We start from the raw sequence: 57,671 nt of genomic DNA on the forward strand, positions 1-57,671 counted from the left end.
CTTGTTCTTTTGTTATAAGAAAGACTATAATTAACATTTTTTCCATCAATTAATTCTTGTTGATTCGGTATTGCACTTTCAATAGTAGACGGAATTTCTTGAACTCCGTTATTATTTATTATATTGTTCTCAACTTCCAATTCCTTCAATTTTGAAAGCAGGTTTGATCTTTCCTTTTGTGAACTCAAATGTCGATAATAGGACGCAAATCCTATCAGTATAAATTCAATCATAAAACCAATATGGAAACCACTGTATAATATAGTATTAAAAGGAATAACTCGATTGTACATTAAATATTGGAGTATTAGAAATATGTAAACGACCACCCATCCGGAACCGAAAATTACGACCCAATATCTTTTGTATCGAATATTCATAGCAATTCCGAATATCATGTAACTGTACATCGTTAGTAGAACGATTATATAAATATTTGTAATATAAAGATTGGATATTTCTGTAAAAGAAATTGGGATACATAAGATAAGAACGATTGTTATCAAATTGCCAACAGCAGCGTATTTTTCTTCTAGCACATAAAATTTTAGAAAATCCTTTATATACAGTGAGAAAAAAATTCCGAATAAATTGACACTTAAATACACCAACTCTCTTCGGAAAGCTGGCGTTTCCGGTAGAAGTATTCTGAATCCTTCGTTAATAAGTGCAAATGGATAAAAGAATCCAAAAAATAAAGATAGAACTAAAAAGACTCGTAATTTCCAACTAAGATAAATATTGAATATTAATTGATACAAAATGTAAACAATTGTTATGCATAAAAAAAATAAATTTGCAGACTCTCTGCTTGAAACAAATTTCCCAAATTCTAACTCACCCATTATTTGTATTGGCAGTCCGATATGAGTATCAGTATTAATTTGAATAAATAGATCAACTTTTTCACTATGAACTAGATCTAGTTCGAGATAGGGAAATGAAACCAATCTATCTTCAGGAAAAATTCTCTCTGATCCCATAGATATTTTTTCGGTTTTATTATTTTTAATTATATAGAAGTCCACGTAATTCAATCGATTGAAAGGTAATAGGAAATAGAATTTATTGACAGGGCTTAAGTTTTGGATATTTGTTCTTATCCAGATTGGATGAGATTGAAATCCTAAATCGAAAACTGGACGGTTGGACGAGATCCAAGGAATAGATTCATTTTGTATGTTTGAGATAGAATACTCTTCATTCTGATCAATAAAATATTGCAAGCATTCAGTAATAATAATATTATTACCAGATTTTAAAATTATGGAATATTTAAATATTGATTTATTATAATTGCATTCATGAGACTCATTGGGATTTGCATGAATTGTAGCCAATCCCAATATTGAGTAAAGAATAAAGCTTATAAGGAGGAACCTCATCTTTTTGATGACAAAATATCAAAAGCTGAGGTCAGGTCACTTACAATTTTTTAAACATTTCTTATAGATAGAAAGTATTTTTTATTTCTGTACAGCGGTGGTTATAAATCCAGCAGTCTGTTCAGTTGTTTTTGGTTCATCTTGGAAGGCTTTATCAGATCCACCAGCAAAAATCACAGAGCCCGAATCACTATATGTTACATTTGTAAAGGAAGTCACCGTGTTTGCAGTACCAATAAATTCTTTGTTCGCTAATGTTCCTTCCTTATTCACTTCCAAAATGAAGGCGTCTCTGGTTCCAATAAGAGCCGTATCTCCGAAAGGTAATGCGGTGTTACCAACAAAGCGAAAGTTTTGAGAGCGCGGATTTAAACTTACTTCAGGAACAGAATTAAAATTTACACCAGAAAAACCAATGGTTTTTGTAAAAGCAATACTTCCATTATTTATAGCTAACTTAGAGATCCCGATATCTGTATTACCGATTTTGGCATAGCTTCCAGTAGTCGTACCGTTGGGGAATGCCATAAAAAGATCCGATCCATCTAGAATTAATTTGTTAGTAGAATCTTTATCAGATTGAATTTCCACAGCCCATTGTCTAGATGCTAACGTAGGATCTAATTTCATTACGAAATAGGATGTTTTATTGGTTGTAGAAATTCCAGATCCTGTTTCTACAACGTCAAAAATGCTTGGGTCTGCAACTGTACTAAACCTTCCTGAAACAAAGACATTGTTCGCTGAATCAACGGCTATAGAATATGCCTGGATACCAGCGGAGGTTGTATCTGTATAAATCATTCTTGTGTTCTTTGGATCTCCTGTTGCTTTGTCTAAACGCATGATGTATCCAGCTGACCTTCCAGCAACATAAGTCGCTCCATTCAATGCATGCTGGGCATTCCCAGCTACCAAAATGTCGTCATTGTTATCAACATGAACTGAAAATGCTTGGGTGGATTGCGAGTTTGTTGTTGACCCATATCGTTTGGTCCATAATTTATTGCCATTGGGATCGAATTTAACAATCACAATATTGTCAGAGTCGTTCGTAGCTGTTGTTCCATCGAAAGCCAAATTGTTTGATAACTGTATTACAGCTATTAAATTTGCTTGCGAATCTACGACCTGACTGCGGAAAAGTACTCCATTTGAAGCACCAGATAGAATTTCTTTTCGCCATTCAAGATTTCCTGACAAGTCATACTTCCCAAAAATCAGAGAGATATTATTTGATGATTCACTGGAATTTTCAAAACTTCCTCTTCCAGATCCGACAAAATAAATCGCATTGTTTCGAAAAGTAGCATAAGGGAAGCCGGCATAATTTGTTGATTCTTGGAACCGAGTCCAAGCGGGTAAACTTCCAGATCCTCGAAGAGCGAGCGCTAGTGCTGCGCACTCAAGTGGAGCTGCACCTGTTTTGTTTTTCTTCTGAAGAATTTTTTCTTCCCACCAATTCCTATCTTGCTCATTCAAAGCACCTAAGCAGGGAACACCAGCAAGTGAGTTTTCCGAATTGCAGTTACCAACTGCTGCCATCATCATTAATAATAAAAGAACCCATCGAATCATGAATCTCTCCAAATTGAATTTGAACTTATCATAATCTAGAAACTTTGCTTTGTCGTCCCAGTTCATGAACTGGGAACTCAATTTTCCCTATATCTAACTAATCCCGAACTTTAAGAATAAACAACTTTTCGAATTTTCGAGTATTCTTATGAAGTCTTTAATCTTATTATTCTAGTTGTATATTTTCAATTGTTCCATAAATATTGGTTTGGATGAAATTTATGAATCGTTCTGTTTATATATTGCTTTTGTTCATAGCAATTGGTGTACACTGCAATCTATCTGCTCAAGAAATCATGATCCAATCATCGAAACCAAATGACCAAGAATGGAAAGTGATCTATCATGAACCTGAAGGATATCTGAGCAGTGGAGAGTTGACAAAGATCATTGATGCATATTTGGATCAAGCACCTAATACACAGCCTACGGCCATTTTTGTATACAAATCATACAGCTCTGTTGTGGAGACAAATCGCAAGAAAACAATTACTTATGGTTCGATAGATTTTTCCGAGGAAATTGAGGAGGAAGATATTCATGCTTATCCAGAATTTCTTAGAATCCATTGCAGAATTCCTGTAAGCACAGAATTCATACTTGAGAAAGAGGGAAGATTGCCAGGAACTTATCAATCTAGAATTGAGAAAGTAATCGATTGCGAGAAGAAATTGATTGCTGAGACATGGAAGGGGAACGGTTCTATTTTTTGGCTACATAAACACTATCACCAAATTCCAGACGTTACTAAATTCGAGAAAATTCCAGATTTTCTTTTGTATATTGGAACTGTGCTAGGTTTCAGTTTTATGATTTTACTATTATTGTTTGTTTTCTTATATTTTCTGTACAAAAATTCTAAATTAGTAATTTATAATAAGTCATTATCGATTCTTGGTTGTGTTGGTTCGGGAATATTTATTTTTCTTCTCTCGACTTTTGTATTTGGACAGAATGAACCGGAACCTCCTGGAGTTCAAAACTATTTTCTGACCCTTAGTTTATTATCTGGAGCCTATAATATCCTCTGCTTTATTCCATTTTGGGGACTGACCAATTATTTATTGGTAGGTGATAGATCCTTTAAACTCTGGTTAATACTATTGGGATTTATATTGGCACCATTGTTACTGTTAGCTGCTGGTGGTTTGAAAGGTAGTAGTCGGAGCTCGTCAACTACTACGAGAAATGAATCATCTTCAGGAGGATCATCTTCTACTCCAGTCACTGGTAGAGGAGGGACATTTGGCGGCGGTGGATCTAGCGGACAGTGGTAGAAAATTCAGAATATAAATTCTAGAATTAGAATTTTCAAATTTTAATTGAATTTTATTTATTTGACCGGGTTTCTAAATTCCCTTGGTGTCATTCCAGTGACTCTTTTGAAATGCAGGTTGAAGGAGGACAAAGAATTGAATCCTGCGTCATAAGCAATCTCGATTAGCTTTTTATTATTACCTGAATCTTTGCGAATCAATTCCATCGCTTCCTTTGCTCGCCATTCATTTACGTAATGGAAAAAGCTGAGATTTTCCAATTCGTTGATAACTTGACTCAGATGATTCTGTGAAACGTTCAATCGTATGCATAGTTTTTTAAGATTGAGTTCTTCATCTAAGTAAGGCTTATCCTTTTCCATTACTTTTTTTAATTGTTCGTGAATGTTTGATTTGGATTCATCTGTGAGACCAGATTTTCTATATTTGGCAGATTCAATATTTTCGGTAATCTCGCCTTGAATTTCATCATTTGAAGATTTGATATTCTCTGATTCATCAACAGAATGTAGAATTCTAGTTTGACGAATAAAGAAAAAACTCAGAATATAGATCAATGCGGAATAGATAGACCAGAACATAATATTAAAAATATCTAATGTAATGGTCAGATTTAGGAATCCCATATTTGTGAGTCTGGTTGTAATTCCAATACCGACTGTTAATATTAAGGTTCCATAGAAACTAGCAATAATCCAATAAAGCCATGTTAGAGTTTGTGTTTCACTTATCTGCGAGAGATAGTCTGTGATATTAGATTTGTGGAATCGAACCAATTGAATGATTTTAATTGAATAGAAGAATAATATAATAAAGTTAAAAAGTCCAATCAATTTACCCTCATTCGTTGGTTTTATGGTTGGATTCATTATGAATGTATAATATCCTGAATCGTTTGCATTGGGTTGAAACAAAACAAAAAATAAGCTAAATGCAAAAAAGGGAAGGGTATGGAACCAATCCTTATTATTCCATTGAAAACTTGAGATCACTAAGGATTTACAATACAGATACAATAAAGGTGAAACGATTAGTTGGTATCCATAAATTCGAGTGAATAGATTCAAATTATCGTGATTGTCATAGTGGAAAACAATTTGTCGAATCGGAATCATCATCATTGCCAAAACAATGATAGCCGCAATTCTATCATGGATTCCAAACTTTTCCTTTTGAATTAAGTATATAATAATAAATATACAATGAGGAATAATCGCGAGTCCGACCAACCAAGTTGTTATTTCATTTGCAAAAATCACTAACAGCATAGATTTTTCTTATATCTTTACTTTTCAATGCAATTTTTTACAAAATAAGGACAGATATCCTGCTCAAATTCATAAAGATTCTATAGATAGGATACACGTCGAACATCGCATGATGCATCAAGATTTTCAGACCCGCTGGAAGACGCAGTCCAAATTCTAAGACCAACTAACGCATAATGGCCAGAAATGATAGGCATGCAATAGAATAGAACCAGTCTTTTATAATCGCAGAATAGTTTGATTGATTTATTATATATAGTATATAAGAAAATAAATATATGCATGACAAGGTTACGAAGGCTCATGATCATTTCAATCAACGGCAACACAGCGTGTCCTCGCGATTCCAGCAGTTGTTTTGGACATTGTATTGACCCGAGAGTCACTAAATTGGACAATCCAAGCTTCTCCACTATTGTTAGCTCTGGTTGTGGAAGACCAATAGGCTTGCATTGTATTAGGAAAGAATTCTGTATATGTTCTGGGAGAAGATGAGTTCTCAGGCCTGAAAACTGTGATTAACTCTCGGATCGTGGGAAGTCTCCAACTTCTGCCCGCAAAATTTTCCTGAGTCAGTTGGTTGCAATGGGCGAGACCATCGTTCCATACGAATCCTCCAGATCCTCCGGCGCAATTATTATTTATATCTTGGGAAGCGGCGCATTTTGTCCAAGTCAAACCGGATACTCTATCATATATTGTGCTATCTCCATTGTCTATAAAGCTAGGAGTATTTGTAACACGAGAACTTCCTGCAACACAACGAACTAATTGTCCGTAACTAAATTGAGTACTTGTAAACATTACGGTTCCACCATTATTTCCACGAAATTCCAATACCATTGCGTAATCATTTCCGAAACGATTTGACAATGTGTTGGTCCAATATTGCAATACAAAACTAGAGCCTTGGTTTGCATTGGGGAAGCCGACAGGTGAAAAAGTTGGATTACCTCCCATATTGTATCTATATAAGGATTCCAATTCTCGAAATTCAGGAAGCCTCCAATCAGTTCGCCCTGCATATCCATTCCCATCATTTTCATGATTTAGCGCCTCACAACTACTTATTGCTTGGTGCCAGTCAAGTGTAAAGTTTGTTGCTCCTGAATTGCAAGTTGATCCATTTCTTCCTTCCCGACAAGTCTTCCACACCAGTCCCGTATAATTGTCTGTAGTTGTATAATCGTTATCATATATTGAATGCTGTGTTGGAACGGTAAAATTAAAATCCCCACCAGGTTGTAAATCGCCATCATCCCCTGGTTGATAGGAAGTAGTTTGTCCTGTACGAAGTGTTCGCATAGAGAATATTCCAGAGATTTCGTCTCCTTCTTCATAACCAGACTTGAAGCTTTTTGCACGAAGAGTCAGACCTGCAATATTTTGAATAGGTAGAGGATTCTCATAAATATATGTATCAGGTGAACCTGGTTCGGGTTCGGTGTCATTTAGTGTATAATAAATATTTGCATCAATCGTTTCTGTACTTAAGCTGATACTAGTTGGTTCTGAGAATACACCCGGCGCAACGTTGAATTCTGGCATGGCTGTTCTCAATACTGATCCACTTTCACTATCTGCTGGATTAGAATTATCCCCTAAGCCGTTTTCTATCCCTTCATTGGATACTTGATCTGAACTCTGAGGGTTGGAAAAATTGCCAAGTAATCCAAGCAGAAGTGATTCGCCCATACGAGAATTTTCTCTTCCAAATACCTGCTCCGATAAGTATACTCCAGTCAGGCAATTGGTAAGCAGCAAGCATATCGCTGATACAATAAAGTTTTTACTAGACTTGGTAAATATTTTCATCTTATTAATTAGAATATACGAAATCTAAAGATTTACTCCCATGCGTGAAGGCTAGGAAGAAATAAAATGGAAATATTTGTAGAATGAAACTTCGGAAAAATTTCCACACAGAGGTATTTGTGAATGGTAGGTAAGCTTATCTTGGTTGTAGGCGTAGGATTTTGTTTGTTTTTTAGTTGTAGCCAAATGCAACGAATCGAAATCCCGCAAGGAAATAATATAGAATATGCAGATAAGCTCGATTACCTATTAATCGCTTCAGCAACTGAAAAATGTGAAAACTCGAAAAAATTCAAGAGATGGAAAATTCTATTTGCCACTTATTCGATTTCTACTCCTAAACCGGAAGATATGTTTCCAGATTCCTCGAGATCATATCGAATCCGCGAAACTACTGATTGGCAAGATGTAACCCTATCAATAATACTCGGACTTACAACAACTATCAGTCGGGATACAATCATCATAGACGAATGTAAATCATCCGAAATGTTTTTAACTGGACTTGCCTCTAAAATTCCAGAGAACAATGCGCTATTTCAAGAGAAGCTCGCAGAAGCCATTTTGGATGAGAAAATTCAAATAAAATTATCCGAAATGATTGTTAGTAAAAATAATGATGAAGGATCACAATCTCCATCTCAATTAAAAGAAAAAATGGAACCGGGGATGATAAAAGTATTTCTTAAAGATGGAACATTGATTCGAGGAATAATCAAAAGCCAAGACGCAGAAAGAGTTTTTCTTTTGGAATCTGATAATATTGATAAAGAAATTTTAAAATCAGAGATTCAAAAGATTCAATTTAGATGAACGAAAATTTCTCTTTAAATTTTACTTTAGGTTTAGATTGGAAAATGAGTTTCATATTTAACTCTGAGAGTTTATTCTTTCGATTCTCTTGTATCTTCAATCTTAACTCTAACAAAATTTAAAATATGCAAAGCTTTTTCTAATCCAACTTTTGCTTGCTGTCTAGTAAAAGATTCAAACGGAGCTCCTTCAGGCAAAGGGATTTTAAAGCTTTCTCGGCAACTTGTTGTGCAATGAAGCAAGCCTGTGCAAAATGTCCTGATTCAAGAGTGTGATTACCCCAGTTCCAGTCGTTTTCCGCTTGCGTTCAATAATTCCTTTCCACCTCTATCATATTAATTGCTTCCAAGATTTTTGTATTTCTTGGGGGAAATAATCCAAAAAAAAATTCAATATTTTCATTTCTTATCAAATTCTATGATCAATACATTGAATTTGCGCGTCTCCTTCTCCATTGTGCTAAGTTCGATAACTTCACCATTCGTTGCATGTTTACCGACGCTACTTAGTCTTGATGAGAGTGCAGTTCGAAATTTATTTCCATAGTCACTTCCGCTCGTATCATTGATGAGTTTGTTTAGTTTTTGATAGTCTAGACTTTGATAGGCGAAAACCACTGCAATAGAATCTCTTTTGCCTATATCATCCGCCTCAAGACTTTGCTTTCTTGGGAAAACTCGAACTCCATCCGGCCCGCAGTAAGCAGAATGTTGATCATTATAAGGAAATAAAACATAAGAACTTCCATCTTCTTCCTTACCGAAAATATAGATGTATACTGGAGAATCATTCTTCACGGAAACTTTAAATCGAGTTCCTTTCTCTATTGGATCTTTTGTTCGATAAGTAAAATCATTAATCTTTTTAAGTGGTATATAGTCTTTCGAAGAATTTTCAATGAGTCCAAATTCCAAATTTCTTTTATCTCGAGCAACTGCCGAGAGAGAAGGATAGATGGAAAAAGCCTCTAAGATAAATTTATCAAAGTCAGAATAGCGAAGCCAAAAGGTTCCTTTGTTCCCCCAATCTGTTCCCCAAGAATTCATCACTTGAACAGAACCACCATTACGATTGTCGTCATAGCCAACGACAGCCATGGCATGAGGACCCCAATCATCATCTTCTTCATCTGACTCTTGGTATTGCTTTACTTTCTTATAATCTTTCTTAGTTGGATGCCAATCACTTGATTCTAACTCATTGAATGTTCCACCCACATCCATAGTTATGATCACCGGTGATCCAGATGCAATGTATTGTCTAACGGAATCTATATCAGTATTGTAGTCATCACCATCAACTGTTAGGCGTTGATAGCCATCTACACGGAAAGCCTTTGCTCGATCCTTTTGACTTGAATTTGGTTTGGTTCTGCAACTATTCTCATTATAAGGAAATTCTGATAGAGGAAGAGCGCCTTCTTCTTTCAAATCTTCTAAAACGTCGGCTGGATAAGAACCGTCACATTTGGGACTTGTGTTCTGATTGAATGGGTGAGCTGGACTAAAGGCAATCGAATTGGGATTCTGTCCTGTTGCTTTTGCTTCTAAAATTGTTCGAGCAGCATATGACACAGCCCAACCGACGCAAGATCCTTGTGAACCTTGGTTCTGAGGACGTGGCGCATATTGAATGAGTGAAGCTGAACTTGGAATTTTATTTCCAAAACCTTTAGCAAGTGGTTCGTATGCCTTTGTCGCTGCATATTTTTCTGGATCAAATATTGCGCCTTTTGGATGAATTACCGTACTTTCGTTTTGGGAAGTCTCGTCATCTTCTTCGTACTCATAGTCATCACCAGGCTCGCATAATAGTGATATTGCGAGTAAGCTGACAACGATCAATGTCGGTATCATCACTTTAGGATATTTGAATAATAACGTGCCTATCACTCCAAATATTGCGAGTAACCAGAATCCTCCAGAACCAGAGTCATCAGATTTTCCTTCTTCTTTATTTTCATCTTCATCGTCATCAGTCATACGAATTGGCATAGCTTACCTTCTTTTTTAAAATATTTAATTTAGATTGATATTAATTTAGTATATGTGTAATAATTTATTCAAAAATTGCCACGATAATTGATTTTTCAATGGTTAAAAAATTATTTCCATTCGCAGGAAAGAACATCGACAGCGTTAAATGACCAAGGATTGTAAGCATGCTTTGCTGTTGCACTTTCGATTAGGTCAAAACTTTCAAGTCCCTCCTTCATTCTCGGGAAAACCAAGGAGAAAGGCGTCTTAACCATATCACGTCGCTTTGGACATAGATCTACACCTACAGTGCTAATCAAATCGTAACGATTGCCAGCATTGTCTTGGAAGATCATATCTTCTTTGAGAACGCATACTTTTTTCTTCTCGGTTAGGTGAAGTGTAAGTTTAGTTTCGGTCGGTGTGAAACAAATTTTATCTAGTACAACTATGCCTTTGAATATTTGATTTACATTACAGCATCCATTAGAAGGGAGCATATTGCGTTCCTTTTTCAGTTCTTCAGGTTCAGTTTTCTCAGTTGCGTTTTTCTCATCTAAGTTCTCTACAACAACGCTACTTGCACAACCATTACTTAAAAGAATCAGAATAATCAAAAGAACAAAATTACGAATGGTTTTCATCGATGACTAAAATCTCCTCGGAATCTAGAACATTACTAATTCATTCAAAATTGACAAGCGTAATTATCAACTTGAATCAAAAACTTTTGAATTCTACTTAGTCAATAAATTTGTAAACTCAATATAAGGATTTAGTAGACTCGATTCACTCCATTTAGGGCAGCAACCCTGTATGCTTCCGCCATAGTGGGGTAATTAAATGTTGCTTCTAAGAAATATTTTATTGTGTTCGCTTTTCCTTCTTGAGACATGATCGCTTGCCCAATATGAATAATTTCTGCTGCTTGATATCCAAAACAATGTATTCCTAGCAGAGCAAAAGTTTCTCTATGGAACAGTAATTTTAACATTCCAGTATTATTACCTGTAATCTGTGCTCTTGCTAGGCTTTTAAAAAACGCATGTCCAACTTCATAGGGTACTTTTTGTTCGGTTAGCTCTCGCTCAGTCAGACCAAGTGAGCTGATTTCTGGACTCGTATAAATCCCTGTTGGAATATTCTTTGCAAGTTTCGAGTTACAGTATCCATCGCAGATAAAAGCTGCTGCAAATCTTCCTTGGTCATAGGATGCACTCGCAAGACCTGGTGCGCCAATCACGTCACCAACGGCAAAAATAGATGGAACGGATGTCTGGTAATTTTCATTGACTGGAATATTTCCACGATTGTTTACTTCAATACCAAGCTCTTCCAAACCTAGTCCATTGGAGTTACTTGTTCTGCCGTTCGCCCATAACAAGTATTGAGTCTTGAGCTTTTTGCCACTCTTGAGATGAAGAATAACGTAATCGTCTTGTGGTTCGAGTGATTCCATCTCTTCGTTATGTCGAATGATTACACCTTGTTCCCTAAGGTGATAGGCAAGGGCATCTATAATCTCATCATCAAGAAAAGACAATAATTTATCTCTATTATTGATGAGATTTATTTTGCAACCTAACCCGCGAAAGATGGAAGCATATTCGCATCCTATAACTCCAGCGCCATAGATCGTTAATGACTGCGGAGTTACAGGAAGACTGAGAACAGAATCACTATCCAAAATTCTTGGATGTTTGAAATCTACATCGGGAGGATTGTATGGTCTTGATCCAGTTGCTATGATAATATGATCTGCTTCAAATATTCGTTTAGATCCAGTTGAATCAATTTCAACGGAGACCTGGTGTGAATCCAAAATTTTAGCTCGGCCTTGAATAACACGGATTCCATTTCTATGATAATTTTGATCTCGCATCTGCACTTGACTGGAAATTACAGATTCAGCATTTTTTAGTAAATGGGGAAGATGTAAATTGATGCCTTGCATTTCTTGTCTTAGCAAAGAGTTGGCTTTGAGCTCGATCATTGTTTGAATCGGTTGCCGCATTGCTTTACTTGGTATTGTGCCCATATGCGTGCAGTTGCCTCCGACCAATTTATTCATTTCTATGATCGCAACCGATTTACCTGATTTTGAACATTTCATAGCGGCACCTTCACCGGCCGGGCCACTTCCAATTACGATCACATCAAATTTTTCTTGATTCATCCATTCCAGATTAAGATTCATTTCTGAATTGGAAAAGGAAAAAATTTCTTTTTTATCTTGATCATATGCAAAGTTTTGTTAAGAATTAGTTGAGTTCTATTTAAGGATCGATTTATGATTTTGCCAAAACCTCAACAAATTTTATTGAGCTTTCTTATTTGTATAATTCCTATATACTCAATAGAAGTTAGCCGAAACCCAAGATGGTCAATTCCTCAATCAGAGATAACCAAAGTATTCCACACTGCTATATCTCCTAATCAAGAAATTGTTGCAATTGGTGGAAAGAACGGATTCCAAGAATCCTCTCCCGTCTTGATTCAGATCCGCAATTTATATACGGGAAAACTTATGCAGTCAATTGATGGCTTGGGAACATCTCTTGTAGCCCTCAGCAATTTAAAATTTTCCAAAGATGGGAAATTTTTTTACGCTGTTTGTGGAAACAAAATCTTATTCTGGTCAACGGATAATTGGAAGTTGGTTTCAGAAATAAATGTCGAGAGGGAAGTATTAAGTGTAGATTTGAGTTCCAACAACCAACTAGTTGCTGTTGCAAATTCTGTTGGTGATGAGAAAAAATCTGTTACGAATCTGCTTATTTACAATCGAGAAACTGGAAAAGTTATCAAGACGATTCTAAAACTTTCTTCAAAGAAAATAGTAATATCCCAAATCCTTTTTTCTCATGACGATTCCGTAATCTATGGAATGGTCGAGAACTCAAGACATGGTGTGGTTGCATGGAATGTTGAGACGGGTGCTGAGAAGTATTTTGCAAGTCAGAAAGATTATGGAAGATTTGCAATTCATGAAAAATCGAATCTGCTTGTTTCTGCTGAAGCCGAGAAGAATAAAATAAATCTTTTCAATCTAGAAACTGGAAAACTTATCAAAAGCCTTCCAATGGAATTGTTGGGTTTCAGTGAGATAGTATTTCATCCTAACGGTGAATATGTGATTGTCGGTCGCCGAGATTCCACAGAATTTATACAAATTCTCAACGTAAAAACAAATTCTATAACCAAGTTTGTTGGTCATATGCAAATCTTTAGATTCGATCTGAGCAGTGATGGTTCTTCCCTTGCCGTTGCTTCATTTTTCTTTTTCGATCTTCCAGACAACATCAGTTTTGCGGTATATGACATTGGATCGAAGAAAGAGATATCACAGCTTTCGTCTTCCTATGGAGCTGAGGATTTTAAACTTGGTCATGAAGTTGAAGTCAATCTAGCCGGTGAATGGACGCGAGGTTTTGTTGGACAGATTGCACCCAAGATCGATCAAGTCTTAATTGAATTTCCGGATAGTAAACCGAAGGACAAATTATGGGCAGAAGCGTCTTCCGTCCGATTTATAAATATCGAAGATAGAAAAATAGATCCCTTAAAAATCTGGAATGTAGGAGATCGGGTTTTCGCAAATGTAAAAGGAAAGGAATACACAGGTGCTATCGAGCAGATAAATAAAGACTTAGGTTGGATATTAGTTCGATTTGAATCTTCGAAACCTAAATCAGCTGATTGGGTTAGGCCTTGGAATTTAAAAAAACAATAGTTATATTTAAAAATTTAATCTGTATTTATGAAAAATAATCAATTGAGTTTTCAGGAAACTGTCAATAAATCTTTACTTTTTTAGTAAATAAATATTCGCTTGCTTTGTGAATATCTCAGTTCTCATCTCACGATTAGTTTTGTACTTTTTTGGCGTTTTATTTTTCCATTCATGTTTGGTTTTTAAGGAACATGAATTAGATCCTAATTCTGTACTGAATGTCTTGCGGTATGCTCCTTTATTAACAACATCAGCGACTATTGCCAGTCCAAGTTTTAGTCCGAGTCCAGGGCTATACACCACACCTCAGAGAATTACAATCACATCAGCTACAGAAGGTGCAAGTATATATTATACAATAGATGGCTCAGACCCGACCGAAGAGTCAACCATTTATACGGCTCCAATTCATATTTGGCTTCTCGCTGGAAAAACTTTAAAAGCGATAGCGATAATCCAAGGTTCGAGTCGCAGTGCTGTTGTTACGTCGGACTCTTTCTATAGTTACCCTTTGATTAAGACTGGAGCTGGAACCATCGGCGGCTACACACTTACGGCTGGAGAAGATGGACTCACACAAAAAGGTGTTGCTCGAAATTTTGTCGGACCGACCCAAAGTAGTTTCGTTGCTGACTTCACAACCTATGATGAAGTAACTGACCTAACATGGCGTAGTTGTAGGCAAGGTGCCAATGGTGCTTTTTGTGAATTGAATGCTGCTGTTGCTATGAATTGGACTGACGCTCAGACAGGACCTATTGGTTGCAGTAGTTTAAACTCGCTCAATTCTGGAAGTGGCTACGCTGGAAAAACGGATTGGCGATTGCCAACTTTGGATGAACTTAAGACATTAATGGATTACGGAAGAGCCTCTGCTCCGCTGATCGATCCTATTCATTTCCCTAATGTGTTAGGAGGATTTGAAGATTTGAGCATAACTTCACTTGACGTAACTCAAGCTATGCCAGTATTAATGACTACAGGTCAGATTCAACAGCTTGCTAAGACTGCTGTACGAAACGTTCGCTGTGTTTCAGGGAATTCACGTGTGGAATCTTCCAATTGGGTGGATCAGGGTGATGGAACTATTCGCGACAATAGGTTGGGCTTATTCTGGCAAAAATGTAGCCAAGGGCAGACGCCTCCCGATTGCACAGGTGCGCTTATCAAAAGCAATTGGTTAGGAGCAGTTACCAATTGCAATAATTTATCATTAGGTGGGAGAAATTGGAGATTACCCAATACGAGTGAATTGTATTCATTGATCGTAAATCATCCGATCAATAATCCAACAATCAATACATCTATATTTCCGAATACGGACTCTTGGTCTTATTTGAGTTCGACAACGAATTCATTGGATTGGAATTTTGCTCAGTCTGTAAATTTTGGCAATAGCGGTTATCAAGGAATCATTACAAAAGGAAGTAATGAAAATGTCCGCTGCGTCTCTGATTTTTGATTATGCTCAATATGTATACAAATCCTAAATTTATTTCTAATTTTACTTTTTTTAGTATGGCAAAATATTGAAAATTTATAAATATTTCTTTACTGTTAAATTATTAAATATTTCCTAAGCCTGGGATAAAAAATGCAAAAAAAATTTAATAATTTAATTCTGTCTGGCATATTTTTGTTTATTTCTGGTTGCGTTGGATTTCAGGAGAGTCTTTTTGATCCCAATTCTTTATTGTCTGCTCTCAGAACAACAATATTGCTCTCGAGTAGAACAAGTTCTGCTCCGGAGACTCCGACCTTTCTTGCCATTAAGAATAACTCAATACTTGAATCAGGATTTATCATCGGACGAGCATCAGCTGATTCTTCTGTTGAAGTAAGTTTAGATGATGGAGAATTTACCAGCGCGATTGGAACCCTTAATTGGAAATTTAAATTACCAACAGGTTCCAATTCTTGGAGACTCGGAAGCCTGCACAAAATATCGATTCGAGCAACAAGAGATGCATTAATGTCACCAGTGACAACAATTAGTGTCCGCAAGGGAACAAATCGTGATGTGAATGGAGATGGATTCACGGATTTAATAGTCGGTTCTCCTAACGCTAATTCGAACTTTGGACTAGTGAGTATTTTTCATGGAAGTGAAAATGGAATCAGTGCGACTCTTTCTTCGCAAGCTAATACTGCATTATTTGCCTCTGCATTAGGTCGTCTAGGAATAGCTACAGTATCAGGTGATTTCAACGGTGATGGATATTCAGATATTTTAACATCTGCTTTTATTTTTACGGTTGCTGGTAATGCAAATGCAGGTCGGGCATACATTCTTTACGGAAGCGAGAGCGGTGTACCAAGTACGTTAGACAATCCTGGTAATGTTATTATAGATGGAAGTAGTGTTGGTGGATATTTGGGTCGATCTTTGGCGGCAGGTGATTTGAATTCAGATGGTTATGATGAAGTGATAATTGGAGCATATTTGCAGTCTGGCTCAAATGGTAATATATACATTGTTAATGGAAGATCGGGTTCGATTCCAAGCGGAATTGATACTGCTCTTGCAAATACGACTTTAACAGGATCTGCTTCCAGATTAGGCGAGTCCGTGCAAACCGCTGACCTCAATGGTGATGGGATTACTGATTTAATCGGGGGTGCACCTTTTGCTCAAAATACATTGGCACAACAGGGCAGAGTTTTTATCTTCAATGGATCGACTTCTGGCATTCCTTCAGGCAATGAGTCATCAGCGAATGCAACGATTACCGGAACAAATATATTCGGTAGTAAACTGGGATGCTCAATAGGATATGGAGATCTAAATGGGGACAATGTCCATGATTTAATTCTTTCAGCATGTGGTGCAGACACAAATGGCAAAGTGTATATTTTCAATGGATCTACCAGCGGAATATCATCAGCTAACGATACAGCAGCAAACACTATCGTCTCTTCTACAAAAACTTCTGCTCTATTCGGAAGTTCAGTAAGATCTGCAGATATAAATGATGACGGAATTCAAGATTTGCTTGTCGGCTCTTCTGCTGTTTCAACGAACTTAGGGGAAGCGTATATTTTTTATGGCTCAACGAATGGCATTACAGCTGCAAATGAAACTTCAGCTAATGCAGCATTTACTGGAACTAATGCAAATGGTATGTTGGGTTTTGCTTTAACTCCTTTTGACTATGATTCTGATTCGAATACAGATTTGGTAATCGCAGCTACAGGTGGTAGCGGCGTTTTGCATTTTTTCAGAAATTCTGGAACTGGAATTGCTACCGGATCCGATTTCAATTCCAATCAAAAAATTCAAGGGGGTACAGGATTTGGCTCGTCGCTCGTTCATTGATAGTTGGTGGAATATTCAGCTTTGATTTATCTATAATTCTTTATTTTTTTCCAAATCAATTTAGTGAAAGCTTAATATTAAACTATACTTTTTATGAATATTAGATTTTTATGACTATGGAATCTTTGAATGCGATTACTCAGTCAAATATTTATTTCATTATCTACATTATTTTTTAGCACTTCCTGTTTGTATTTCCAGGAAAACCAGCTAGATCCCAATGCATTTTTGTCGGTATTAAGATCGGCGTTCATAATCAATAGTGCAATTAATACTCCTGACTCACCAACATTTCTTCTCATAAAGAACAACTCAGTCCTTGAATCAGGATTTACAATTGGGAAGGCTGCGGCTGACGTTACAGTCGAGGTCAGTTTAGATGATGGAGATTTTGTCAGTGCTAGCGGGTCCGAGAACTGGAAGTTCAAACTGCCAACTGGATCAAATTCTTGGAAATTAGGAAGCCTTCATAAAATCTCAGTGCGCTCCGTCAAGCAATCCCTATTTTCACAAGTGACTTCCATTTCTGTTCGCAAAGGAAAGAATCGAGATGTAAATGGAGATGGATTTCCTGATCTTATAGTGGGTGCGGTTACAATTAATTCAATTTTTGGAGAACTGAGAATTTTTCTTGGATCAGAAGAAGGAATCACTGCAACCGTGTCAACCGATGCGGACAGTGTGTTCACTGGAACTGCCAATGGTCGTCTCGGAGAACCTACAGCGACTGGTGATTTTAATGGCGATGGTTTTGCCGATATATTGACTTCGGCGAATTTATATGCACCTGCACCTAACACGGGAAGAGTTTATATTCTTTACGGTGGGGAAAATGGTATCGCAAGCATTGCCGATAATTCGGCAGATGTGATCATAACAGGAAATGTAGCTTCCGGACGCCTTGCAATAGCTGTTGCATCTGGAGATTTAAACTCTGATGGCTATGATGAGGCTATACTCGGAACTGGCTTACAGGTTGGAGGTTCTCAAGGCCGCGTTTATATTATTAACGGACAGCCGACCACAATTTCAAGTGGAGTTGATTCAACAGTTGCAAGTTCAACAATCTCTGGAACAGGAACAGAGAGATTTGGTGACAGTCTATTAACAGCGGATATCAATGGAGATGGGAATATTGACTTGGTTGTCGGTGCTCCAAGTGCTAATAATGGAACGGCGAGTCAAGGAAGTGTCTACTTATATTATGGAACGAGTACTGGATTGTCATCTGGATCTGATACATCAGCTAATACAAAGATCACGGGAACCAATACTTCAACCAGTAGTCGATTCGGATGTTCTATGGACTCAGGAGACATCAATGGAGATCGCATCGATGATTTACTGATCGGAGCCTGTGGTGCAAATACTGGAGGAACAGTTTATATTTTTAATGGTTCGAATAGTGGTATATCCTCTGGAAATGATACAACGGCGACAAATATCATTACTTCTACCAAAGGAACAAATGCAAATTTTGGAAATTCAATTCGATCCTATGATCTCAATGGAGATGGGTTTTATGATGTAGTTGTTGGATCATATGGAGTTTCAACATCATTAGGAGAAGCATATATTTTTAATGGATCATCAAGTGGTGTATCAGCTTCCAATGAAATGTCAGCTAACTATACATTTACGGGAACTGTAGCAAATGGTGAATTTGGTCGATTCGTTGCTGCGCTTGACTATGACTCTGATTCTAATATAGATATTTTAGTATCAGCTCCAGGCACTCCGAATCCGGGAGCTGTTCACTTTTTTAAAAATTCTGGGTCTTCAGTGACAAGTGGATCAGATTCTAATGCCAACAAAAAAATACAAGCAATTACGCAATCAGCATTTGGACTATCCATAGGGCATTGAATCAATAACTAATTTATTCATAACCTAATTTATTCAGATTTAGAATAACGGAGATTAGATTGCATTTCTAAAAGGCAATTAATCATTTTTCAGTATTCAATATTACAGGAACTCCACCTGATCCGGCTGGCATAATGATGAGTTTGTTATTCGGATTTTCGACGGCTTTGAGCTGAATATATTTTGAGTCCAGCTTTTCAGAAATCATTTTTTGCGCCTTAGCTTGTGCTGCGGATTGTATCAAGAGAGCTTCGGCAGATGCATTTGCTTTAATTTTTGTAATTTCAGCATCTTTGTTCGCTATATCGATCTCGAACTTCATGGTTTCCATTTCTTGCTCTTTTGTGAGTTTATTTTCGATTGCTTTCAGAATCGGGTGTGAATAATCAACATCATCTATAATGACATCATCAATAATAATATACTTACCTTCCAATTTTTCTACTAATAGTTTTTTGACTCCAAGTGAAATTGCTTTGGTTTCTTTAGAGATTCTTACCATTGGATAATTAGAGATTATATTCCTTACTGCAGTTCGAAACTGAGGACTGATAATTTTTGTGTAGTAGTCTTGACCAATTTCTTTTTCTAAAAAGTAGATTTTATTTTCTGCTGGACGAACTGTAATATCTGCTATTACGTGAATGGTAAGATCGTCTCTAGTCAGAACGTCTACTTTTTCTTTATAAGTTTGCCATTGAGTAGAATACACAAATATGCTATTCCAAGGTGCATAGATATAGGTTTCTGGCTTGAGGGGTTTCTCGCTCAGTCCTGTCGAGTAAGGTCGCCAATCTAGGCCAACTTCACCAGGTCTAATAGTTGTAACACAATTTGATGTTGAAAACAAAAGGAACAAAAGACAAATGCCAATCCATTTTACCATAACTAAATTTCTCCGTTTGACTAAATATTTGACTCTTTTTACACTAATTGTAGCGAATTCATTTTTCTGTTTTGGTGAAGAACCGATACGACCTGAATTATCTACACATGTAAGGCTTTTTCAAGCAGCAGAAATGGGCGATCTTGCACAATTAAAGAAGGCACTCGATGATGGAGCGACAATCACCGAAAAGAATGCTTATGGGGAGACAGCTCTTTTTGTAGCTATTGAAGCTGAAGAAGAAGAAATTGTTAAGTATCTGCTCGAAAAGGGATCAAGCGTATCTATTCGAAACCGTGCAAATGATACGCCTCTTCATCGAGCAGTGGAAAGAGCCAATCATGAAATAGTAAAATACTTATTGAGCTACGGAGCCAATCCAAAAGCAATAGATCGAGATGGAGATACACCAATTTCCATTGCAAAAAGATTAGGCGAAATAGAAATTCTCAATCTTTTGCAGACTACAAGCAAGTAGAGATCAATCAGAATATTCAAGAAATCGTAACTAATTTATTTCTCATTTCCTATTACTGTTCAACTCTATATTCCAAAAAATTTATAATCAAGAAAATATTTATTTCATAATTACTATGTCATTTTCCTTATACATGCTATCTGAATTTTTTAGAATCTCTGAGTTTCGAATAATATCAGTACTTTTAAATTTAAAAGGGATTGTAATCGATTCTGAATTGGCTTGTGGTTTGCTATAGATGCAAAAGTGAAGATGGGATTGGCTAGACATACCGGAATTTCCGGCGAGGGCAATCTTTTGTCCAGCTTGGACTTTATCACCAGCTTTTACAAAAGTTGATTCAAATTTATTATGAGCATAAAATGATAAGAATTTGCCGTGATCAATAGTAATCGTATTCGCTTCAGCTGAATAACCCCCAGGAATATTATCTTCATACTTATCTATTGTATTTGTTACCACTCCATCCGCAACAGAGTAGATAGGCTGTCCGAACATATAGTAATCACTATTGGAATCGCCTTGACTTCCTGGTTTAAAAATATTTTTATTCTCATCGACTGCCGCAAAATCATAGCAATAATTTGCAAAGCCATTATGAGTCATCGCTGTGCCTCCAAATTCAGCCCAGATTGCATAGTTTCCTTTTAAGGGAAAATTAAGATTCTGAATCGGATTTGGAAGTTGATTGTTCTTCCAATACATATCATATGCTTTTCTTCGAGAAGCAATAGCAAGATTTTTTAATTCTTTATCTGGTTTGTTATGCGTGCGAAATGTTCCATATAGTTGGAACCCGTATTCATCATACACGAATGGATCTTTCGTGAATTCGGATTTTAAAGTAGAATAGATTCTTTCGAAATACGCCTGATCATTCAATTCCCTTAGCCCTAAGTTAATGATTCTCAAGTAATAAAATTGATTGGAAAGATTTTTCGTTCTATCCAAATTAGATTCAGCTTTTTCGATATATTCTTTAATTTTTTTTGAATTTTTAGTTTCAAAAATTTCTTTAAAATGAAGATAACTTGTATAGGGTAAGAGATTCGAAAAATATTCTGAATTTGGAAATTTATTTTTCCCTTCTTGAATTCGATCCAAAGCTTGTTCATACATCTTTCTCTCTCGTAAGTTCAGAATGATTTCAGCTAGAACAAAATCTCTTTGGTGCAAATCATAAGAATGTTCGAAAAGATCATAGATCTTAGCGAGATCTGTTTTTGCCTCAATCAAAGACTTTGCTTTCTTATAGAGAATTTGCGAGTTGGCCTTTTTTATGGCAATATCCTCAGGCCACTTCGCAGATCCAATCTTTCCAAGGTCGATTCCTTCTTCATATTCATGTAAATTTTCTAAAACCCATATACCAGTTGCATATGTCCATTTTGCTTCAGGATTATTTGTCCTATAGATGTTCAGGCCGTTTTTTGCTTTTTCCCATTCTTTACTATTCACATTAGCAACAATAGTATCAGGATGATCAATGGATTCGGCGTAAATTCTCGATATTAGAATGACAAAAAGTACCAATATAGAAATGTAAGTCTTCAAAATTCAATTCCTCCTCCACAATAAATTATTAACAGCGCCTGCAACTGCGATTACAAAACCAATTACTGTTCCGATATCCACATAAAATGGATTCAAGTCTGATCCGAAAATACTATCTAAGCAAAATTTGATATAAGAATATGGTAAATTCGAATATCCAAGATCCCTCAGAATATCATAATGCCAATCTGTTAGAAAGCAATATCCAAAACCATAGAAAAAACCCAAGACAATCCAAGAAAAAATAGTCAAACTAATCACTGCATAATGTAATTTTCTAAATTTCCATGACATCCAGGCAAATAAATTGATGACTATGACGAAGCTATGAATTTGAAATAATACAATATTGATTATCCAGAGAAAGGTTACCTTTTCCATATTAACAGAATACTCAAATTGATTTTTTGAATCTAGCACATAATCTATTTCTTATCTTTACCTGCCCATCACATTCTTTCGAAGGAAAAGATAAGAGATCATAGAATACCGATTGGATCTTTGGCCGGAACGAATAAATTATTTATTTAATTGGTGGTAATATTTATCAATAAAATCAAGTTTGTTGTTGATGAGGTTGCATATCCTATATTCTACGATTTTGATATTTTTTTGCTTAATATTTCCATTATTTTCAGAGAGAATATATTTCAAAAATGGAGATGTATTAACTGTCCGTATCATCCGCTTGAATAGAGACTATGCACTTGTGACATCGCCATTGGGAGACTATCGAATTCCCAGAGAACATATCAAAAAGATCGAAAATACTGAAAAATACACTATGCAGGTTAAATTGAAAACTGGAAAAACATTGGTATTGCAATTTCTTGATGCCGACATGAGTAGGATCCGATTTATTCTAAGAGAGCAAATCATGAGTTATTCTTGGGAAGAGATAGAAGATTCTGTGTTTTTGGAACTTTAAATTTATTCATGAATATCGCACTAGAAAAATTCTCGATTTCATTTTACATAATCCACTTTCAATCGTATAAACAATAGGGATATGTTTTTACCGAGTTGAAAATTTGGAACTAGGAGATATAGAAAAAGAATACTTTCGGTTAAGACCGGACCTATATAGATTCCTTTTGTCCAAAACCCGAAGCCATGAATGGGCAGAAGATATCCTCCAGGATACGATTATGGAAATTATTGAAATATACCAAAAGTCTGATTCCATTTTTGGAGCAACCTTCAAGAGCTTTCTCTATAAAGTTGCTTACAATAAATTTATTGATGATACCCGTAAGTCATATAAGAAGTTGGAAGTCTCCACGGAAGCATTGGAGAATGACTGGGAACAGGGTAAAATTGATCAAACGGACTATAGCGAACTGATTTTTAAAACAGTTAATAATATATTAACTAGGGAAGATGTAGATCTAAGAGTAAGAGAAGTTTTAAAACTTCGTCTAATAGATAGATGGAAAATCGAGGATATATCCAACTTTTTATCTCTAACAAGGCAGACCATCCACAGCGATTATAGAAAAGGAATGGAACTGCTTCGATTTGATTTTGAGGAATTAAACCTCAAGCCAGAGGATTTATTTTGAAATCAGAGAAGGATAAATCCTGGGAACAAATTTTCGAAACCTTATGGGAAGAAGAGGGCGACATTCCTCTATCATTCCAAAATTTAAAAAAATGGGAAGACATTTACTATCCTATTCAACCATCTAGTCTGAATGAAGTAGCGTGTATTGAGCGTGAAAAGGTAATTTTCCAAGAAGCTAGAAATCGTCTGGTAAGAACGAAATCCATTCCCAGAGTAAAGTCTAACCTTAAATTTTTATTCCAAACAAAATATATGGGAATAGCCGCTATATTTCTTTTGGGATTTTTATTGTTTTTTACTCAGAATTATTTTCTAAAACAAGAACTCTATGCAAATTTTCAAAGTCCTTATTATATTTCGGGGTTTTCACCAGGAGTGAAAATTTTCCTAGATTCGAAACCCGTCGATCCAACCTCGTTAGAGGAGCAAGTGTTAGATTATAATTCCCGAATATTTTTTCGACTTTCGAAAAATTCCTATCTAGAACTAAAGAGTAAATCATATACGAACGACCGTATAGATGGCTCGAGAAAAATCCAGCTCATTGGAGCGGGGATATACAGCTTGCAATGGAGCGATTTGCAAAAGGAGACTTGGGAGATGAGCTATGGAAGTATGCTTCTATCGGATGAAGTTGAATCTGCCAATAAGGAAAAATTTGAGAATTCTTTCCAAAATAAAAATAATGAACCAAATCCTACAAAAATTTTAACTCAATTCTGGGAGCTAAAAACAGATAATGCCCGTTATACCAAAAAAGGTACAGTCGCTTATTTTAAAACCGATTCCACTGGGGATAAGGTAACGGTTCTAGATGGAGCGATTTTGGTAAGAATGACGGATGCCGATTCCAAGGAAATTTCTCTCTCCAAAGACCAGGAATTTCGACTGCCCAGAAATCTTGAATCAGAGAATAAGATCGGTAACACTGGCATTCCGGTTTTCCCATGGAAAATGGTTCGGCTATCTGAGAGAGATCGAAAAGTATTAGAAAAAAAATTCGATGCTTTTCAATTGGATTCAATAGATGGGAAGTCATCCCGTCTGAGTTCGGAAGATCTGAAAAAAAAATACAAACAACTCCAGATGGTAGAATTCCGAAACGGAGAAAAAAAAGAAGGTTATGTATTTATGAGGTCCGGTAAATGGATGATTCATAGTATAGAAGGGATCCAAGAGATAGATTGGGGGAAGATCAAGGGCATTGAAAATTTTTAAAAGAATTGAGCTTTTCCATTTTTATGTAGTTCATCTAATCATAGTTATAGTTCTAGGCACCACAATTTTAGAGGACATTCAAGCCGAGAGCCTTGAACCAAATGATAGAAATTGGAAAGAGGAATACCAGAGACTGGAACAAAAAAATCTGGAGACTGAAGAGAAGAATCGGTTATTGACAGAAGAATTGAGAGATATGAAATTCGATCGAAATCTGTTGGAATTGGAGAAATCGGCGTCCGATCAATCGGAATCCGTAATCCAAGAGAAGTCTACTCTGTTCTTGGATCGATTACGAGAAGAGAGAAGAGATAAGCTTCAACTAGAAAAAAAGCAAGATTGGATTCGAAAGAGTTTCTATTACCCTGGAGTACAACGATACGAAAATGGGGAATGGGAGAAGGGGCTTCTTTGGTCGATAGGAATTTTTGGTATGCTTGCTGTGAATGTTTTAGAGTATTCGAACGTCTACCAGGCAAAGCGTTCTCTAGATAATACACATAGTTGGGATCTTGCGGGAATCGAAGCCAAGAGGGCAAGATACGACCACGCCTATGAGCGAGCGGGTTTTTTCTTTTTTGTCACAGGGCTACTCTATGTTCTGAATATTGCGGATGCAAGCTTCTTGGTTACACCCAAAATTCCTGAACCCGGTTCTGTTAGAATAGAAATCGACGATGGTTTATTTATAGACCCTCGGCCTTTAGATTCCGAAGAAAGCAGTCTCAGGACTTCGAAAGAGCATTCTATTCACTGGAAAGTAACTCGGTATTTCTAATTTCGATCTGTCTTATCTATATTATTGTACAAAATTTCCAATTTTCCGCAAAAAAAACGAAAACTGATTTTACATTTTCCTTGTAGAATCGTATTACATTTAGAACTTATTTTTTAGGAATTGAAAATGAAAAAGCTTATATCCCGATCCATTCTCCTAACAGGAATCATTCTGTTCAGCAATTGCTTCTTACTTCCAAGCAGTAGCAAAGAGGCAGACTTTTCCCTCCTACTTCTTTTAGGCGGAGTCAACCTTGGTGGAGGAAATGCAGGAGGAGAGGCCGATTTATCTCCAGGAAGTTCGATCGACTTAACGGGAACAGGCGAAAATCAAGGAACACTTGTTGATTCAAATGGAGATGGAGTCTCAGATGGAATTGATTTAACAGGAGATGGAGTTCCCAATATCCTATTGATCGATACCACAGGAGATGGAATTCCAGATGCCGTTGATATCAACGGGGATGGACAACCAGATTTTTTTATAAACCCGAATCCACCTGCAGCCTTGACAACAGGTATTGGAGGAACGGGTCAACCAGTGGTTTTGATTGTTGGTGAACAAGGAAACATTCTAGGTTTTGACACTGATGGGGATGGCACAGCTAACGATACTACCATTGTAACTATCTTGAATGATACATCATCCCCAGTTTTACAAATCTCACCAACGGGAGGAGCCTTTACCACTGGACAGACTATAACCTTGACTTGTGCGGACAATATTGCTCCTGGAAATATTATCTATACAATCAATGGGGCAATCCCAAGTTTTCCCTCGAATGGTACAGTTCTCTCTGGAAAATCAGGAAACATATTACTAAGCCCAGATGGAACTTATGAACTCAGAGCAAGATGTAGGGATCTTGCGGGAAATATTTCTGATCCACCCATTTTGGAAACCTTTATCATTGATTCCAATATCCCCAGTGTAACAATTACTAACCAATCTACACAAGCAATCAGTGTGAATGGTGGAGCTATCAATTCAGCTACCATTGATTGGACAACAGACCGTGCTGGGAACTATACCATCCGAGAAAATGCGGGAGATTGCAATAGCGGAAGTATAGTCGCTGGCCCGACAGCCGTAGGAGCCGGAGCAACTCCGCAGTTTACAAGAACAGCAAACACGCATTTTACTACTGAAGAAACAAAAACCTATCGAATTTGTGTTGCCGATAACAGCTCTGGCTTAACCGGTTCAGTCACATTTTCCATTAGACGGGACGATACGGCACCTGTGATCACTCCAAATCCTGGTAGCGGAAGTTATGGTGTGGCAACATCTGTTTCTTTATCTTGTTCCGATCCAGGAGGAAGCGGTTGTGACAAAATTGCCTATACAACGGCAGTGGGTTCGACTCCTGCCGATCCCGCAATCAATGGACTAACAGGAAATATCGCAGGAGGTGTGCAATACAATAATGTTCCCATATCTATGACAGATGGATCGGTAACTCAGATCAAATTTCGAGCAAGAGACCTTGCTGGTAATGTATCTTCTGTCGTGAGTCAAAGTTATACGGTGGACACGCAAGTTGCGAGTATCACGGTGAATTCGAATACAACAGCGATCAATGCAACTGATATCATGGAATTCCAGTGGCAGAGTTCTCGGGCGGGCAACTACCAGTTCCGATTGGGGGGAACAGACTGTACCAATGGAACAGCTCTGACAAATGGCGGTGGCAATACCAATGCGATAGGCTCTGTCATAGCCGGTGGACCAAATACAATTACTACTCTTGCCAATTCCACCCTTACCACGGAGGGCACTCATACAATCCGCATTTGTGTAACAAACCTAGTTGGAAATTTCGGATCCACTACAAGAACTGTGGCAAAAGACACGACGGCACCTACCTTAGCTATCACATCCCCTTCGGGTGGTGGACCTTTTGCTAGCGGAACCCAGATGGTTCTCATTTGCAGTGATAGCGGATCGGGCTGTGAAAAGATTGCCTATACCCTCGATGGAACCACGCCAACCTTTAATGCTTCTGGTACCATCACAAATGGTTTGCTGTATACAACACCCGTCACTCTTTCGGATGGAAATCGAAGCATTCGAGCCATCTCAAGAGACCAAGCAGGGAACACGAGTACACTAGCCTCAGACAATTTTTATATCGGACCTCCCGATCCGCCGTATACAATAAAGGCATTAGCTGGTGGAACTAGTGCCTTTATTGACTGGTTCCCTTCTGCTGGAGCTACCTCCTACATTGTCTACTATGCAGCGTCACCGGGAGTCACGACATCCTCGAGTAGTTTCGGCCCAGTCTCGAACCTCTATGCCCAACTCACAGGTCTGTCTGCTGGACAGTTGTATTATTTTCGAGTAGTTGCAACTTCTTCTGGCGGAAGCTCGGCTCTCTCTCCCGAGGTATCTGCTTTTACTACAACTGTTCCGTATGGAACTGCTGTAGCCGGCACTCATACTGATATATCGGGAGGACAAGGGACGAATTCGGGTCAATTTCCATCGGTTGTGATTGGTACTATCAACCAGAAACTCTTGGTCGCAACAACAAACGGTGCGAACGGGAGCAGGCCGGGTCTTTTTCGTTGTGATTTGGACGGAACTAACTGCACCCATACCGATATTTCGGCAGGGCAAGGAACTAACTCGGGCGAGTCTCCATCAGCGGTGATCGATCCCGTCCACCAGAAACTCCTGGTGGTAACAAGGAACGGTGCCAACGGGAGCAGACCAGGTCTTTTTCGCTGTGATTTGGATGGATCTAACTGCACCCATACCAATATTTCGGCAGGGCAAGGAACTAACTCAGGCTATTATCCATCGGCAGTCATTGATGCTATCAACCAGAAACTCCTGGTGGCTACACAAAATTTTGGCAATAGTGGTAGACCGAGTCTTTTTCGCTGTGATTTGGATGGAACTAACTGCACCCATTCTGATATATCGGCAGGACAAGGAGATAGCTCGGGCGCGAATCCATCAGCGGTGATCGATCCCGTCCACCAGAAACTCCTAGTGGCAACAATGAATTTTGGCAGTGGTAGACCGAGTCTTTTTCGCTGTGATTTGTATGGAACTAACTGCACCCATTCTGATATATCGGCAGGACAGGGAGATAACTCGGGCTATAATCCATCGGGCTATCATCCATCGGCAGTTATTGATTCCATCAATCAGAAACTCCTGGTGGTTACATTGAATATAGCCAACGGTGCCAGACCGGGTCTTTTTCGCTGTGACCTAGATGGAACTAATTGCACCCATTCTGATATATCGGCAGGACAGGGAACGAATTCGGGCGAATATCCATCGGCAGTCATTGATCCGATCAACGGAAGGCTGATTGTGGTGACGCAAAATGAGGCAAATTCTTTCAAACCAGGTTTGTTCCTATGGTAATTATGGGGATTGGATTTTTGGATCTGCTGCATTTATTTATGATGGCATGTCGCGGAAAATGGAGGAGCGGCCACCATGGAGTCTAGGAATAGAAGAAAATGGGGATCACGGATTAAATGGTAATCATTCCCTCCATGTAACTTTCAAATTCTAAGCATTTCGTTGAGGTTTTCTTTGTCTATTACTTGGCTTGAACATTTGCATGTAAACCATCTTTATCAAAAAAGGTAAATCGGATGAGATTTCAAAGTCTAATCTTTGAATATCATGCCTCAGCAAAAACTTGACTGGAACCTCCAAAATACATATACATCTTTGCCCGAAAAATTCTTTCGAAAAATAGAGCCTACACCAGTTGCAGACCCCCGGCTGGTTTTATGGAATCGACCATTGGCAAATGGATTGGATTTGGTAGATCTAAACAATTCACATTCATCTTCAAATTCGCAGCAATTTGATACTGTCATCCATCAAAAGATCTCCTCAGAACAATCCCAAGAACTCGCCAGTATTTTCTCTGGAAACAAAATCCCCGAGGGTGCAAGACCTATCGCGCAATCTTATGCAGGGCACCAATTCGGTCACTTTACGATGTTAGGTGATGGGAGGGCGATTTTACTTGGAGAGCAGGTTACAAGTAACGAATCTCGATTTGACATTCAACTCAAAGGTGCAGGATTAACTCCCTTTTCCAGAGGAGGAGATGGGAGAGCGACACTATATTCGATGTTACGTGAATATTTAATTAGTGAAGCAATGTTCTATCTTAACATTCCAACGACTCGAAGTCTCGCAGTTGTTGCAACTGGTGAAAAAGTATACCGCGAAGAAATTCAAGAAGGTGCAGTTCTCACACGGGTTGCAGCAAGTCATATCCGAGTGGGGACTTTTGAATTTGCTTACCATTTTCTAACACCCGAAGAATCCAAAGAGCTTGCTAGTTACACGATCAATCGACACTATCCAGAAGCTAATCATTCTTCGAATCCTATGTTGACTTTTTTTCAAACTGTCATGGAGAGACAATTGGATCTCATTCTACATTGGATGCGAGTAGGATTTATACATGGAGTTATGAATACAGATAATATGAGTATTGCGGGTGAGACTATTGACTACGGTCCTTGTGCTTTTATGAATTCCTATGATCCGAAGACGGTCTTTAGTTCGATTGATAGGCAAGGGAGGTATGCTTTTGGAAGTCAGCCAGCAATTGCTCAGTGGAACCTAGCTTGTTTTGCCAATGCTATTTTGCCTTTGCTTCATACTAACAATGATGAGGCTATTGAACTTGCTCGATCGGTTCTTGATTCGTATGCAGATAGTTTTGATCAGAAGTATTGGCAGATGATGGGACTCAAGATAGGAATTCCAAATCTTTCGGAGAAGGATCGAAGCTTGGTCGAGAACCTACGCTTATGGATGGAAAAAAACCAAGCAGATTATACCAATACTTTTTTGGCTTTAGAGAGCAAAGATTATCCAGAGAACAGTCTGTATCTTGACATAGAATTTCTAAATTGGAAGAAAGAATGGAAAAGTCGACTTAATGAATTGAATATAAGCTGGGAGGATGTTCTCAAAATTTTGAAAGCGAACAATCCGTCCGTTATTCCAAGAAATCACAAAGTCGAGGAAGCTCTGATTGCAGCAAGTAGAGATAATGATCTGACTCCTTTGAAGAGATTTCTAGAAATTTTGCAAAAACCATACGAGAGAGAAAATATTTCGACATCCTATCATCTACCTCAGGAGGGAGGAGATCAAAATTATAAAACTTTCTGTGGAACTTAAGTGAGCCAATTCTTCAATTATGGACTAAGGAAATGAAATCCCTTCAACATAGGCTGCATTTAAAACATTTACAGATTTCATATCGATATCAAGCACCGTTTTCTTTTCTGGAAATTGGATAACTTTAAGCTGGCTTTGCCAACCATTCTTTCTATCATAATTGCTTTTTATGAAAACGAGAAACGGATCTAAGGTTGTTACATCTGAAGCATTGGTGCTTTTGTGATAACTGACTGGCAACATCGGTGCCCATTTGTAGCCTTCAGGCAATTTAAAATCTTCAACTAATCCAGATTCTACGTTCACAAGTTTCCAATTTTGTATACTGTCCTCATCATTTGATAATTCTTTTGTGAAAAATACTAAGCTTGAGTTATTTAAAACTCGAAATGTTGGATTCCCTCGATTGAAATATCCATCAGGTGATTTTATGCCGGTTTCAAAGCTAAAAAGTACACTTCGTTTTTTATGAGTTCTATCATACGATTCTAAATTATAACGTTTTTTATCTTTAGTTCGAGAAACATAAGTTAAGAAAATGATATGCTTTCCTTGATTGACGATTCGCGCGCTGGTTATAACTTTATCACTAGCAATTTCTTCTGGTTTACAATTTAAACTACTGCAATAGAATAATTTCTGAGAAAATCCTTCTTGTGCACTTGCCATAATATCTTCCAATCCTTTAACAGATTTATCTTTGATGAAAATTCTAAAAATATGTTCACCGGTTGATAGAAAATCATCGATTTGAGCAGCAGCTTTGCGATAAGTATCAATATGAGGATAAAAAACTTGTTTATCCTCATTGAGTCGAAACAGTCTTTGGTCACCTGATTGGTGTAATTCACCAAAAATAGGAAGATTGAATTCATCTAAGAAGGCAAGCATTCCTCTAAAAACTTTAATTCCTGTATCTTGTGGATAGTTCAACTCGGATAGAAGCCCCGATTCCCATTCATAAATTAGTAATTTCCGCTTTAAATCTAAGAGTGGATTCACCACAGCTAGGATTCTTTTCTTGGAGATCTCAATTCGGTTGGGAAATGCGAGCCCTTGCGATTTGAATTTCTCAGGGAATGGAAGAATTGTCTGGGAGTCACTTGTGATTGCAAGAACATCCATCTTTTGATCAGAATTGCTTGTCACTACCAATAACTTACCCGATTGAGCAGAAAGATTAAAATACGACAAATAAATCCAAATGATTAAAACAAATTTCCAAAGGTTTAAAAATTTCATTAATCATATAAATACTTCAATGATTCCTTTGAGTCAATAAATTTTCGTTCAAAATATTGAATTTGGAATGTAAGGTTTTTATCGAATCTTTTTCTAATACAAGATATATCAACTAATGCGCGTCAGATGAATTGACCCTATCGAATGCGTTTCCATCTTGCTAGCAATTCACCCTTAGGGAAAATTTCTTGAACATCTCGTAACTCACCAGAAGGATTCAGCAAGAAAAATTTTGGCAATTGTTCAAGCTCAGCTTGGAATCTATCGTCATAAGTAAATTCATGAAATTCTTGTGAGTTCTTTATCACTTCTAACAAAACAAAATCTTTCAAGTCAGGAATTGTTTCTGCGAGCGGGCAGGGATTTCCTTTTGGCTCTTCTCCGCAAGGGTACTCGACCATGGCAATCAAAATTGGTTTTTGGTTTAGTTCGGCACTTGCATAGCTTGATGATTTATTTTGAGACCACTCAGGCTTGTCATCAGATCCATATTGCTTATACAATAAGAACCCAAGACTTGCGATGATTGATATAATCAAAACGGAAATTATGATCCAGATGATTTTCTTATTATTTGTCATAAATGGTTTTACTCTAAATGGATGAATCTTCTATTAATGCGATGAATCTTCTATTGATGCGATAAATCTTCTATTGATGCGATAAATAAATTTGGTGGTTCTTCGCATGGACGGGACGGGGCTTAAGCCCCTCGCTTTTCTCACGATCAATCTACATATAACTTGTCAAAAGTTCATTCGCACAATGTCAACTCTATATCATCTCCATGCGGGGGCTTAAGCCCCCGGCTTTGGTGAATTAGAACCAACCATAACACCATCATATAACCCAGCAATCTCTTTCAACATTTTACTTTTCTGTGAATTAGCAGAAAAGACCATCATTACAGAAAAGGTTTCACGAAACTAATAAATGCTTCAATCAGAATAGAGGATCTCAATTTTTTTAATTATTTTACGTAATCTTGAATCTTTTTCTGTCGAATAGGTGTATTGACAATAAAAATCGGGCTTTTCAGAGGGACATATTTTATTTTTAGCTTGTTCAGAGAGGGCTTTGGTATTTATGGTCAAATTTCTGTTTTAGCTTAAGCTGTTAAGGAGGCTGTAGACGAAAAAAGAATGAAAGCATTGGGAAAACACGTGATTGCCGAATTTTACGACTGCGACCATGAGTCGATCAATAACCACGAGCTAGTGGAAACCATCATGTTAGAAGCATGTGAAGTTTCTGGTGCTACTGTGATCAAACCTTCATTTCACAAGTTCAATCCTCACGGCGTGAGCGGTTGTGTTGTGATCAGTGAGTCACATTTCACCATCCACACTTGGCCAGAATATGGTTACGCAGCTGTAGATGTATTTACTTGTGGAGATGTTATAGACAACCAAGCTGCTCTCAATTATATGAGAGAGAAATTTGGTGCTAAGAATGTTTCTGTCGTCGAGATGAATCGAGGTGTTTTAAACCTTGGTGTTGGTGTTGAATTGCACCATAAGCCGGTTAACGCTTAATGACGAACCAAGTGAATTTCGAGGTAGTAGAGGAACCTCCGGGTGAAGACCCCCTAGGCTCTGAAGCTATCTACCTTACCTTCCACCAACCAAACATCCAGAATCTCTCTGTAACTTCGTTACGGGACACCTTCGTGGGGACCGATCATACGGGTCTCTCTGGGTCTTTTGCGCAAATTTCTTGCGAGCAAAACCAGCTTCTCGTCTCAGAGATCCCTTCCACGATCTCGCCTTGGGCTGGACAAAAACTAAAAAATATTTTGCTAGAGGAGGTTTCACAAAATGAAACTTTTTAACAAAGACAAGCTGGTGTCTAGATTTTCCTACCTTCACAGATCTCTCGAGACTGTAGAGAACGAAGCGGGACAATCGATCGTTGTAACGAATGCTCCTATATCTAAAGGAGAGACTGTTGCAGTTTGGGGTGGAAAAGTAGTGCATAAAAATGAATTATTCAATTTAGGCACTCACGCTTACGCTCACCCAATCGCTAAAGATCTTTATTTGGTTACGCCAATCCATGATGATGGACCTGACACAATCAATTTGATTCGCACAAGCGGTAACCCGAATTGTGGATTCAAAGGTGAGATCACTCTTGTAGCTTTGAAGGATATTTTAGCAGGTGAAGAAATCTCTTATGATTCTTACATGCTCAATCCTGAAGTATTGCAAGAAAATGATTCATTCTTTGAAGCACTGAGAAAGAGATACAATGGTCACTTCAGCAGTTTCATCCAAGATGAGATTCAAAAGGATCCAAATCTCAGAATTTTCCCAGCTTTCCAAGAAGGTGCTTGGGGACTTCTGACAAGTATCGATCTAGAAGGTTGCAATCCAGAAACGATTCGCGACGCAGATGCGATCCGTAGATATGTTGTGGAACTATGTGAGTTGATTGACATGAAAAGATTTGGTGATACTCATGTTGTTCACTTCGGTGAAGACGAGAGAGTTGCTGGATACTCTATGTTTCAACTCATCGAGACTTCTTGTATCTCAGCTCACTTTGCAAACGACACCAATGTTTCTTACATTGATATCTTTTCTTGCAAAGGCTATGATCCAAAAGTTGCTGGAGAGTTCACAAAGAAATTCTTTGGTGGCGGAACAATTAGACTCAACGTCGTTAACCGCTTCTAAAGACTCAGCAAATTCTATACTAGGAAATTTATTTCTTAGTATACCTTTTTTTAACCCATCTTGGTTATTCCACCAGGGTGGGTTTTCTATTTTTTAAGCTTGAAATTAATTTACTCAAGAATCCTTATGGGTTGTTGTGCTTCATTACTTTCGCAAAATTTGGAGAATTCAGAATAGAATCGTTTACGGTGATATTTCTCTGCAAGAAACCAATCTTCGATTTCTTCTAACTGTATATTTCTACGGTGGTTTCTGTGGAGCTGCAGCAACTTTATTTAATATAGTTCTTGATCTGAATATCTATCTTACACTAGTCACAGCATTTATGGCTGTATTGTTTTTTGGATTTCATAGATCACTATTTAAAAGCTGGCTTAGTTATAATTTTGGAGTAAGACTTTTTTACTATATTTCGGCTAGTTATTTCAATTTGCTTTGGTTTCTGAATGCAGGAATCGATGGTGGAAATATAATTTTTTTCTATCTTCTTGTTGTTGTGATCATGATTTTTTCCGAGGGCAGGGAGAGAATTTTCCATCTGGTTGTTATTTCTATTAATGTGGTCGTATTATTTTTAGTAGATTATCATTATCCGAACTTAAGTCTAGATTACCCAAGTCGATTGGATCGTTACGTTGATGTTTTGGTATCCGTTGTGATCGCACTCTTTGTTAACTATATTGCTATATCTGTTGTATTGAATGCATTGAAGCGCAATCGAATCGACTCAGAAAAAAAATACAAACTACTCAGCCAAGATTTGAATCTGGCTAAGAAAATCCAAAAAACTATACTGCCCTCGAGAAATTTGATTTCTGAACTTTTTAAAGTGACTACCCATTACCAACCCATGACAGAGATTGGGGGAGATGTTTATTCTGTTGATGAATTATCATCCACGAAGCTCAGGTTTTTTATAGCAGATGCGACTGGACATGGAGTTCAAGCAGCTTTGGTTACAATGCTTATTCTATCTGAATATCTCAATCGCAAAACCGAATATTCTGATCCAGCCAAATTACTAACAAGTCTCAATCGAGCATTTTTGAACAACTACCAAGACCTTCATGCGATCTTTAGTTGTGTGGTATTAGATTGGGATTTCAAGCGAAGGAAAATCTATTATGCTTCTGCGGGTCATATTCCCCAAATCATTATGGATGAAACCGGAGTTAAATTTTTGGAAAAGACTGGTCCCATCATTGGTTTGAAACCCAATGCAGAATACAGAAGAAACAAAATTAGATTGAACGGAGATTCGAAATTATTGCTTTTTACAGATGGATTGACGGAAGCCTTCGATGAACAGAAAAATATGTACGGAGAAGAACGAATTGTTTCATTTTTTGATCAATCCGATTCCAATTTAGATTCAGCGAAACTTATGAACAAGGTTTTGGATGACCTAAAGATTTTTCTTCGCAATTCTTATATTCAAGATGACCTTACCATTGTCGCTGCAACTTCAATAGGGTGAAATACCCTACATGAAATTTAAAAATAAATTGACTAATCTATCCTATATGGAATAGAATCTATCCTACCTATTTCATCAGGAGAATTATTAATGGCGAATGAACCATACACAGAAGTGACAAGCAAGAACTATGGACAACGGCTTACCGAATCCATCAAAGGTGTTCTAACGGGAGCAGTATTATTTATCGCTGCTTTTCCAGTTTTATGGATGAACGAAGGATGTTCAGTTAAGACAGCGAAAGGACTTGATCAAGGAGCTTCTGAAGTAGTAGAGATCGACATCAGTAAAGCATCAAATGAATATAATGGTAAACTAATTCACGGATCTGGAATGGCGACAACCACAGAGAATGTATCTGATCCTACTTTTGGCATCAGCTTAAATGGTTTTCGTCTCGATAGAAAAGTTGAAATGTATCAATGGAAAGAAAATGCTGAAACCAAAAAAGAAGAAAAAATTGGTGGAACAGAAACAACAACGACTACATATACTTACTCCAAAGACTGGTCATCTACACTTATCAATTCAAATGGATTCAAAGACCCAGCAGCCCGTTCAAGAAATGCAAACCCATCTACTATGCCTTACAAAAGTGAAGACTGGTCGGTTAAGTCTGCAAAAGTTGGCGACTATAAAATTTCTGCCGGTTTAATTTCTCAGATCAATGAAGAAGTAAGCGTTGATTATACGAATGCTGCCACATCGAAAATCCCAGCCGATATTAAAAGTCGTGCGAATGTATCAAGCAATGAAATCTATATTGGTAAACCATCCGATCCACAGATTGGTGATATTAGAGTTTCACATACTGCAGTTCTTCCACAAGAAGTTTCGATTCTAGGTAAATTGAATAATGGCCAAGTCGGTCCATTCAAGACAGATCAAGGAACTACGATCGAGCATTTGACCGAAGGAGTTCATACTGCACAGGAAATGTTCCAAGCAGCACAAGACGCAAATGTTTTCCAGACATGGATCGTAAGATTTGTTGGATTCTTTATGTTCTTTACAGGGCTTAAAATGATCTTAGGACCGATTGCAACTATGGGAGTGGTTTTACCAGTTCTTGGTAATCTACTAAGTATGGGACTCGGTTTAATCTGTGGAATCATCTCATTTGTGTTAACGATTCTTGTGATTGCACTTGCTTGGATTTTCTATAGACCATTACTCGGTATAGCACTTCTCGCTGTGGTTGCCGCTGGTGGATATTTCTTGTATATGAAGAAGAAAGAAACTGCAGCCAAAGCAGCAGCATCCGGAAGTGGAGCCGCTCCAAGTACCCAAGCGGGTTAATTGATTTTTTAGATATGTCAAGGAATCACAATGGGTTCCTTGACCTTCTTATTCAAAATGTTTCGTAAACTCCCTAAAGTCTTGTAATTCATACAGGCTTTGGGGATTGTTACGATCCCATTACTAAGCCTATTTCTCGCACTCAAACTTTTCCTTTACATACCTGACCAATCAACTAACCTGTCAAAAAAGAATAGGAGATTCGTTATTTGGAAATTTGGTATACAGAAGGGTTAGAGATCAGCAAGGGAAGGAAAGTTAGTTATAGAGTCACAAAGACGCTAGATAGCATTCAAACCCCATTTCAAAAAATTGACGTGTTCGAAACCGAAAGTTTCGGAAGGATGTTTACATTGGATGACGTGACTATGGTCACCGAACGAGATGAGCATTCCTATCATGAAATGATTGCCCATATTCCAATGATGAGTCATCCAAATCCAGAGAATGTTCTAGTAATTGGTGGCGGAGATGGCGGAACTGTTCGTGAAGTTCTCAAGCATCCAAGTGTAAAAGAAGTTGTTCTCTGTGAAATTGATAAAGGTGTCGTGGACGCTTGTTATAAGTATTTTCCAGAAATTGCTGAAGCTATGAAAGACAAAAAAGTCATCCATCACTATGATGATGGTGCCAAATTTGCTCGCGAGAACAAGGGAAGATTCGATGTTATCTTAGTTGATTCGAGTGATCCAGTGGGTCCAGCGGAAGTACTATTCAAAGAACCTTTCTATCGTGATATGGCAGGAGCTCTCCGAGAAACTGGAGTCATTGCAACTCAAGCTGAATCTTATTGGTATCATGGCGATGTCATCAAATCGTTGTTTGAGTTCATTCCTAAAATTTTTCCTCAATATGGTTACTATTATACGACCATTCCGACTTATCCATCCGGGATTATCGGATTCACTTTTCTATCGAATAAGATCAATCCTTATGAGGTAGTTCCAGATCCAAGTAGGGTGCCAAAAAATTTAAAATACTACAGCCCAGAGATTCATAAGGCAGCATTTGTGCTTCCTGAATTTGCTAAGCAGTATATTAAGAGAAGCTAATTCTTGATCAAATTTTCGGGCATAGTGATGATTCTCTTTCTCGTGACAAGTTGCACGGGAATCAACCTGATGAATGGAGTCTATAGAACTTCCAATGTCACACATCCTACGCCCGATTATTCTACTCCTGCCGTTCTGCTAAAGGGCGGTGGAATCATTCATAATGAACGGATCGCAGGCGGAATTGGCAACCTTACGGAGGGTGAGCTACGACGTGGGGAAGCTTGTTCTTGGACAATCCTTTGGTTAGTTGCCGGTGGCAATTCCTCTCTAGCGCAAGCCAAAAAAAACGCTGGTATCGACTTTATCCATTTCGCTGAATATAAGCAAGAAGCGATTCTAGGATTTTTTTTCCACAATTTTTGCTCTATCGTTGTTGGAACGAAAAAACAAACGGGATCTAATCGAGAAGTACCTAAGGCAGAACAAAAATTGGATAAGCAAGGCGAAAACCCATGATTGCGATGATTTCAAAATATAGCTTTTATTTTGGAGAAAGAATCATCCATAAATTTTTCAATAAACTTGTGATTGTTTTCATTATATTCTTTTTGAGCAATTGTGCTATTGGTCCCAATCACGGAGCAATTTATACCGATATCCGATATCCAGGAGAATTCAATATCGACAATCAAGTGTTAGGTTCTAAATCGGGACAAGCTTGTCAGTATATGCTGTTTGGGCTTATTACCGTTGGTGATTCGTCGGCCGGAGGCATTGCAAGAAAATTTGGAATCTTACGTCTTGCAACAATCGATTATCGATTTAGAGGCATATTTTATCCTGTATATGGACAGTTTTGCACTGAGGTGACAGGCGAATGAATCCTTTTGATCACTTTATAAAATCACGGTTTTTCAATTTAACAGTTGATAGAATTATTTTTAAGAGATTTTCAATTTTATTTATTATAGTCATTTTTAATCTTTTCTTACTGCAGTGCACTTCATCTCCCATGCATGGAGTTTTATACAACAACACCAAGCACCACGTTTTCCCTCTTTCCAGTGGGGTGCGACAGTTGACTTCCCATTCGATTCTCACATCAGGCAAATCTTGCTCTGTTGGTTCTTCTATTCTATTTTCCTTTTTCTACTATGGTGGCGGAGCAAGTATTGAAGAAGCAGCGCAGAATGGTAGCATTAGTAAAATTGCGGTTGTAGATCGAGAATCCATTAGTTTAATATACGGAATTTTTTATCAAGAGTGTATAATTGTTTGGGGCGAATAGTTTTATTATTTTTGGTATTCGTTTTACTTGTTCAGAATTTCGATTTGGAATCAAGCGAAGTAAAAGCGGTTCAGTATGATAGAGAAGCCGAAGAATTAGAAAAGAAAGCAAACTTAGAACAAGATCCAATTGAGCAAGAACGTCTCAGAAACTTAGCAAAGTTTCGCCGACAAGATGCAGCGATTTCAAGGCAAAAACATTTTTACAATCCACCGAAAATGAAGATTGTAGATGGGAGAGACTTTGGAGAGATCGATAGGCCTTTTCCAAGATCACATTCATCAGGAATAAAAGGTATGGTGGATTTTACTTTAGGATATGGAAGTGGTGACTTTATTTCGTCTCCAGGAGGCGAATTTCAGAAAAATCCTTACCTTATCTTCGCCGCCAATGCGGAATTTATTCCTAGGTCAAGTTTAGGATATGATAATATTATAAATTATAATTCAGTCGAGAATCGCACGGTCTATGGAATTTTTCCTCGTAATTTGAGAATCCGATATACTGACGAAAGTAATGTGTTTGGATTTATGTACGAGGGCAGAGGATTCATTCTAGATTCAAGCTACAATGGTTTTGCTTCGGCAGACATATCCAGTCGTGGAAACGCGATCGTTGATTCTGAATATAGATATTTTGAATCCAAATTTTCTTATTTTTATAGAGAAGATTGGTCATATGACAAAACTTTTACATTAATTTTGGGACTACGCACTCAGAATCATAGTTATATGGAGTCGGGACTTTTGCCGAATGCAAGAATTTTCAATGATTATACAGAACAATACTTTGGACTAGGCCCAAATATTGGGATGAATTATTCTCAGAATTTTTTCGGCGTCTTTGTCTTTACGGCTGGGCTAGAGTTAACAGTGGGTGGTGGAGTGATAGACTACGAAACTTTGGTTCTTCGAGACGCAGGAATCAATCGTCCAGCTAACTTTTCTAAAATGACAATGGAAGATCCAGTATTAGTTTCTTATATTGGTGGTGAGTTTTATACTAAATTTGAAATACTGATCAATGAAAAGAATCGATTCGGAATTGGTCTGAACTATCATGACTTCAATCGAATTACGGAGAATACCAGCACCCCTCTTTATTTATCAAATGATTTTAGGCAGATCCAGTCTGACTACACTCGCTATTTTATTCGAAATCTAATCTACAATGAAGATGGTAAATCAGGAAACCCGACTCGTTATTCAATTATGCGAACAATAAATTTGGAGTATACTTATGTTTTCTAACCGCTCCAAACTAGAGTCACAGCAACTAGCTAGGAAAATATCCAAAATTGCTTTAATATTATTAATCTTTAGTTCTCTGCAATTTTGTCATTACATCGAACTCAAAATTTATCCTCCACTTCCCAATAAAAAATTTGTTCCAGACCAACCGAAAAATACATCTATTTCATGGGTTGATGACACGGGTCTCGGAACCAATTTAGCATATCATAATCCTTCGATATTTTCTCCGCGATTTCTTGAAAATGAATTCGGTGGCTTAGTTTATATTTTGGATAGAGAAGTTTCTAATCATCCTGATATATATCCGAGTCTACATAAAAACGGCAGTACAAAGATTCATCTAAAAGAATTCAGATTGAATACAAATGATAGTTGTTTTTCAAATCTTACTTCTATCAATATTCGCTTGGAAGTAACTAAAAACAATAAAATCTATCCCTTCACATACAAAGATGAGATACATTCCTCTGTAACGGATTGTTATCTGGTCGGATCAACTCTGTTGATCGTTCCCTTGGTTGTATATGTTCCGTACCAAGGATTCAGGGGAACAAGAGAAGATCAACTCAACCAATTGGGTAGGAACGGCTTAAAGGCGATTCTTGATTTTTTTCAATCGGATTTGCAATTAAGCAGTGAGGCTAAGGAATGATTGTATTATTGCAGAAAACTTTTTTCCTTTTTGCAATATGTTGCATAACAGTTGGGTGTTATAGTTTAGAGAAGAAATACAATTATGGTGAACCTTATCAAACCTCACCAGATTTATGGACTGAGGATGATCCACAATTCGAATCGGGCGTCGAATACCAGATACTGGATGATATTGGAAATTATATTTTCTCCATCCCTTCCAAGTTGATTCTAATGTCTTGGAGACTCAACGATCATAAGATATCCGATGCGACCAAGCAAACTATGCAGAATTATATCAGAGAAAACAATTTACGGGATGTTAAAGTAAGATTCAATCAGTATGCACCCATATCCGAGCTAAAAAGAATTTGGAGAAATGATAGCATCAATCCAATCGTTAAGTATAGTTTTGGTCTGCTTGGTTGGTTTGTGTATGCGGTTTTACCAGAGAGGTTATTTGCTGGATTGCTTGGTGGAGATCATTACAATCCTTTTTCCAATTCCATCCATCTTTACTCCAATGTTCCAGCCATAGCCATACATGAAGGTGGACATGCCAAGGATTTCAACCAGAGAAAATATAAAACTTTGTATGCCGGAATCTATTCTATTCCAGTGATTGGAGCATTTTATCATGAGGCAGTTGCAACAGATGATGCAATTGTATACTTCGAACATAATCATAAGAATGAAGATATTGACGAGTCCTACAAGATTCTTGTTCCAGCTTATAGCACTTATGTAGGCGGCTCAATCGGGGAAGTTGTGCAAACACCATATTCTATAGTTGCAGTAATCCCTGGGCATATTTATGGAAGATACAAGGCTTGGAAATTTCGCAAGGCTAGAAGAATTGGAGAATTTAAAAATTCAGATCATTATAATGAGGATTGATGTTAAGTTTAGAAAATAAATATACGAATCGGTTTTCCGCACTACAATCCCTTCTAACAGTTGGATTGGATCCCGAATGGGAGAAGTTACCTGATATTATTAAGAAAGAAAAAGATCCTTTTTTTCAGTTTTGTAAACAAATTATTGATGCCACAGGTGAATTTGCTCTTGGATTCAAACCAAATATAGCTTTTTTTGAAAGATTTGGATGGGAAGGAATTCGACAATTCGAATTGGTTATCGAATACATTCGAAAAAATTTTCCAGATTCCATAATCATAGCGGATGCCAAGCGAGGAGACCTAGGCAACACAGCAAAAGAGTATGCAATGTACTATTTCGATCGATTGAATGTGGATGTACTAACAGTCTCTCCGTATATGGGTCGTGATACAATAACCCCTTATCTTGAACATGATAGAGGCAGTGTGTTTATCTTATGCTTAACATCGAATCCATCAGCAATCGAATTCCAGAAATGGAAAGACAAGGAACATGATATCGTGCCTGGCTATCTTCACCAAGCGGTTGCTAAATTGTCGACTGAACTAAATCGTGAATATAAAGGACGTGTTGGTATTGTCACTGGGGGAACTCGCCCAAGTGAGATTGGATTGATACGAGAAGAAAATCCAGAACTGCTTTTTTTGATTCCTGGCTTCGGTGCGCAAGGTGGTGATCTAGAAGAGATCATCCAAAATTCGGGGAAGCGGGCATTTATCAACTCTTCAAGAGGAATTCATTTTCTAAGTAGCGGTTTGGATTTTGCCGAGAAAGCCCATGATCGAGCAAAGGAAATTCACAATTCTATGAAGAAAATCCTATCTATGTCTGTCTAAAAGAAAAAGGACAGTAAATTGAAAAAGAAAGTCGCAGTTATAGGAACCGGCATATCCGGAATGAGCATCGCATACTTTTTATCTCAGGACTTCGAAGTGGATGTTTACGAGAAAAGCGATTATGTTGGCGGGCATACAAATACAGTCGATGTAATGGAAAATGGAAAGAAGATTCCCATTGATACTGGATTTATTGTTTTTAATCATGTAACATATCCGAATTTGCTTAAGCTTTTCAATAAATTGCAAGTGCCAACAAAGAAATCGGATATGTCGTTTTCTGTTCAGAATGAGGCTCGGGGTTTAGAATTCTGTGGTTCAGGACTTAGCGGACTTTTTGCTCAGAAAAAAAACTTTTTCAAACCATCTTATATTAAATTTCTGCTCGAGATCAATAGGTTCAATACCAAATCCATTGAGATTTTGGATAACCCTAGATATGAAGAATATACACTGGGCAAATACATGGAAGAAGAAGGTTACAGTAAATCATTGTTAGATGATTATTTGGTGCCAATGAGTTCTGCCGTTTGGTCTACACCTCCCGATCAAATGCTTGCTTTTCCTGCTAGAACCCTAGTTCGATTTTTCTATAACCATGGATTTCTAGGATTGAATACTCAGCACCAGTGGTATACGGTTGATGGCGGCTCAAGAGAGTATGTAAAACGAATAACCGCATCCTATGCTAAGAATATTCAACTAAAAGCCTCCATCACAGGAGTTGTCCAAACTGGCAAAAAAGTTGATATTCAATTCAAGAACGGATCCAAAAAAACATATGATCGCGTAGTCATTGCAACACATGGGGATACTGCTCTTAAGCTGCTTAAGAAACCAACCCCAATGCAAAAGGAATTGCTATCAGAATTCCAATTTCAAAAGAATTGGGCAACTCTGCATACTTGGGACGGGGATATGCCATCAATCAAAAAGATTTGGTCGTCTTGGAATTACAAATATGCCCGGGGTGCCTCTAAGCAATCTTCATTAAACCAGATGGAGCCATTTACGGTTTATTGGATGAATCGCCTTCAAAATGTTTCGAAGGAAAAAAATTATTTCGTAACCATCAACGATCCAGGTCGTATACCCGATTCTGAAGTGATTCGTAAAATTGAGTACGAGCATCCGCTTTTCTCTTTGGGTGCAGTCCGTGCTCAGAAGAGTTTCGGAAGAATCAATATGGAATCCAATATTCATTTTGTTGGAGCTTATTGGAGATATGGTTTTCATGAAGATGGAATTGACTCTTCAGTTAGGCTTGCGACAATTTTGCTTGGCCGTGATCCTTGGGCAAATCTGTGAACTCATCAATCTACGAGTCGATTGTTCATCATTCGCGTTTCTCCAAAAACAAAAATCAATTTGCCTATAAATTATACAATTTCCACTTGGATTTGGATGAACTGGATGAATTGGATCAAAAGCTATGGCTATTTTCACGGAATCGATTTGCAATTTTTTCCTTTTATGACAAAGATCATATCCAATTCGGTGGATCTAATATTCGGGAAAATGTTGAACGTTACGTCCGTGACCAAGGATATACGGGTAGTATTGGCAGGATTACTTTATTAACAAATCTAAGAATACTTGGATATGTATTCAATCCAGTTTCTTTCTACTATATCTATGACAAATCAGACAATGCAGTCTGTGCAATTGCGGAAGTGGGCAATACATTCGGCGAAATCAAACCATATTTTTTCCCGAGCACGGACAGCGGGAATTTTGATTTTCGTTTGCGAGTAGATAAATTTTTTTACGTGTCTCCATATATCGCATTAGATTCTGAATTCGATTTTAAGTTGAAAATTCCTAACGACCGATTGCATATACAAGTTGATTCTTATGAGAAATCAGAAAAGACTCTTGCGACAGCTTTCACTGGTAAAAAAAAGCCTCTACTAGATCGATTTTTATTATTTTATTTTTTAAAATATCCACTCGTAACAGTCAAAGTGATAGGTGCGATACATCTTCAGGCATTGAAGTTGTATCTATACAAAGTCCCCTTTCTAAGAAAGGGAGACAATCAAGAGTTACAGAGGGGAGCTCAGCTTGGAAAAAGCAGTTAAGGAATCTTTAGAAACAGTTGCATTAGAGTCTAACAACAATTATAATCTTTACAAAACAATTTTTTTCAAGGCATTGTCCTCGATGAAGAAAGGAACGTTGAGATTGATACTTCCTGATGGTTCTCAAGCTTTTTTGGGTGATCCAGAATCGGATTATGAACAGAGATTCCATCAAGGACTTGTGCATATTAAGAACCCCGTTTTTTTTCGTAAGGCGGTTCTCTATGGGGATGTGGGATTTAGTGAATCTTACCTAGATGGGGATTGGGATACCGATGATATTGAGAAAGTAATTTCTTGGTTTCTATTAAATGTGGATTCTGCACCCAATCTTTCAGGCACTAAGAAAAAACTCTTCCATTTGGATTTTTTCAATTTAGCCAATAAATTTTTGAATGTTCTTCGTAGAAATACACTCAAAGGTTCCAGAAGAAATATTGTTGAGCACTATGATCTAGGCAATGGCTTCTATTCTATTTTTCTTGATAAGACCATGACTTATTCTTGTGCATATTTTGAAAATTTGGATCAAAAACTAGAGGATGCTCAATATGCAAAAGTAGATCTTCTATGCAAAAAACTCCAATTGCAAAAAGGAGAGCATCTCCTAGAAATTGGAAGCGGTTGGGGTTTTCTTGCCATTCATGCTGCTAAAGAATACGGCGTCCGTGTTACTTCTGTCACTCTCTCCGATGAGCAATTGAAATTTGCCAGAGCGCGAGCCGAGAAAGAAGGGGTGAGTGATCGAGTGGAATTTAAGCTACTGGATTATAGAAAAATTGAAGGCCAATTTGACAAAATTGTATCTGTAGAAATGCTAGAAGCAGTTGGCGATAAATACTACGAATCTTTTTTTGCAAAATGCCAAGAAGTATTGAAACCGCAAGGCTTGATGGCATTGCAAGTGATCACATGTCCCGATAATCGATTTGCTGCTCTCAAAAAAGGCGTTGACTTCATCCAAAAACATATTTTCCCTGGATCTTTACTCCCGTCCATTGCTAGACTCAATGAAGCTGTCAATAAGACTGGAGATATGTTTTTATTTGGCTTAGAAGACATGGGTTTGCACTATGCAAAGACTCTGAATCTCTGGCAAGATGCATTCGATGCAAACGTACAAGATGTACGGGCACAGGGTTTCAATGAGAAATTCATACGCAAATGGCGTTATTACCTTAGTTATTGCGCAGGTGCTTTTCGTATGAAGAACATCAGCGTTGTTCAGATGGTATATACTCGTCCCAATAATCTAGCCATAAAAGGGTAGGATTATTTGCGAGAAATCAAGAAAGACTATATTTTCAACCAACCGTTAGAAGTTGTTTGGGATTCACTTACAATTTATGAAATTCTAATACATTGGCTTGCTGATGAAGTTCGTGGTCGGCCAAAATTGGGTCAAGAATTTTCTTGGTCTTGGAAGTTGGGTGATGAAGGGGAATTTACGACCAAAGGAATTTATGAGGCAATTGAGCCCAATAAATTATTGATACTCAGATGGAAGGATCATCCAGCTGGAGATATTTTCCTTAGATTGGATGTAACGGAAGTTAGTTCGGATAAGACCAAACTTACGATAACAAACGGAGGATTCCCAGATTCTTCACATTTTGATCTATGGCTAGAAGGAGCCGAGGCCGCTTGGGATGATCAAACTCAACGCTTGAAGGCATTCTTAGATAAGAATCCTAATCCAAGGACATTGATAAAGTAACAAATAAGCATTGAACGTAAGAGGGGGTAAAAAAGCATGGTAAAAAAAGAAGATTTCTTCGAACGGAGGGAAACTAATTTGGAATACCCTGAATTGGAATCTTATTTTCAAGAGTTAACAGATCGTACGGATCGTATCGCAACAATGAATACACATTTCGATGCGAATCCGAAAAATGACATTGATGAGATGCTTGCGTTCCATGAGAACTTAGTGAGCATCCCTTGGGATCAGGCTGAGCGCAGTTATTTTGATTTATTCTGCAGTTATTTTTCTTTTCATCTAAAGATCGTAGAAGAAATCATAATGGAAGCGCGAGAGATATTGGATCCAGAAAACAGACCTTATGTTAAGCAACTCGTTGCTTATACTAAAGCTTCTGAAGAATGGTTCAATAGTTTAAAGAAAAACAAGAAAAAAACAATTAAGGCACAGGTCGCCTGAAAATTCCTTTTCACACAAAAGCCTTCTATTCTATATTGAATATGAGAATGGAAGGCTCCTTTGAAAACTAAAAAGTTCTTATTTTACCCAATCATACTTTTTGCATTCCTCTTCCTTGTTGATAAAATATTTCTGCTAGATTCAGTTCGTCTGCTTATCAAGAGCGATTTCACGTATGTCTATTATGAAACCAAAAGTCAACTTCTTGATATTTTCATAGATAAATACAAAAAGGGTGAATTAACCAAAGACAACAAAAAAGTCATGGTGGTTCTCGGGTCCTCTAGGCTTTTGTATTTTGATTCCAAAGAACTTGAACAATTCTATCCAGATTGGGAAATATATAATTTCTCATCCGCTGTTACCACTCCTGCGTACTATTGGTATTTTCTGGAACAGATATTGGATGCTGGCGTAAAGCCAGACCTAGTCGTCTTGGAAACAGATCCCAATCAATTCAACATAAATTCCATATTCAAAGAATCGAATCTTACATATAGCTTTGATTTTCCGTTTATTCTTCGTTATATTGGTTTATTTGGAAGAGATTATTTCAATTACTATCTTGGTAAGACTCTATTCGCGGTAAAAGTAAATAAGCCTTATTTGGATGCAGCTTTTCGAAATTATAACAATCCAAATCTTCCTTATGTTGAGGCAATGAAAGATACAATTCGTACTTCTTTGATTGAAAATAAAGGACACGCTACTTCGCCAGTAGAAGATTATTTCGAAAAGGATGCAAGTAGTTTGGAAGCAACGAGTCAGCGGACAATTGATTGGCTATTCGCTTCTTATAAGCCATCTGAAATGCAGTTTGAATTTTTTGATATTATACTTAAGAATACTAGAGAAAAAGAAATTCCTTTAATCATCGTATGGCCTCAAAGTTCTAAATCTATGCAAGACAGATTGCGAGCGAATCCCATACTCGATAGTTGGAAGAAGGATATCAATGCGGTAACTGATAAGTATCAGTATAAAATTCACAATATGGATGATACCAAGGAATACTACTGCAATAGTTTTGCGGATGGTGGACATATTGCGAAAGATTGTTATAGACCGTTTATAAGATATCTATTCCTGCAATATTTTAAAGATTATAAACCTAAAGCCTTGTAGTTTTTTATTTCGAAAGGAAATTACCAGATCATAATTTTCCTTTTCACATATGAGTCGAAGTATCTATAATTTATTTTGAATCAATTGCGGACGTGATTTTCTCAAGATTCAAACTGTTAGCCATAGCACTAAAGATCTTATAATAAGCAGACTTATTCTTGTATAATGATTCATGAGTTCCGATTTCAACTATGCGCCCTCTATCTAAGACGACAATTTGATCCGAATCAATAATTTGCGAAATGCTATGTGAAATTACAATAACTGTTCTATTTTCCTTTAAGGCATCGATACTTTTTTTGATTTCTTCGATCGCTATAGCGTCCAAGCTTGCTGTCGGTTCATCGAGGAAAATTATTTTTGGATCCTTCAAGAATAAACGGGCTATTGCAATTCGTTGTTGCTGACCTCCGGAAAGAAGGGAAGCTTGCGACTCATATCCATCCGGCAACTCGGATATTTGCTCGTGGATATAAGCCTTCTTTGCGGCAAGAATAATCTCATGATCTTCGGCATTTGGATCGCCATAGCTGATATTTTCTCTAATCGTACCTTTGAATATATGATTTTTCTGAAGAACCAATCCTACTGAATTTCGTAAAATGTTTGTATCATATTCTTCAAGATTGATGCCATCCAAAAATATATCTCCACTACTCGGCTTATAAAATTTATCCAATAGATTGATTAGCGTGCTTTTACCGGCTCCACTTAACCCAACCAATGCTGTGACTTGATTGGGTTTAACTGTAAAAGAAATATTTTCCAAAGCGAACGTTCCATTCGGATAAATAAAATTTACATTCGCAATTCTGAATTCTCCTTCGACTATTTCTGGTGAAAATGTTCCCGATGATTCCACTGCGTTTTCTTCTTCTAGAATCGAAAAGAATCCTTCTGAATATATAAGAGCATCATTTACTTCATCGTAGATTCTATGCAATTGTCTTATTGGCGCAGATACATTATTGAAAAGCAAAATATGAAACATTATTGCACCGAGACTCATTGTCCCATTCAAAACAAAATATGCTGTCAGAATAATGATTATGACTATTCCGATCTGTTCTAAAAAACTTTTTATACTATCGAAAAAATAACTGGTTTTACGAGTTGCTAATTGATTAGAAGTCATTTCAAATTGGATTGTTTCATGTTTATTTGATTCCAATCTTTCTCTAACAAATGATTTTATTACTGTTATGCTTTCAATTAGTCCAATGATTCCATTATTCTTAGTTTCCCGATAACTCCTCATCTTTCTACGAAATCCCTTTAGACGAGATGCTTGGATATGACTTATCCAGAAATAGATTGGGATAATACATAAGCTAACAAGTCCAACATAGAAATTTGCTGAGAACATAAAGAAGAGTGCTACAATCGAATTGGCAAAAAGTGGCAGCACTTCTATAAAAAAATTCTGAACTAAACGAGTTAGGCTAGATATTCCAAGGTCTATACGAGTCTGAAGCTTACCGCTTTCATTTTCTTGAGACGTATAAAAAGCCATCCTATATGAAAGAATACGTTCAACAATCTTTTGTGAGAAATCACGTGCGATAAAAATACGTAACTTTTCTCCATAAAATTTCTGTCCAAAGATCACTATAGAATTTACGATTTCTTTGATAACCAATATAGCACTGATCTGAGCCAATAGAATATAACCTTCTGCTAATGGGTTAAGATTTTGCAATAACGATTCCAAGCTATCTACGGTGTATCTTAAGATATGTGCATTGACTTGTGCAAGAAATGACCCGATGAGTGTAAATCCTAAAGCAAAAAAAACCATCCTTTTATAGGGAAGAACAAACGGTAATATTTTATTGAATAGCTGGATGAGAGTCAAATTTTGAACTTCTAATGTTTTAGATTGAAGTATAAACTATTTAACACAGTTTTAAGATCAACTTTTAAATTCTATTTGATTATGATCTTGAATATAAAACGAAATCGATCGAATACCACGTATTTATAGAATCGATTAAACTTTTTTCTTGATAAACAAACTTTAATATTTTTGAACGAAGTAATGTTTATCTCAATTTATTAACCTGGGTTAATAACATTTGCGAGTTTTCGGATCACTAACTTAAAAAGGAGATTTGTTTATATGTTGAATCGAATAAAAGTTTTAGTGAAAGGAATTGGGTTTTTAATTTTTAATTGGAATTCGAAGTATGAGGCTCAAGAATCCAGCCCTCAGCCTGGATTGATTCTGATTGTGATGAGTGCTGCCAATAATTTGTTGATTGATGAAGAAAGAAATTATGAGACAGGCGTTTTTCTTAATGAACTCTATCTGCCCATAGCTGAGTTGAAGAATCAAGGATATAAATTCCAATTTGCTACACCCAATGGCAAGCAAGCTAATATAGATCCAGCAGGTTTAAACGATAGGTACTGGACATCAAATGAGTTGAAGTCGGAGGCCATTGAATTCACAAAGACAGATCCTGATTTTTTAAAACCCATTACATTAGAAAAGGCGATGAGTCAAGTAAGTTCTTACAAAGGTATGATTGTTCCAGGTGGGCAAGGGCTAATGGTGGATCTAATCTATGATGATAATATTCTTTCTTTATTGCGAAAATTTCATGAAAGACAAAAGCCAATCGGATTGATCTGTCATGCACCTGCTTTGCTCACGGCTTTTCCAAAAAATGATAACCCTTTTGTTGGCTACAATGTAAATTCTGTTACATCAACAGAAGAATGGTTTATAGAAAATTTTGTTATGAACGGAAAACCTAAGATCAGAAAGATCGCAAATCTTCTAAGCGATATTGGTTTAAATTATGAAAGTAGTTTTTTCCCAGGTGGTCAATATGCAGTTCGAGATCGGAATTTGATTACAAGTCAGAATCCTTTTTCTGGTGAACCATTTATCAAATTGTACCAAGAAGCCCTTCTTGATAAATAAAAATTGACTTGGAAGGCGCATATATCGCTAGCTAGATAATTTACTTACTTAATAAATAAATAAATAAATAGTTAGTTAGTTAGATTTTGATTACTCATTCTTTTGTGGGAAAATTCTTGCTTTAATTCTACTTAGGCCTACATTCGTAATTCCTAAATAAGATGCAATTTCGTGATCTTTGAGTCTCGATGACAGATTGCCTTTCTCATTTAAGAATTCTTTGTATCGTGTTTCAGCGCTGAGTAGAATTAGATCTGCTTCCCTTTTTTCTTTTTTTATATACAATGACTCGGCGAGATTTTTCTGTAGGATTATAAAGGGAAGGTAGCCTGCAAATTTTTTCTTCAGTTCAGTAAAATCAGAAACCCAAACTTGTGATTCTTCAGAAGCAACTATATCGAATCGAGGTGGTAGATTGGTAAGAATGGAAGAATACACTCCAATCGTATCTCCTTCTATACAAAAATCTTTGATCAGATTTTTTCTATTTGACTTATAGATCATTTTGAACAAACCAGATTCGATGATTCCAATTTTATAAAAACTTTCATTATTTTTAAAAAAGCCTTCATTTTTCAGGTATTTTGTTTTGTGAAAGGATTGCAAAATGGATTTGAGTTGCACTTCTTCAAATCCAAATTTTGCTAAGTATTTTTCTAACATAGATTCTTTTACGAGATTAAATTTAAATATATTATTGAAAAGAAGAATACAGCACTTAAATTTTATCCTAAGTCAATGCAGACTCCAAGCATGACATTGCCTAGAGCCGACCTATATATTAGAAACGAACTCACTAGTCAATTCCGGATCTGGCACTTATGGCAGAAACAATTGGCGCATACCCACCTTAAATGAACTTAAAACATTGATTCAGTGCAATTATAGAACTATGCCAGATTTTACTTTCAACTTTGGAAACAAAGGAACGGTCTCTATTAACTTTTTCTAAATCTTTCTGCACTTCTGCAATATTGAGTATATTGGATTCTTTAGATAAATATGCAGTACGATAAAAATTTGTTTTATTTCTTGATGTAAAAAGGATTGTCGAATCGAAAAATCTTGAATATTATAGATACAAGAATCCAGCCGAATTTTAATATCATGTTTGACTCAATTGAATATGCGATTTTCGAAATAGTCGAACGGAATTTTAAATGTCGAAATAAATTATTTCTTAATAGAGTTTTTGAATAATCATCGAAAGTAAAAATTTTCATCATAAATGCTTTTTCGATCACCGTAGCAGCTGATTGTCCATATCCAAGTGCAAAACTAATTCCTTCACCAAACAACGGATCTCCTCCAGCGGCGTCTCCAATTAACAGGGCGTTTTCTCTGGATATGGGTATTTTGTTCTCCCAGCTATGCAACGGATGTCCTTGGAGATCGCAATTTTCCAAATGAATGCCTCGCTTAAGTAAAGAATCTTGAAGAATATTTTTTAGATCAGCTTTCACTCGAGAAGTGTTGGTCCGACTGTCAAATATTCCTCGATTGATCATTCTTTGCCCGTTGACAATGGATGGAAAGTCCCAGTAATAGCCTTGCATACCTGATCGCATGGATCTAAAATCCAAATCTACAAACTTCTGATCAAAAAGATATTCATCTTCTTTGCGACAAGGTGTAAGGACTTCAAGTAATCTGCAGACTGTATTATCGTACTTTAATCCTATGGATTTTCGAACTAAACTGGAAGAACCATCTGCTCCAACAAGAGTTCGACAGTCAATCCGTCCTCGACTCGTTTCCACATTATATCCGTTAGAGTTCATTTTGGCGGAGAGAAATGTTGTATCTTCTAGGATCTTTACACCTTTGGCTCGAATATTTTCTAAGAGAAAATGATCAAAGGATGCGCGATTCACAATTTTTAGTACGGGTTTGCCTTTTAAGCTATATCCAATATTTCCATAACGAACTCGAATCTCATTGACAGAGAAAATATCATTAGGAGGTTCAATTTGTAAATTTTCCAATACTTCCATGGCAGGAATGCTGAGCGCACCACCACAAAGTTTTTTACGTGGATGTATTCTTTTTTCAATAATGATGATTCTAGGAACCCAATCTAGAGATTTTTGAATTAAATGTAAAGCAAGTGACAAACCTGCGGGACCTGCACCTACGATCAGTACATCAACAGATTCTTCAATAGTATCTTTTGAATTATGAAAATTTAAATTCTGGTTGAGCATTTCTATTTTTCTAGGATTGCGAAAGTAGTTATTCCCAGTGTATTGGTTTTAAGTTCTTTCGACTTTGCAAAAATTGATCGAGATATCAAATCTTCTAGCTCTTCCTTACTGCGATAAATGATTGACCATTCAAGAATATGAGTTAGAAGTTTTCGATCTTGGTGCGTTGGTGATGTAACATTGATTACGGCTTTTCCTCCTTTTTTTAAGTGAACGAAGATCCAATCCAATAGTTCAACAACTTGTTCATCCAATAGATAATCGCAGAATCCTATAGCATAGATTAGATCTTGGTCTGATATTCGAAATTGAACTCGACCTTCTAAAACGCCTATAATATTTTGATTGATAAAAGCGAATGAATGATTGTTGTTCATTTTTCTATTGAGAATTTCTTGAGCATGGGTTAAGGCTTCTTGATCAATATCTATCATCGTGATATTCAATTTTTGACTCGAAGTTTCGTTTAATGCACTTATAAGTTCATAGCCAGATCCTGAAGCTAGGCTCAGAATGGATGTGTTCGATTTGTCCTGTATGCAAGTATCTAAAATTATTTCAGTCATGAAGCTGCGATCTTCTCTTCGACTAGTGCAAAAATTCCTACCGAGAAACCACTTATCGATCAATGGTCCCAATTGACCATCGCCCCATGGTTGATTGGCATAAATCAATTCGTTAACTTTGAAATCATCTGTAAAGCCTCTTGGTTTCATATAACAGTAGGCCATAGTTTCGCTTAACATAAAGCGTGCAAATGTCTCTCGAAATATATACGCACCAATTCCGATATCAAGTTGCTCAGTATCTCGAAATGCTAATAGGTCGTCGAAACCTATTTTGACGAGAGATTCCGCTTGAGTGTAAATCTCAAGTAATTCTAGTATATTATCACATAATGTATGTACTGTGGTCTCAACTGATTCAATAGTTCCACCTTTATTCAAGTATTCGTCGAGTTCTAAAATTTTGGAATTGAATTTATGAATTGCGTCTCTTAGTTCTGGAGGAATCTGTCTATGCGTAATATGTCCTAGTCTTGTAGCATGGAATCTATTCACCTGAGCAATATCATTTATGTTCAACTCCTTTTGGTTGGCTTGTATATCTCTCAAGCGTTCGGACAGAGTAATAGCTAAAGAGTTGTAGAAACGAGATGAGAAGCCAGGATCGGACGCAATTAATGAATTGAGGTGAGTTGCATCTATTTGCTGTACGGTGACATTTTCTTCCGCGATAACCGATGCGCTTGCGGGTGCGTTCTCTAGAAAGCTCATTTCACCGAAAACTTCGTTTGGTCCCAATCTATCAAAAGTCAATTTGTGATTTTCATTTCCTCCTAATATACGAACATATCCAGTCAGTATAATATAGAGCATCGAAAGTTCTGACTTTTCTTCAATTATCAATGCATTATTTTTAAAACTTAGCACTGTCGCATGAGAAAGTAAATTTTTCCAATCTTGTTCTGTTAGTAACTCAAAAGTTTTACGCATTGCTGCCTTCCTTCACTGCATTTTTCCGTGGGTCTATATTTTGGAGAGTTTGAGGTATTGCAAATGTTGCGTCGCGTCCATGGAGTCCAATCTCTAATGCACGTTCCCAGAGTCGTTCACCGACAAGGATCGCCAATCGTTTCCCACCGGGCATAAGTATTCGAATAATTTCAAAACAGAAAACGAAAGGGCGCATAAGCCAAGGTAAGAATCGCCAGAAATTTCTTGATAATCCTAATTCATCGGCACGTTTGCGTCCCAGTAAATTTCTGCTTAGTCCAGCTAATATTGATTTGGTTACGTTTAAAAATGGTAAACCGACTATATTCTTCACCATAATCGCACCAGCTTGGAGCAATGCCTCAGTCAGAAGTAGTGAATCAGATGTCGCTGGTAATCGAATTTTTTCAATTACATCAATCATGCGACGATATTCAGCTCGAGTCGCACATAGAATGTCTGTATCTATTCCGATTAGGTATCCGTTATATCGCCAGAATGCATAAATCGATTCTTCTTCTTTTCTGTTAATCAACATTCCCCAGTTCCGTAATGCATCAACAACCGTCATTGAAAACAATACATTGGTACCTAGTAAATGCCATTGGTTAATCGGAATTCCCCAAGCCTGAGAATCCCATCGATTGGATTTTAGGAGAAGACGTCGAACCTGGGCATGCATTAGCCTCACTCTAACACAAATTTTGAAACCATTCCCAAATCTTTCCATTCCGCCTGGTTTGATGCATTCGTATACATATCTCGCGGTTTCCATTAGTCTGCGAGGTGCACGTTGAACAAGCCGCCCGGAAAAAAGTAGAGGCCTGCTTCCTTCTGGATCGAGGTATCCGGTAGGCAAGGAATGGCATAATAAAGCTGCAGCTCCAAGACCACCAGCTCGCATAAAAGTTGCGGCTCCATAATTTATTTCCTCTCGATCAAGCCATATCGGAATGGTATCCAATTGAGCGAAGAAATTCACCAATGATTCTGGGGGCATTGATATTGAATGGATTCCGTTTTCTAATGCTTGGTTCAACATAGCACTGCCTTTACCAGGAGCCATATTCGCGAAGTCATTTGTCACTTCATCTGCTAATGGATCGGATTTCCAAAATTCGATCCGTATTCTATCTACCAGCAAATTCTCATTACTATTTTCAGAAAATTGTTTCGAACTTCCTGTGTGCATGAAAGAATGTATCGATCTGTTCAAATTTATTTACTTTTCTCCGCTATGAACACATAATAGAGCCAAAGTTTTTGTTGTAATGCTTGCCATTGTCTTCTCGCAGCTACTAAGTTCAAATGTTGTGTGCGATTTCTTATCTTCAACCAATGCATGAAATGTCCAGGAATCCAACTAATTAAAGCTTGACGATTGAGTATTCTGGATGAAGGCAGGATTAGATCGGTAGTATCTATCGCTTGAATTTTATTTTCGTGAAAACCTCTTTCTTTAAGGGATTCGAAGAACTCGCTAGGCGTTACTAGACTTGGAACTGCCCACGGATGTAGCCATGAACGCATTAGATTAAGTTCACTTAAGCTGAAAAGAGACTCTGGACATCTATAGAATCCATCCGCAACAATTAATTTACCACCTGGCTTTAATAGGCGCCATGCTTCATTTATAAAATCATGTTTATTCGGTACATGGCATACACTTTCGATCGCCCAGATGACATCAAAACTTTCGGATTCTAGACCAGTATCTTTATAATCACATACTTTAAAATCTACTAAGTCAGATACATTTGCCTGCATGGCATTCGCGGTTGCTGTTTCGATTTGATTTTTGGATAGTGAAATTCCTGTTACACGGCATCTAAAAGCATTGGCAAGATATATGCTACTACCGCCCACACCGCAACCAGCATCCAAAATTGATGAACCTTTTTCTATGCTCGCACGGTAGGCTAGCCATTGATTTTGTCTCACGAGCGCAGCGCTAAGATTTGCTACATCTGATTCCCAGAATCCAAAATGCAAAGCTTGACTTTGTTTCAAATTCCAAACCAGTCTATAATCTATTTCACAGCTATCGTAGTAAGCTATAATTTCAGATTGAGCGAAATACATAAACATCAATTAAAAATGCTAAAGATTTAAAGCCAAGGATATAATATATATTGTATGTATTTAAAATTCATTATTCTAAGAAAAATTATCTATCAATAATATATTTCATTTTGTATAAATAATAAAAACCCCCTGTTTAAGGGGTGGGAATTTTTAATAAAACTCATTGCATATAATCTGATGTCTGCATTACGCAGCTGGCTTTTTTATATCAATCCCTTCTGGAAACTTAGCAAAGTCCTTTGGATTCAGAGTATATAGAATTGATGCTTTGCTTTTTAGAGCTACACTATAATGATAAAAATCATG

52 protein-coding genes and 1 pseudogene (2 of these 53 cut by a window edge) are annotated in these 57,671 nt (G+C 37.2%); 32 read left to right on the forward strand and 21 right to left on the reverse strand.

Annotation, left to right across the window (positions count from 1 at the left end):
- Together O4O04_RS00295 and O4O04_RS00300 are read right to left on the reverse strand one after the other, a co-directional pair.
- Positions 1–1,340 carry the 5' portion of a 7TM-DISM domain-containing protein gene (locus tag O4O04_RS00295; protein WP_272531563.1) on the reverse strand. 352 nt of this gene lie to the left of the window's left edge, so 1,340 of the gene's 1,692 nt are visible here — the first part of the coding sequence; its start codon is at positions 1,338–1,340; its stop codon lies off the left edge, out of view.
- Between the two features lie 126 nt (positions 1,341–1,466).
- On the reverse strand, positions 1,467–3,029 hold the full coding sequence (locus O4O04_RS00300) for an NHL repeat-containing protein (protein ID WP_272531564.1): 1,563 nt from the start codon (positions 3,027–3,029) through the stop codon (positions 1,467–1,469).
- A 155-nt stretch (positions 3,030–3,184) separates the two neighbouring features.
- Here O4O04_RS00300 and O4O04_RS00305 point away from each other — a divergent pair, with 155 nt between their 5' ends.
- On the forward strand, positions 3,185–4,240 hold the full coding sequence (locus O4O04_RS00305) for a hypothetical protein (protein ID WP_272531565.1): 1,056 nt from the start codon (positions 3,185–3,187) through the stop codon (positions 4,238–4,240).
- A gap of 56 nt (positions 4,241–4,296) precedes the next feature.
- On the opposite strand, the gene O4O04_RS00310 is transcribed toward O4O04_RS00305, so the two are convergent.
- The 3 genes from O4O04_RS00310 to O4O04_RS00320 all read right to left on the reverse strand — a co-directional run bounded on the left by O4O04_RS00310 (position 4,297) and on the right by O4O04_RS00320 (position 7,203).
- The gene (locus tag O4O04_RS00310) at positions 4,297–5,508 is read right to left on the reverse strand and encodes a helix-turn-helix domain-containing protein (RefSeq protein ID WP_272531566.1); all 1,212 of its coding nucleotides are present in this window, start codon (positions 5,506–5,508) and stop codon (positions 4,297–4,299) included.
- A gap of 80 nt (positions 5,509–5,588) precedes the next feature.
- Positions 5,589–5,813 carry a hypothetical protein gene (locus O4O04_RS00315; protein WP_272531567.1) on the reverse strand — a complete coding sequence of 75 codons (225 nt, stop codon included), beginning with the start codon at positions 5,811–5,813 and terminating at the stop codon, positions 5,589–5,591.
- 7 nt (positions 5,814–5,820) lie between these two features.
- Positions 5,821–7,203, reverse strand: coding sequence for an Lcl domain-containing protein (locus tag O4O04_RS00320; protein ID WP_272531568.1), 1,383 nt, complete (start codon positions 7,201–7,203; stop codon positions 5,821–5,823).
- Between the two features lie 306 nt (positions 7,204–7,509).
- Between O4O04_RS00320 and O4O04_RS00325 the strand changes: the two genes are divergently transcribed.
- The gene (locus O4O04_RS00325) at positions 7,510–8,136 is read left to right on the forward strand and encodes a hypothetical protein (protein ID WP_272531569.1); all 627 of its coding nucleotides are present in this window, start codon (positions 7,510–7,512) and stop codon (positions 8,134–8,136) included.
- Positions 8,137–8,275: 139 nt separating this feature from the next.
- On the opposite strand, the pseudogene O4O04_RS20445 reads toward O4O04_RS00325, so the two are convergent.
- The 4 genes and pseudogenes from O4O04_RS20445 to sthA all read right to left on the reverse strand — a co-directional run.
- A pseudogene (locus O4O04_RS20445) lies at positions 8,276–8,428 on the reverse strand (HEPN domain-containing protein); the annotation flags it as partial.
- A gap of 106 nt (positions 8,429–8,534) precedes the next feature.
- Positions 8,535–10,130, reverse strand: a complete 1,596-nt coding sequence (locus tag O4O04_RS00330) for a C1 family peptidase (RefSeq protein WP_272531570.1) — start codon at positions 10,128–10,130, stop codon at positions 8,535–8,537.
- Between the two features lie 110 nt (positions 10,131–10,240).
- Positions 10,241–10,756, reverse strand: coding sequence for a hypothetical protein (locus tag O4O04_RS00335; protein WP_272531571.1), 516 nt, complete (start codon positions 10,754–10,756; stop codon positions 10,241–10,243).
- A 131-nt stretch (positions 10,757–10,887) separates the two neighbouring features.
- Positions 10,888–12,288, reverse strand: a complete 1,401-nt coding sequence (sthA, locus tag O4O04_RS00340; RefSeq protein WP_272531572.1) for a Si-specific NAD(P)(+) transhydrogenase — start codon at positions 12,286–12,288, stop codon at positions 10,888–10,890.
- Positions 12,289–12,402: 114 nt separating this feature from the next.
- On the opposite strand from sthA, the gene O4O04_RS00345 reads away from it, so the two are divergent.
- The 4 genes from O4O04_RS00345 (at position 12,403) to O4O04_RS00360 (ending at position 19,027) form a co-directional block, all read left to right on the forward strand.
- Positions 12,403–13,845 carry a WD40 repeat domain-containing protein gene (locus O4O04_RS00345; RefSeq protein WP_272531573.1) on the forward strand — a complete coding sequence of 481 codons (1,443 nt, stop codon included), beginning with the start codon at positions 12,403–12,405 and terminating at the stop codon, positions 13,843–13,845.
- A gap of 139 nt (positions 13,846–13,984) precedes the next feature.
- Positions 13,985–15,307: an Lcl domain-containing protein gene (locus O4O04_RS00350; protein ID WP_272531574.1), complete on the forward strand. Its 1,323-nt coding sequence runs from the start codon at positions 13,985–13,987 to the stop codon at positions 15,305–15,307.
- 132 nt (positions 15,308–15,439) lie between these two features.
- Positions 15,440–17,161: an FG-GAP-like repeat-containing protein gene (locus tag O4O04_RS00355; RefSeq protein ID WP_272531575.1), complete on the forward strand. Its 1,722-nt coding sequence runs from the start codon at positions 15,440–15,442 to the stop codon at positions 17,159–17,161.
- A 129-nt stretch (positions 17,162–17,290) separates the two neighbouring features.
- Positions 17,291–19,027 carry an FG-GAP-like repeat-containing protein gene (locus O4O04_RS00360; RefSeq protein ID WP_272531576.1) on the forward strand — a complete coding sequence of 579 codons (1,737 nt, stop codon included), beginning with the start codon at positions 17,291–17,293 and terminating at the stop codon, positions 19,025–19,027.
- Positions 19,028–19,109: 82 nt separating this feature from the next.
- Here the strand turns inward: O4O04_RS00360 and O4O04_RS00365 are convergent, their stop codons facing one another.
- Positions 19,110–19,913 carry a prohibitin family protein gene (locus O4O04_RS00365; RefSeq protein WP_272531577.1) on the reverse strand — a complete coding sequence of 268 codons (804 nt, stop codon included), beginning with the start codon at positions 19,911–19,913 and terminating at the stop codon, positions 19,110–19,112.
- Between O4O04_RS00365 and O4O04_RS00370 the strand changes: the two genes are divergently transcribed.
- On the forward strand, positions 19,894–20,391 hold the full coding sequence (locus tag O4O04_RS00370; RefSeq protein ID WP_272531578.1) for an ankyrin repeat domain-containing protein: 498 nt from the start codon (positions 19,894–19,896) through the stop codon (positions 20,389–20,391). The genes O4O04_RS00365 and O4O04_RS00370 overlap by 20 nt on opposite strands.
- A 99-nt stretch (positions 20,392–20,490) precedes the next feature.
- Here O4O04_RS00370 and O4O04_RS00375 read toward each other — a convergent pair whose 3' ends face one another.
- On the reverse strand, positions 20,491–21,945 hold the full coding sequence (locus O4O04_RS00375; protein ID WP_272531579.1) for a M23 family metallopeptidase: 1,455 nt from the start codon (positions 21,943–21,945) through the stop codon (positions 20,491–20,493).
- 3 nt (positions 21,946–21,948) lie between these two features.
- Positions 21,949–22,365, reverse strand: a complete 417-nt coding sequence (locus O4O04_RS00380) for a DUF2784 family protein (protein ID WP_272531580.1) — start codon at positions 22,363–22,365, stop codon at positions 21,949–21,951.
- Between the two features lie 151 nt (positions 22,366–22,516).
- Here O4O04_RS00380 and O4O04_RS00385 point away from each other — a divergent pair, with 151 nt between their 5' ends.
- The 6 genes from O4O04_RS00385 (at position 22,517) to O4O04_RS00410 (ending at position 30,683) form a co-directional block, all read left to right on the forward strand.
- Positions 22,517–22,873 (forward strand): hypothetical protein, encoded by a 357-nt coding sequence (locus O4O04_RS00385; protein ID WP_272531581.1) that lies wholly within the window; start codon positions 22,517–22,519, stop codon positions 22,871–22,873.
- A 103-nt stretch (positions 22,874–22,976) separates the two neighbouring features.
- Positions 22,977–23,507, forward strand: coding sequence for an RNA polymerase sigma factor (locus O4O04_RS00390; RefSeq protein WP_272531582.1), 531 nt, complete (start codon positions 22,977–22,979; stop codon positions 23,505–23,507).
- Positions 23,504–24,727, forward strand: a complete 1,224-nt coding sequence (locus O4O04_RS00395) for a hypothetical protein (RefSeq protein ID WP_272531583.1) — start codon at positions 23,504–23,506, stop codon at positions 24,725–24,727. The genes O4O04_RS00390 and O4O04_RS00395 overlap by 4 nt, the downstream gene beginning before the upstream one ends.
- Entirely contained in the window at positions 24,714–25,505 is a 792-nt protein-coding gene (locus O4O04_RS00400; RefSeq protein ID WP_272531584.1) for a hypothetical protein, read from the forward strand. Before O4O04_RS00395 ends, O4O04_RS00400 begins: the two co-directional genes overlap by 14 nt.
- A gap of 126 nt (positions 25,506–25,631) precedes the next feature.
- Positions 25,632–28,889 carry a chitobiase/beta-hexosaminidase C-terminal domain-containing protein gene (locus O4O04_RS00405; RefSeq protein ID WP_272531585.1) on the forward strand — a complete coding sequence of 1,086 codons (3,258 nt, stop codon included), beginning with the start codon at positions 25,632–25,634 and terminating at the stop codon, positions 28,887–28,889.
- A 267-nt stretch (positions 28,890–29,156) separates the two neighbouring features.
- A complete protein-coding gene (locus tag O4O04_RS00410) occupies positions 29,157–30,683 on the forward strand; it encodes a protein adenylyltransferase SelO (protein ID WP_272531587.1) in 1,527 nt (508 codons plus the stop codon).
- Positions 30,684–30,707: 24 nt separating this feature from the next.
- Here O4O04_RS00410 and O4O04_RS00415 read toward each other — a convergent pair whose 3' ends face one another.
- Together O4O04_RS00415 and O4O04_RS00420 are read right to left on the reverse strand one after the other, a co-directional pair.
- Positions 30,708–31,925, reverse strand: a complete 1,218-nt coding sequence (locus O4O04_RS00415) for a hypothetical protein (protein ID WP_272531588.1) — start codon at positions 31,923–31,925, stop codon at positions 30,708–30,710.
- A gap of 137 nt (positions 31,926–32,062) precedes the next feature.
- Positions 32,063–32,506 carry a hypothetical protein gene (locus O4O04_RS00420; RefSeq protein WP_272531589.1) on the reverse strand — a complete coding sequence of 148 codons (444 nt, stop codon included), beginning with the start codon at positions 32,504–32,506 and terminating at the stop codon, positions 32,063–32,065.
- Between the two features lie 561 nt (positions 32,507–33,067).
- Here O4O04_RS00420 and speD point away from each other — a divergent pair.
- From speD to O4O04_RS00510, 18 genes are all read left to right on the forward strand, one after another.
- Positions 33,068–33,460, forward strand: coding sequence for an adenosylmethionine decarboxylase (gene speD, locus O4O04_RS00425; RefSeq protein WP_272531590.1), 393 nt, complete (start codon positions 33,068–33,070; stop codon positions 33,458–33,460).
- 282 nt (positions 33,461–33,742) lie between these two features.
- Entirely contained in the window at positions 33,743–34,603 is an 861-nt protein-coding gene (locus tag O4O04_RS00430) for an S-adenosylmethionine decarboxylase (protein ID WP_272531592.1), read from the forward strand.
- A 136-nt stretch (positions 34,604–34,739) separates the two neighbouring features.
- Positions 34,740–36,080, forward strand: a complete 1,341-nt coding sequence (locus O4O04_RS00435; protein ID WP_272531594.1) for a PP2C family protein-serine/threonine phosphatase — start codon at positions 34,740–34,742, stop codon at positions 36,078–36,080.
- 90 nt (positions 36,081–36,170) lie between these two features.
- Positions 36,171–37,379, forward strand: a complete 1,209-nt coding sequence (locus O4O04_RS00440; RefSeq protein ID WP_272531595.1) for a TMEM43 family protein — start codon at positions 36,171–36,173, stop codon at positions 37,377–37,379.
- A gap of 209 nt (positions 37,380–37,588) precedes the next feature.
- Positions 37,589–38,431 (forward strand): polyamine aminopropyltransferase, encoded by an 843-nt coding sequence (gene speE, locus O4O04_RS00445; protein ID WP_272531597.1) that lies wholly within the window; start codon positions 37,589–37,591, stop codon positions 38,429–38,431.
- Positions 38,432–38,458: 27 nt separating this feature from the next.
- A complete protein-coding gene (locus O4O04_RS00450) occupies positions 38,459–38,890 on the forward strand; it encodes a TRL domain-containing protein (RefSeq protein ID WP_272531598.1) in 432 nt (143 codons plus the stop codon).
- Complete coding sequence (locus O4O04_RS00455) at positions 38,887–39,255, forward strand: TRL domain-containing protein (protein ID WP_272531600.1); 369 nt, start codon at positions 38,887–38,889, stop codon at positions 39,253–39,255. Before O4O04_RS00450 ends, O4O04_RS00455 begins: the two co-directional genes overlap by 4 nt.
- Positions 39,252–39,662, forward strand: coding sequence for a TRL domain-containing protein (locus O4O04_RS00460; RefSeq protein ID WP_272531602.1), 411 nt, complete (start codon positions 39,252–39,254; stop codon positions 39,660–39,662). The genes O4O04_RS00455 and O4O04_RS00460 overlap by 4 nt, the downstream gene beginning before the upstream one ends.
- A 44-nt stretch (positions 39,663–39,706) precedes the next feature.
- Positions 39,707–40,912 (forward strand): hypothetical protein, encoded by a 1,206-nt coding sequence (locus O4O04_RS00465; protein WP_272531603.1) that lies wholly within the window; start codon positions 39,707–39,709, stop codon positions 40,910–40,912.
- Positions 40,902–41,567 carry a hypothetical protein gene (locus tag O4O04_RS00470; RefSeq protein ID WP_272531604.1) on the forward strand — a complete coding sequence of 222 codons (666 nt, stop codon included), beginning with the start codon at positions 40,902–40,904 and terminating at the stop codon, positions 41,565–41,567. Before O4O04_RS00465 ends, O4O04_RS00470 begins: the two co-directional genes overlap by 11 nt.
- Positions 41,564–42,445 (forward strand): hypothetical protein, encoded by an 882-nt coding sequence (locus tag O4O04_RS00475; RefSeq protein ID WP_272531606.1) that lies wholly within the window; start codon positions 41,564–41,566, stop codon positions 42,443–42,445. Before O4O04_RS00470 ends, O4O04_RS00475 begins: the two co-directional genes overlap by 4 nt.
- The gene (gene pyrF, locus O4O04_RS00480) at positions 42,445–43,284 is read left to right on the forward strand and encodes an orotidine-5'-phosphate decarboxylase (protein ID WP_272531607.1); all 840 of its coding nucleotides are present in this window, start codon (positions 42,445–42,447) and stop codon (positions 43,282–43,284) included. The genes O4O04_RS00475 and pyrF overlap by 1 nt, the downstream gene beginning before the upstream one ends.
- Positions 43,285–43,302: 18 nt before the next feature.
- Positions 43,303–44,592: an NAD(P)/FAD-dependent oxidoreductase gene (locus tag O4O04_RS00485; protein ID WP_272531609.1), complete on the forward strand. Its 1,290-nt coding sequence runs from the start codon at positions 43,303–43,305 to the stop codon at positions 44,590–44,592.
- A complete protein-coding gene (locus tag O4O04_RS00490) occupies positions 44,589–45,365 on the forward strand; it encodes a DUF1365 domain-containing protein (protein WP_272531611.1) in 777 nt (258 codons plus the stop codon). Before O4O04_RS00485 ends, O4O04_RS00490 begins: the two co-directional genes overlap by 4 nt.
- A gap of 82 nt (positions 45,366–45,447) precedes the next feature.
- Positions 45,448–46,635, forward strand: a complete 1,188-nt coding sequence (locus O4O04_RS00495) for an SAM-dependent methyltransferase (protein WP_272531696.1) — start codon at positions 45,448–45,450, stop codon at positions 46,633–46,635.
- Positions 46,636–46,641: 6 nt separating this feature from the next.
- Positions 46,642–47,082 carry an SRPBCC family protein gene (locus tag O4O04_RS00500; protein ID WP_272531613.1) on the forward strand — a complete coding sequence of 147 codons (441 nt, stop codon included), beginning with the start codon at positions 46,642–46,644 and terminating at the stop codon, positions 47,080–47,082.
- A gap of 78 nt (positions 47,083–47,160) precedes the next feature.
- On the forward strand, positions 47,161–47,526 hold the full coding sequence (locus tag O4O04_RS00505) for a PLU-1-like domain protein (RefSeq protein ID WP_272531697.1): 366 nt from the start codon (positions 47,161–47,163) through the stop codon (positions 47,524–47,526).
- Positions 47,527–47,586: 60 nt separating this feature from the next.
- A complete protein-coding gene (locus O4O04_RS00510; RefSeq protein WP_272531614.1) occupies positions 47,587–48,651 on the forward strand; it encodes a DUF1574 domain-containing protein in 1,065 nt (354 codons plus the stop codon).
- A gap of 70 nt (positions 48,652–48,721) precedes the next feature.
- On the opposite strand, the gene O4O04_RS00515 is transcribed toward O4O04_RS00510, so the two are convergent.
- Positions 48,722–50,506 carry an ABC transporter ATP-binding protein gene (locus tag O4O04_RS00515; protein ID WP_272531616.1) on the reverse strand — a complete coding sequence of 595 codons (1,785 nt, stop codon included), beginning with the start codon at positions 50,504–50,506 and terminating at the stop codon, positions 48,722–48,724.
- Between the two features lie 264 nt (positions 50,507–50,770).
- Here O4O04_RS00515 and O4O04_RS00520 point away from each other — a divergent pair, with 264 nt between their 5' ends.
- Complete coding sequence (locus tag O4O04_RS00520; RefSeq protein WP_272531617.1) at positions 50,771–51,580, forward strand: DJ-1/PfpI family protein; 810 nt, start codon at positions 50,771–50,773, stop codon at positions 51,578–51,580.
- 90 nt (positions 51,581–51,670) lie between these two features.
- Here O4O04_RS00520 and O4O04_RS00525 read toward each other — a convergent pair whose 3' ends face one another.
- The 6 genes from O4O04_RS00525 to O4O04_RS00550 all read right to left on the reverse strand — a co-directional run.
- Positions 51,671–52,243: a Crp/Fnr family transcriptional regulator gene (locus O4O04_RS00525; RefSeq protein ID WP_272531619.1), complete on the reverse strand. Its 573-nt coding sequence runs from the start codon at positions 52,241–52,243 to the stop codon at positions 51,671–51,673.
- Positions 52,244–52,605: 362 nt separating this feature from the next.
- On the reverse strand, positions 52,606–53,784 hold the full coding sequence (locus O4O04_RS00530) for an FAD-dependent monooxygenase (protein ID WP_272531621.1): 1,179 nt from the start codon (positions 53,782–53,784) through the stop codon (positions 52,606–52,608).
- 2 nt (positions 53,785–53,786) lie between these two features.
- Positions 53,787–55,280: a cyclic nucleotide-binding domain-containing protein gene (locus tag O4O04_RS00535; RefSeq protein ID WP_272531623.1), complete on the reverse strand. Its 1,494-nt coding sequence runs from the start codon at positions 55,278–55,280 to the stop codon at positions 53,787–53,789.
- Positions 55,273–56,496 (reverse strand): oxygenase MpaB family protein, encoded by a 1,224-nt coding sequence (locus O4O04_RS00540; protein WP_272531624.1) that lies wholly within the window; start codon positions 56,494–56,496, stop codon positions 55,273–55,275. Before O4O04_RS00540 ends, O4O04_RS00535 begins: the two co-directional genes overlap by 8 nt.
- 2 nt (positions 56,497–56,498) lie before the next feature.
- Entirely contained in the window at positions 56,499–57,368 is an 870-nt protein-coding gene (locus tag O4O04_RS00545; RefSeq protein WP_272531625.1) for a class I SAM-dependent methyltransferase, read from the reverse strand.
- Positions 57,369–57,551: 183 nt separating this feature from the next.
- Positions 57,552–57,671, reverse strand: the end of a protein-coding gene (locus O4O04_RS00550) for a type II toxin-antitoxin system VapC family toxin (RefSeq protein WP_272531626.1). It continues 312 nt past the right edge of the window; only the last 120 of its 432 coding nucleotides appear in the window; its start codon lies off the right edge, out of view — the gene reads right to left on this strand; its stop codon occupies positions 57,552–57,554.

The sequence above is a fragment of the Leptospira sp. GIMC2001 genome (genome assembly GCF_028462125.1).
Taxonomy (GTDB): Bacteria; Spirochaetota; Leptospiria; order Leptospirales; family Leptospiraceae.

Coding starts and splice junctions, on each gene's coding strand:
- O4O04_RS00300 (WP_272531564.1), bottom strand. CDS start 3,029: ATGAACTGGGACGACAAAGCAAAGTTTCTAGATTATGATAAGTTCAAA.
- O4O04_RS00305 (WP_272531565.1), top strand. CDS start 3,185: ATGAATCGTTCTGTTTATATATTGCTTTTGTTCATAGCAATTGGTGTA.
- O4O04_RS00310 (WP_272531566.1), bottom strand. CDS start 5,508: ATGCTGTTAGTGATTTTTGCAAATGAAATAACAACTTGGTTGGTCGGA.
- O4O04_RS00315 (WP_272531567.1), bottom strand. CDS start 5,813: ATGAGCCTTCGTAACCTTGTCATGCATATATTTATTTTCTTATATACT.
- O4O04_RS00320 (WP_272531568.1), bottom strand. CDS start 7,203: ATGGGCGAATCACTTCTGCTTGGATTACTTGGCAATTTTTCCAACCCT.
- O4O04_RS00325 (WP_272531569.1), top strand. CDS start 7,510: ATGCAACGAATCGAAATCCCGCAAGGAAATAATATAGAATATGCAGAT.
- O4O04_RS00330 (WP_272531570.1), bottom strand. CDS start 10,130: ATGCCAATTCGTATGACTGATGACGATGAAGATGAAAATAAAGAAGAA.
- O4O04_RS00335 (WP_272531571.1), bottom strand. CDS start 10,756: ATGAAAACCATTCGTAATTTTGTTCTTTTGATTATTCTGATTCTTTTA.
- sthA (WP_272531572.1), bottom strand. CDS start 12,288: ATGAATCAAGAAAAATTTGATGTGATCGTAATTGGAAGTGGCCCGGCC.
- O4O04_RS00345 (WP_272531573.1), top strand. CDS start 12,403: ATGATTTTGCCAAAACCTCAACAAATTTTATTGAGCTTTCTTATTTGT.
- O4O04_RS00355 (WP_272531575.1), top strand. CDS start 15,440: ATGCAAAAAAAATTTAATAATTTAATTCTGTCTGGCATATTTTTGTTT.
- O4O04_RS00360 (WP_272531576.1), top strand. CDS start 17,291: ATGCGATTACTCAGTCAAATATTTATTTCATTATCTACATTATTTTTT.
- O4O04_RS00370 (WP_272531578.1), top strand. CDS start 19,894: ATGCCAATCCATTTTACCATAACTAAATTTCTCCGTTTGACTAAATAT.
- O4O04_RS00365 (WP_272531577.1), bottom strand. CDS start 19,913: ATGGTAAAATGGATTGGCATTTGTCTTTTGTTCCTTTTGTTTTCAACA.
- O4O04_RS00385 (WP_272531581.1), top strand. CDS start 22,517: ATGAGGTTGCATATCCTATATTCTACGATTTTGATATTTTTTTGCTTA.
- O4O04_RS00405 (WP_272531585.1), top strand. CDS start 25,632: ATGAAAAAGCTTATATCCCGATCCATTCTCCTAACAGGAATCATTCTG.
- O4O04_RS00410 (WP_272531587.1), top strand. CDS start 29,157: ATGCCTCAGCAAAAACTTGACTGGAACCTCCAAAATACATATACATCT.
- O4O04_RS00415 (WP_272531588.1), bottom strand. CDS start 31,925: ATGAAATTTTTAAACCTTTGGAAATTTGTTTTAATCATTTGGATTTAT.
- O4O04_RS00420 (WP_272531589.1), bottom strand. CDS start 32,506: ATGACAAATAATAAGAAAATCATCTGGATCATAATTTCCGTTTTGATT.
- speD (WP_272531590.1), top strand. CDS start 33,068: ATGAAAGCATTGGGAAAACACGTGATTGCCGAATTTTACGACTGCGAC.
- O4O04_RS00430 (WP_272531592.1), top strand. CDS start 33,743: ATGAAACTTTTTAACAAAGACAAGCTGGTGTCTAGATTTTCCTACCTT.
- O4O04_RS00440 (WP_272531595.1), top strand. CDS start 36,171: ATGGCGAATGAACCATACACAGAAGTGACAAGCAAGAACTATGGACAA.
- O4O04_RS00450 (WP_272531598.1), top strand. CDS start 38,459: ATGATTCTCTTTCTCGTGACAAGTTGCACGGGAATCAACCTGATGAAT.
- O4O04_RS00455 (WP_272531600.1), top strand. CDS start 38,887: ATGATTGCGATGATTTCAAAATATAGCTTTTATTTTGGAGAAAGAATC.
- O4O04_RS00460 (WP_272531602.1), top strand. CDS start 39,252: ATGAATCCTTTTGATCACTTTATAAAATCACGGTTTTTCAATTTAACA.
- O4O04_RS00470 (WP_272531604.1), top strand. CDS start 40,902: ATGTTTTCTAACCGCTCCAAACTAGAGTCACAGCAACTAGCTAGGAAA.
- O4O04_RS00475 (WP_272531606.1), top strand. CDS start 41,564: ATGATTGTATTATTGCAGAAAACTTTTTTCCTTTTTGCAATATGTTGC.
- pyrF (WP_272531607.1), top strand. CDS start 42,445: ATGTTAAGTTTAGAAAATAAATATACGAATCGGTTTTCCGCACTACAA.
- O4O04_RS00495 (WP_272531696.1), top strand. CDS start 45,448: ATGAAGAAAGGAACGTTGAGATTGATACTTCCTGATGGTTCTCAAGCT.
- O4O04_RS00520 (WP_272531617.1), top strand. CDS start 50,771: ATGTTGAATCGAATAAAAGTTTTAGTGAAAGGAATTGGGTTTTTAATT.
- O4O04_RS00525 (WP_272531619.1), bottom strand. CDS start 52,243: ATGTTAGAAAAATACTTAGCAAAATTTGGATTTGAAGAAGTGCAACTC.
- O4O04_RS00530 (WP_272531621.1), bottom strand. CDS start 53,784: ATGCTCAACCAGAATTTAAATTTTCATAATTCAAAAGATACTATTGAA.
- O4O04_RS00535 (WP_272531623.1), bottom strand. CDS start 55,280: ATGCGTAAAACTTTTGAGTTACTAACAGAACAAGATTGGAAAAATTTA.
- O4O04_RS00545 (WP_272531625.1), bottom strand. CDS start 57,368: ATGTTTATGTATTTCGCTCAATCTGAAATTATAGCTTACTACGATAGC.